General features: G+C 69.5%; 53 protein-coding genes and 1 pseudogene (1 of these 54 running past the window's edge). 20 read left to right on the top strand and 34 right to left on the bottom strand.

The window, feature by feature from the left end; translation table 11 throughout:
* From hisB to IU459_RS20425, 8 genes are all read right to left on the bottom strand, one after another.
* Positions 1–45, bottom strand: partial view of an imidazoleglycerol-phosphate dehydratase HisB gene (hisB, locus tag IU459_RS20460; protein WP_040777163.1) — the start only. 570 nt of this gene lie to the left of the window's left edge; the window shows 45 of its 615 coding nt (coding positions 1–45); the start codon lies at positions 43–45; its stop codon lies off the left edge, out of view.
* A 44-nt stretch (positions 46–89) separates the two neighbouring features.
* Positions 90–1,223, bottom strand: a complete 1,134-nt coding sequence (locus tag IU459_RS20455) for a histidinol-phosphate transaminase (RefSeq protein WP_195131157.1) — start codon at positions 1,221–1,223, stop codon at positions 90–92.
* Complete coding sequence (gene hisD, locus IU459_RS20450; protein WP_195131156.1) at positions 1,220–2,557, bottom strand: histidinol dehydrogenase; 1,338 nt, start codon at positions 2,555–2,557, stop codon at positions 1,220–1,222. The genes IU459_RS20455 and hisD overlap by 4 nt, the downstream gene beginning before the upstream one ends.
* A 173-nt stretch (positions 2,558–2,730) precedes the next feature.
* Complete coding sequence (locus IU459_RS20445; RefSeq protein WP_195131155.1) at positions 2,731–4,335, bottom strand: serine/threonine-protein kinase; 1,605 nt, start codon at positions 4,333–4,335, stop codon at positions 2,731–2,733.
* 100 nt (positions 4,336–4,435) lie between these two features.
* The gene (locus IU459_RS20440; RefSeq protein WP_195131154.1) at positions 4,436–6,187 is read right to left on the bottom strand and encodes a penicillin-binding transpeptidase domain-containing protein; all 1,752 of its coding nucleotides are present in this window, start codon (positions 6,185–6,187) and stop codon (positions 4,436–4,438) included.
* 60 nt (positions 6,188–6,247) lie between these two features.
* Positions 6,248–7,114, bottom strand: coding sequence for an arylamine N-acetyltransferase family protein (locus IU459_RS20435; protein WP_195131153.1), 867 nt, complete (start codon positions 7,112–7,114; stop codon positions 6,248–6,250).
* Between the two features lie 313 nt (positions 7,115–7,427).
* Positions 7,428–8,426 carry an alpha/beta hydrolase family protein gene (locus IU459_RS20430; RefSeq protein ID WP_228838229.1) on the bottom strand — a complete coding sequence of 333 codons (999 nt, stop codon included), beginning with the start codon at positions 8,424–8,426 and terminating at the stop codon, positions 7,428–7,430.
* Between the two features lie 74 nt (positions 8,427–8,500).
* A complete protein-coding gene (locus IU459_RS20425; RefSeq protein ID WP_195131152.1) occupies positions 8,501–9,208 on the bottom strand; it encodes a ubiquinone/menaquinone biosynthesis methyltransferase in 708 nt (235 codons plus the stop codon).
* 487 nt (positions 9,209–9,695) lie between these two features.
* Between IU459_RS20425 and IU459_RS20420 the strand changes: the two genes are divergently transcribed.
* Positions 9,696–10,874: a winged helix DNA-binding domain-containing protein gene (locus tag IU459_RS20420; RefSeq protein ID WP_195131151.1), complete on the top strand. Its 1,179-nt coding sequence runs from the start codon at positions 9,696–9,698 to the stop codon at positions 10,872–10,874.
* A gap of 119 nt (positions 10,875–10,993) precedes the next feature.
* Here the strand turns inward: IU459_RS20420 and nadC are convergent, their stop codons facing one another.
* From nadC to nadA, 3 genes are all read right to left on the bottom strand, one after another.
* Complete coding sequence (nadC, locus tag IU459_RS20415; protein ID WP_195131150.1) at positions 10,994–11,854, bottom strand: carboxylating nicotinate-nucleotide diphosphorylase; 861 nt, start codon at positions 11,852–11,854, stop codon at positions 10,994–10,996.
* Positions 11,855–11,912: 58 nt separating this feature from the next.
* Positions 11,913–13,484, bottom strand: coding sequence for an L-aspartate oxidase (locus IU459_RS20410; RefSeq protein WP_195131149.1), 1,572 nt, complete (start codon positions 13,482–13,484; stop codon positions 11,913–11,915).
* A gap of 115 nt (positions 13,485–13,599) precedes the next feature.
* Positions 13,600–14,643, bottom strand: a complete 1,044-nt coding sequence (nadA, locus tag IU459_RS20405) for a quinolinate synthase NadA (protein WP_195131148.1) — start codon at positions 14,641–14,643, stop codon at positions 13,600–13,602.
* A 77-nt stretch (positions 14,644–14,720) separates the two neighbouring features.
* Between nadA and IU459_RS20400 the strand changes: the two genes are divergently transcribed.
* Positions 14,721–15,479, top strand: a complete 759-nt coding sequence (locus tag IU459_RS20400) for an NUDIX hydrolase (RefSeq protein WP_324198953.1) — start codon at positions 14,721–14,723, stop codon at positions 15,477–15,479.
* A gap of 188 nt (positions 15,480–15,667) precedes the next feature.
* On the opposite strand, the gene IU459_RS20395 is transcribed toward IU459_RS20400, so the two are convergent.
* Both IU459_RS20395 and IU459_RS20390 read right to left on the bottom strand, forming a co-directional pair.
* Positions 15,668–15,865 (bottom strand): hypothetical protein, encoded by a 198-nt coding sequence (locus tag IU459_RS20395; protein WP_228838228.1) that lies wholly within the window; start codon positions 15,863–15,865, stop codon positions 15,668–15,670.
* 146 nt (positions 15,866–16,011) lie between these two features.
* Positions 16,012–16,584: an AAA family ATPase gene (locus IU459_RS20390; protein WP_195131147.1), complete on the bottom strand. Its 573-nt coding sequence runs from the start codon at positions 16,582–16,584 to the stop codon at positions 16,012–16,014.
* A gap of 109 nt (positions 16,585–16,693) precedes the next feature.
* On the opposite strand from IU459_RS20390, the gene IU459_RS20385 reads away from it, so the two are divergent.
* The gene (locus IU459_RS20385; protein WP_228838227.1) at positions 16,694–17,347 is read left to right on the top strand and encodes a Uma2 family endonuclease; all 654 of its coding nucleotides are present in this window, start codon (positions 16,694–16,696) and stop codon (positions 17,345–17,347) included.
* Between the two features lie 51 nt (positions 17,348–17,398).
* Here the strand turns inward: IU459_RS20385 and IU459_RS40125 are convergent.
* The 4 genes and pseudogenes from IU459_RS40125 to bioB form a co-directional block, all read right to left on the bottom strand.
* Positions 17,399–17,464: pseudogene (locus tag IU459_RS40125) on the bottom strand (hypothetical protein); the annotation flags it as partial.
* A gap of 55 nt (positions 17,465–17,519) precedes the next feature.
* Positions 17,520–18,179 carry a DUF2567 domain-containing protein gene (locus tag IU459_RS20375; RefSeq protein ID WP_324198952.1) on the bottom strand — a complete coding sequence of 220 codons (660 nt, stop codon included), beginning with the start codon at positions 18,177–18,179 and terminating at the stop codon, positions 17,520–17,522.
* An 8-nt stretch (positions 18,180–18,187) separates the two neighbouring features.
* Complete coding sequence (gene bsaP / locus IU459_RS20370; RefSeq protein WP_228838226.1) at positions 18,188–18,415, bottom strand: biotin synthase auxiliary protein BsaP; 228 nt, start codon at positions 18,413–18,415, stop codon at positions 18,188–18,190.
* Positions 18,416–18,449: 34 nt separating this feature from the next.
* Entirely contained in the window at positions 18,450–19,463 is a 1,014-nt protein-coding gene (bioB, locus tag IU459_RS20365) for a biotin synthase BioB (protein WP_195131146.1), read from the bottom strand.
* Between the two features lie 104 nt (positions 19,464–19,567).
* Between bioB and IU459_RS20360 the strand changes: the two genes are divergently transcribed.
* Positions 19,568–20,152 carry a TetR/AcrR family transcriptional regulator C-terminal domain-containing protein gene (locus tag IU459_RS20360; RefSeq protein ID WP_195131145.1) on the top strand — a complete coding sequence of 195 codons (585 nt, stop codon included), beginning with the start codon at positions 19,568–19,570 and terminating at the stop codon, positions 20,150–20,152.
* Positions 20,153–20,167: 15 nt separating this feature from the next.
* Here the strand turns inward: IU459_RS20360 and IU459_RS20355 are convergent, their stop codons facing one another.
* The 8 genes from IU459_RS20355 to IU459_RS20320 form a co-directional block, all read right to left on the bottom strand.
* Positions 20,168–21,415, bottom strand: coding sequence for an MFS transporter (locus tag IU459_RS20355; protein ID WP_324198951.1), 1,248 nt, complete (start codon positions 21,413–21,415; stop codon positions 20,168–20,170).
* 88 nt (positions 21,416–21,503) lie between these two features.
* Positions 21,504–22,853, bottom strand: coding sequence for an LLM class flavin-dependent oxidoreductase (locus IU459_RS20350; RefSeq protein WP_195131144.1), 1,350 nt, complete (start codon positions 22,851–22,853; stop codon positions 21,504–21,506).
* On the bottom strand, positions 22,850–23,605 hold the full coding sequence (locus tag IU459_RS20345) for an ABC transporter ATP-binding protein (RefSeq protein WP_195131143.1): 756 nt from the start codon (positions 23,603–23,605) through the stop codon (positions 22,850–22,852). The genes IU459_RS20350 and IU459_RS20345 overlap by 4 nt, the downstream gene beginning before the upstream one ends.
* Entirely contained in the window at positions 23,581–24,444 is an 864-nt protein-coding gene (locus tag IU459_RS20340; RefSeq protein ID WP_195131142.1) for an ABC transporter permease, read from the bottom strand. The genes IU459_RS20345 and IU459_RS20340 overlap by 25 nt, the downstream gene beginning before the upstream one ends.
* Complete coding sequence (locus IU459_RS20335; protein ID WP_195131141.1) at positions 24,444–25,535, bottom strand: ABC transporter substrate-binding protein; 1,092 nt, start codon at positions 25,533–25,535, stop codon at positions 24,444–24,446. Before IU459_RS20335 ends, IU459_RS20340 begins: the two co-directional genes overlap by 1 nt.
* 66 nt (positions 25,536–25,601) lie before the next feature.
* On the bottom strand, positions 25,602–26,765 hold the full coding sequence (locus IU459_RS20330; protein ID WP_195131140.1) for an alpha/beta fold hydrolase: 1,164 nt from the start codon (positions 26,763–26,765) through the stop codon (positions 25,602–25,604).
* 278 nt (positions 26,766–27,043) lie between these two features.
* Complete coding sequence (gene bioD, locus IU459_RS20325) at positions 27,044–27,718, bottom strand: dethiobiotin synthase (protein WP_195131139.1); 675 nt, start codon at positions 27,716–27,718, stop codon at positions 27,044–27,046.
* Positions 27,715–28,863, bottom strand: a complete 1,149-nt coding sequence (locus IU459_RS20320; protein ID WP_324198950.1) for an 8-amino-7-oxononanoate synthase — start codon at positions 28,861–28,863, stop codon at positions 27,715–27,717. Before IU459_RS20320 ends, bioD begins: the two co-directional genes overlap by 4 nt.
* A gap of 126 nt (positions 28,864–28,989) precedes the next feature.
* Here IU459_RS20320 and IU459_RS20315 point away from each other — a divergent pair, with 126 nt between their 5' ends.
* Complete coding sequence (locus IU459_RS20315; protein ID WP_195131137.1) at positions 28,990–29,319, top strand: hypothetical protein; 330 nt, start codon at positions 28,990–28,992, stop codon at positions 29,317–29,319.
* 173 nt (positions 29,320–29,492) lie between these two features.
* Here the strand turns inward: IU459_RS20315 and IU459_RS20310 are convergent, their stop codons facing one another.
* Entirely contained in the window at positions 29,493–30,773 is a 1,281-nt protein-coding gene (locus tag IU459_RS20310; RefSeq protein ID WP_195131136.1) for an adenosylmethionine--8-amino-7-oxononanoate transaminase, read from the bottom strand.
* A 181-nt stretch (positions 30,774–30,954) separates the two neighbouring features.
* Here IU459_RS20310 and IU459_RS20305 point away from each other — a divergent pair, with 181 nt between their 5' ends.
* Positions 30,955–31,881, top strand: coding sequence for a bifunctional helix-turn-helix transcriptional regulator/GNAT family N-acetyltransferase (locus IU459_RS20305; protein ID WP_195131135.1), 927 nt, complete (start codon positions 30,955–30,957; stop codon positions 31,879–31,881).
* A gap of 54 nt (positions 31,882–31,935) precedes the next feature.
* On the opposite strand, the gene IU459_RS20300 is transcribed toward IU459_RS20305, so the two are convergent.
* Positions 31,936–32,385: a MarR family winged helix-turn-helix transcriptional regulator gene (locus tag IU459_RS20300; RefSeq protein WP_195131134.1), complete on the bottom strand. Its 450-nt coding sequence runs from the start codon at positions 32,383–32,385 to the stop codon at positions 31,936–31,938.
* Between the two features lie 30 nt (positions 32,386–32,415).
* On the opposite strand from IU459_RS20300, the gene IU459_RS20295 reads away from it, so the two are divergent.
* From IU459_RS20295 to treY, 3 genes are read left to right on the top strand one after another with little or no spacing between them, the layout of a single operon-like run.
* Positions 32,416–32,964 carry a cupin domain-containing protein gene (locus tag IU459_RS20295; RefSeq protein ID WP_195131133.1) on the top strand — a complete coding sequence of 183 codons (549 nt, stop codon included), beginning with the start codon at positions 32,416–32,418 and terminating at the stop codon, positions 32,962–32,964.
* Positions 32,965–33,023: 59 nt separating this feature from the next.
* The gene (glgX, locus tag IU459_RS20290) at positions 33,024–35,144 is read left to right on the top strand and encodes a glycogen debranching protein GlgX (RefSeq protein WP_195131132.1); all 2,121 of its coding nucleotides are present in this window, start codon (positions 33,024–33,026) and stop codon (positions 35,142–35,144) included.
* Positions 35,145–35,154: 10 nt separating this feature from the next.
* Positions 35,155–37,587 (top strand): malto-oligosyltrehalose synthase, encoded by a 2,433-nt coding sequence (treY, locus tag IU459_RS20285; RefSeq protein WP_195131131.1) that lies wholly within the window; start codon positions 35,155–35,157, stop codon positions 37,585–37,587.
* On the opposite strand, the gene IU459_RS20280 is transcribed toward treY, so the two are convergent.
* From IU459_RS20280 to IU459_RS20270, 3 genes are all read right to left on the bottom strand, one after another.
* The gene (locus IU459_RS20280) at positions 37,573–38,745 is read right to left on the bottom strand and encodes a DUF2235 domain-containing protein (protein WP_195131130.1); all 1,173 of its coding nucleotides are present in this window, start codon (positions 38,743–38,745) and stop codon (positions 37,573–37,575) included. The genes treY and IU459_RS20280 overlap by 15 nt on opposite strands.
* A 106-nt stretch (positions 38,746–38,851) precedes the next feature.
* Entirely contained in the window at positions 38,852–39,457 is a 606-nt protein-coding gene (locus tag IU459_RS20275; RefSeq protein ID WP_228838224.1) for an MspA family porin, read from the bottom strand.
* A 214-nt stretch (positions 39,458–39,671) separates the two neighbouring features.
* Positions 39,672–39,905, bottom strand: a complete 234-nt coding sequence (locus IU459_RS20270; protein WP_195131129.1) for a hypothetical protein — start codon at positions 39,903–39,905, stop codon at positions 39,672–39,674.
* Positions 39,906–39,991: 86 nt separating this feature from the next.
* Here IU459_RS20270 and IU459_RS20265 point away from each other — a divergent pair, with 86 nt between their 5' ends.
* Together IU459_RS20265 and ilvA are read left to right on the top strand one after the other, a co-directional pair.
* Positions 39,992–40,426, top strand: coding sequence for a nitroreductase family deazaflavin-dependent oxidoreductase (locus IU459_RS20265; RefSeq protein WP_195131128.1), 435 nt, complete (start codon positions 39,992–39,994; stop codon positions 40,424–40,426).
* Between the two features lie 75 nt (positions 40,427–40,501).
* A complete protein-coding gene (ilvA, locus tag IU459_RS20260) occupies positions 40,502–41,857 on the top strand; it encodes a threonine ammonia-lyase IlvA (protein WP_195131127.1) in 1,356 nt (451 codons plus the stop codon).
* A gap of 24 nt (positions 41,858–41,881) precedes the next feature.
* On the opposite strand, the gene IU459_RS20255 is transcribed toward ilvA, so the two are convergent.
* Both IU459_RS20255 and treZ read right to left on the bottom strand, forming a co-directional pair.
* Entirely contained in the window at positions 41,882–43,129 is a 1,248-nt protein-coding gene (locus IU459_RS20255) for a serine hydrolase domain-containing protein (protein ID WP_195131126.1), read from the bottom strand.
* 111 nt (positions 43,130–43,240) lie between these two features.
* Positions 43,241–44,980 (bottom strand): malto-oligosyltrehalose trehalohydrolase, encoded by a 1,740-nt coding sequence (treZ, locus tag IU459_RS20250; RefSeq protein ID WP_195131125.1) that lies wholly within the window; start codon positions 44,978–44,980, stop codon positions 43,241–43,243.
* Positions 44,981–45,085: 105 nt separating this feature from the next.
* Here treZ and IU459_RS20245 point away from each other — a divergent pair, with 105 nt between their 5' ends.
* Positions 45,086–45,703 (top strand): class I SAM-dependent methyltransferase, encoded by a 618-nt coding sequence (locus IU459_RS20245; protein WP_195131124.1) that lies wholly within the window; start codon positions 45,086–45,088, stop codon positions 45,701–45,703.
* A gap of 4 nt (positions 45,704–45,707) precedes the next feature.
* On the opposite strand, the gene IU459_RS20240 is transcribed toward IU459_RS20245, so the two are convergent.
* Together IU459_RS20240 and dnaE are read right to left on the bottom strand one after the other, a co-directional pair.
* Positions 45,708–46,100 (bottom strand): hypothetical protein, encoded by a 393-nt coding sequence (locus IU459_RS20240; RefSeq protein ID WP_195131123.1) that lies wholly within the window; start codon positions 46,098–46,100, stop codon positions 45,708–45,710.
* A gap of 102 nt (positions 46,101–46,202) precedes the next feature.
* A complete protein-coding gene (gene dnaE / locus IU459_RS20235) occupies positions 46,203–49,751 on the bottom strand; it encodes a DNA polymerase III subunit alpha (RefSeq protein ID WP_195131122.1) in 3,549 nt (1,182 codons plus the stop codon).
* A 316-nt stretch (positions 49,752–50,067) separates the two neighbouring features.
* On the opposite strand from dnaE, the gene IU459_RS20230 reads away from it, so the two are divergent.
* From IU459_RS20230 to IU459_RS20195, 8 genes are all read left to right on the top strand, one after another.
* Positions 50,068–50,508, top strand: coding sequence for a hypothetical protein (locus IU459_RS20230; RefSeq protein ID WP_195131121.1), 441 nt, complete (start codon positions 50,068–50,070; stop codon positions 50,506–50,508).
* Positions 50,509–50,614: 106 nt separating this feature from the next.
* Positions 50,615–51,802 (top strand): sensor histidine kinase, encoded by a 1,188-nt coding sequence (locus IU459_RS20225; protein WP_195131120.1) that lies wholly within the window; start codon positions 50,615–50,617, stop codon positions 51,800–51,802.
* A gap of 83 nt (positions 51,803–51,885) precedes the next feature.
* Positions 51,886–52,674, top strand: a complete 789-nt coding sequence (locus tag IU459_RS20220) for a LytR/AlgR family response regulator transcription factor (protein ID WP_195131119.1) — start codon at positions 51,886–51,888, stop codon at positions 52,672–52,674.
* A complete protein-coding gene (locus tag IU459_RS20215) occupies positions 52,671–53,036 on the top strand; it encodes a hypothetical protein (RefSeq protein ID WP_195131118.1) in 366 nt (121 codons plus the stop codon). Before IU459_RS20220 ends, IU459_RS20215 begins: the two co-directional genes overlap by 4 nt.
* A gap of 91 nt (positions 53,037–53,127) precedes the next feature.
* Positions 53,128–54,876: a sodium/solute symporter gene (locus IU459_RS20210; protein ID WP_324198949.1), complete on the top strand. Its 1,749-nt coding sequence runs from the start codon at positions 53,128–53,130 to the stop codon at positions 54,874–54,876.
* A 194-nt stretch (positions 54,877–55,070) separates the two neighbouring features.
* Positions 55,071–55,427: a DUF485 domain-containing protein gene (locus IU459_RS20205; protein ID WP_195131116.1), complete on the top strand. Its 357-nt coding sequence runs from the start codon at positions 55,071–55,073 to the stop codon at positions 55,425–55,427.
* A complete protein-coding gene (locus tag IU459_RS20200; protein WP_195131115.1) occupies positions 55,424–57,061 on the top strand; it encodes a solute symporter family protein in 1,638 nt (545 codons plus the stop codon). The genes IU459_RS20205 and IU459_RS20200 overlap by 4 nt, the downstream gene beginning before the upstream one ends.
* A gap of 51 nt (positions 57,062–57,112) precedes the next feature.
* A partial coding sequence (locus IU459_RS20195; RefSeq protein ID WP_195131114.1) for an AMP-binding protein occupies positions 57,113–57,671 on the top strand: 559 nt, incomplete at its 3' end.

The raw sequence follows: 57,671 nt of genomic DNA, 5'->3' as shown, positions 1-57,671 counted from the left end.
GCTGGATTCCTTGGTGATCCGCTCCACCCGGGCGGTCCTACTCATGCTCACGTCCAATCGGGTTGTCGCCGGGGCTTCCCGGCGCTGGGTCATCGCGGTGCGAGGTCGGTGCCCGCCAGTGCCGCACTGACCTTCAGCAGTTCGTCGTTCTCGGCGGCGAGGCCGATGGTGGTGCGCAGATAGCCGGGGATGCCGACGTCGCGGATCAGCACACCGTGGTCCAGATAGCGCTGCCAAGTACGCGGGGCGTCAGGGAAGCGGCCGAACAGCAGGAAATTGGCGTCACTGGGAATCACCTCGAAACCCATCTCCCGCAACGCCGCCGCGACCCGGTCGCGCTGCGCGGCCAGCTCGGCGACGCTGCCCAGGGTCTCGTCGGCGTGCCGCAGGGCCGCGCGCGCGGCGGCCTGGGTGACCACCGACAGGTGATAGGGCAGCCGCACCAGCAGCATCGCGTCGATCACCGCGGGCGCGGCCACCAGGTAACCCAGGCGGCCGCCTGCGAACGCGAACGCCTTGCTCATCGTCCTGGTGACCACCAGCTTGGCCGGGAACCGGTCGATCAGCCCGATGGCGCTCGGCTGCGCGGAGAACTCGCCGTAGGCCTCGTCGACCACCACGATCCCGGGCGCGGCCGCCAGGATGCGCGCCAGGTCCTGCTGCGGAATGCTGTGCCCGGTGGGGTTGTTCGGGCTGGTCACGAAGACCACGTCGGGCGTGCGCTCGGCGATGGCGGCCAGCGCGTGCTCGACGTCGAGGGAGAAGTCGGCGTTGCGCTTCGCCTCGATCCACTCGGTATCGATGCCCTCGGAGATGATCGGGTGCATCGAGTACGACGGCACGAAACCCAGGGCGCTGCGGCCGGGGCCGCCGAACGCCTGCAACAGCTGCTGGAGGATCTCGTTGGAACCGTTGGCCGCCCAGACGTTGCCGGTGTGCACCGCGACGCCCGTCTGCGTGGTCAGATACCGCGCCAGGTCGGTGCGCAGCGCGACCGCGTCGCGGTCCGGGTAACGGTGCAGGTCCGCGGCGGCCGCGCGGATCGATTCGGCGACGTCGTCGATCAGCGCCCGGCTCGGCGGATGCGGGTTCTCGTTCGTGTTCAGCTGCACGGGGACCGTCAATTGCGGTGCGCCGTAAGGCTTTTTGCCGCGTAGGTTCGCGCGCAGCGGTAGGTCGTCCAGGGTCACGTTCGCGCCGGGCACGCGCACCGCGCCCGTCACGACAGCGCCTCGAACCGCGCCTGCACCGCTTGGCCGTGCGCGGGCAGGTCCTCGGCGTTCGCCAGCGCCACCACGTGACCGGCGACATCCTTCAGCGCCGCCTCGGTGTACTCCACGACGTGGATGCCGCGCAGGAACGTCTGCACGCTCAAGCCCGAGGAGTGCCGTGCGCAGCCCGCCGTGGGCAGCACGTGGTTGGAACCCGCGCAGTAGTCGCCGAGGCTGACCGGCGCGTACGGGCCGACGAACACCGCGCCCGCGCTGCGCACCCTGGCCGCGACGGCGGGCGCCTCGACGGTCTGGATCTCCAAGTGCTCGGCGGCGTAGGCGTTCACCACGCGCAGCCCCTGCTCGATGTCGTCGACCAGGACCGTGCCGGACTGCTTGCCGCGCAACGCCTCGCTCACCCGGTGGGCGTGCTTGACCACGGTCAGCTGTGTGGTGAGCGCCGCGTCCACCGCGTCGGCCAGCTGCGCGCTGTCGGTGACCAGCACGCTGGCGGCCAGCACGTCGTGCTCGGCCTGACTGATCAAGTCGGCGGCCACGTGCACCGGATCGGCGGTCGCGTCGGCGAGGATCGCGATCTCGGTGGGACCCGCCTCGGCATCGATGCCGACCAGGCCGCGGCACAGCCGCTTGGCCGCGGTGACGTAGATGTTGCCGGGACCGGTGATCAGGTCGACCGGCTCCAGCTGCGCGCCGTCGGTATCGACACCGCCATAGGACAGCAGCGCGATGCCCTGCGCGCCGCCGACCGCCCACACCTCGTCGACCTCGAGCAGCCGAGCGGCGGCCAGGATGGTCGGGTGCGGCAGCCCACCGAACTGCGCCTGCGGCGGCGAGGCCACCACCAGCGAACCGACACCCGCGGTCTGCGCGGGCACCACGTTCATCACGACGCTGGACGGGTAGACGGCATTACCGCCCGGCACATACAGGCCGACCCGCTCGACCGGCACCCACCGCTCGGTGACGGTGCCGCCGGGAACCACCTCGGTGGTCTTGTCGGTGCGCCGCTGATCCGCGTGCACCTTGCGCGCCCTGGCGATGGACTCCTCCAGCGCCGCGCGCACCGCCGGGTCCAGCCGGTCCAGCGCGGCGTCCAGCTCGGCCGCGGGTACCCGCACCGTCGCCGGGATCACGCCGTCGAACCGCTCACTGAACTCCAAGGCCGCCGACACACCCTGATCGCGGATCGCCTCGACCACCGGACGCACCTGATGCAGCACCGAGTCCACGTCGACTCCCCCGCGGGGCAGCGCGGCGCGCAGCTCGGCAACGGAAGGAGTACGACCGCGCAGATCGACGCGGGCGAGCTCGATGCGGGTTGTCATGTGGTGTCGGTTCCTTGTCTCCAGCTGATTCCGCAACAGGAAAGTTGCAGCTCCAGCCTAATCGACGCGCCCGGTCACCCGATCCGGCCACGGGCGGCCGCCGGGCCGGGCGCGGACGCCAGGCACTCGGCAGGCCACCGCGCCTGTTACTTCACCTGCTCGGCGACCGATGCCTACCGGGTATCGCTATCGATGAGCAGACGCCCACCGGAGCTGATCACGCGCAGCGTCAGGCTCTTGGTCTGGCCCTCGATAGTGAGGGTGGCCAGTCGCATGTCGACCGACCCGTCGTCGTTGTTCGTCCGCCTGGCCGCCTCGATGGTGGCGAAGGAGTCGATGGTCCGCGACCCCCAGTACTGACGGAAGCCCGGTTCGTTGCCGTAAACCTTCTGCGCGGCGGGCGTGAGCAGGCTCCACGAAGCCTCCGGATCGCTGTAGAACTGCTCGATCAGGCCACCAGCGGCGCCGATGGCGACCCGCTCGCCAGAGCTCGGGGTCCGGCCGAGTTCGGCGGCGACGGTCGAGGTCGTTCCGGGCTTCGTCGTCGCGGTCACCGACGGCGGGTTCGCCTGCGGAGTCGGCGAGTCGCCACCGGACTGGCTGAACGCGCTGATCAGCAACGCCGAGACGGCGGCGACCGCGCCGACCAGCGCGCCGATCAGCACCGCGCGCCGCTTGCCGCCCGACCGCCGCTCGGGCAGCGGGCGCGGCTGCGCCATGGTGGGGGGATGTGCCGCGGTGTCGTGCTGGACGGCCGGGCGTGACGGTGCGGGACGCGGACGCCGTTCGGCCGGCGTGTAGGGCGCCGAGGACATCGCCGATGGCCGCAGCGCACGGGTGGCCGCTTCCGAATCGCCCGTTCTCGGCCGGGCGAAAGCCTCACTGGCCGGAACGAATCCGGCGGCCACCGGCGCCGGACCGGCGTCGGCGAACGCCGCGAGCTGCTGGCGCGCCACCCGCATGCTCGGGCGTTCGGCCGGTTCCGGGCTGAGCAGGTCGAGCAGGAAATCCGTTGCGGGACCGGCGTTGCGCGGCTCGCTCACCTGACCGTTGGCTGCGGCGTAGAGCACCGCGAGCGGATTGGAGCCCCCGCCGTAGGGCGGTTCGCCCTCCAGCGCGTGAAACAGCGTGGCGCCCAGCGCGAACACGTCGGATGCGGGCGTCGGATCGGCGCCGCGGGCCATCTCCGGCGCAAGGTAGGCGGCGGTCCCGCAGATCAATCCGGTTTCGGTGAGCGTGACGTCGCCGGTTGCGCGGGAAATGCCGAAGTCGGTGATCTTCACCGTGCCGTGGTCGTCGAGCAGGATGTTGCCCGGCTTCACGTCGCGGTGCACGATGCCGGCCTGATGCGCGGCGATCAGCGCCGAGGCGACCTGCTCGCCGATCCGCGCGACCTGGGTCAGCGGCAGCGTGCCCTGCGCGGAGATCACCGCGGCGAGGCTCTTGGACTTCAGGTACTCCATCACCAGGCAGGGGTCGCCCTCGTGCTCGGTGATGTCGAACACGACGATCGCGTTCGGATGCTGGAAGCGGGCGGCGTTGCGGGCCTCCCGGATGGCGCGCTGACGCACCACGTCCCGTTCGGCCTCGGGCAGGCTCGGCTGGATGTGGATCTGCTTGACGGCAACGGAGCGCTGGAGGCGTTCGTCGACGGCACGCCAGACCACGCCCGTGCCGCCGCTACCAATCCGCTCGACCAGGCGGTAATGCTCCGCGATCAACTGACCGGTATCGATGGCGCCTACTCCGAACCTTCTCGAAATCGTGACATCCCGCATATTGATAACTTCACGCGGTCCGGGGATGAGTGTAGCGGGCGCCGGAATGCTCGCACGCGTCAGCCGGGCCATGTTCCGGCCCCAAATCGCCCGAACCGGACTATCGCGCCGCGCGCAACATCCGGCCCGCGGCCTCCACCGCGGGAGCCGAACTCCCCGCGTCACTGACGAAGGCCGCGAATGCCAGGTCACCATCGATGCCGACGAACCAACCGTGCGCGTGGGCGTCGTCGATGTACTCCGCGGTGCCGGTCTTGCCGAGCAGTCCGGGAATGTCGCGCAGCTGCGTCGCCGTGCCGCCGGTGACCGTCTCCCGCATCATGGATTTCAGCTGGTCGTCGACGGTGGGCGGCAGCGCGGCCGGAGTCCGGTCCGGGGTACCGGATCGCCCGGCGACGAGGGTGGGCGCCGGCACCGCACCGCGCGCGATCGAGGCGGCGACCAGTGCCATGCCGAACGGCGATGCGGTCACCTGCCCTTGACCGATCGCCGACTCCACCCGCAACGCGGAAGTGTCGGCCGGTGGCACTTTCCCGGTGACAGTTGTCAGGCCCGGTGTGACGTAATCGATGCCCAGGCCGAGTTGTGCCGCCGCTTTCGTCAGGGCGTCGGCGGGCAGTTTCACCCCGAGCGCGCCCATCGTCGTGTTGCAGGAACGCGCGAAAGCGGTGTGCAGCGGCACCGTGCCCAAATCGAAATTGTTGTCGTTGGGGATGCGGCGGCCCTCGATGTTCGAGGTGCCCGGGCAGGCCACTTGGGTATCGGGTGTGACCGTGCCCGCCTGCAGCGCGGCGGAGACGGTAACCGTCTTGAACGTCGAACCGGGCGGGTACAGGCCGGTCAGGGCGATCGTGCCCTGTGCGTCGGCGGCGGCGTTCTGCGCGATCGCGACCACGTCGCCGGTCGAAGGTCGCAGGGCGACGACAGCGGCGGGTTGCGCGATCGGCGCGAGCGCCGCTTCCGCCGCGCGCTGCAGGCCGGGGTCGAGAGTGGTCACGATGTCGGCGGTAGGCGTCGGGTCTTTCCCGGCCACGCGCTGGGTGCCCTCCGGCGTCTGGGCGCGCACCGCCCACCCCGCGTTCGCGTCGGCGGATTCCTGCCACAACTCGGCGAGCCCGGACAGGGTCGGTGCGGCCAGCGATTTGTCGGTGGTCAGCAACCGGGTCTGCGGTGCGAGAGTGACACCCGGCAGCGCGGCGAGCCGATCCCGGATCGGGGCGATATCGGTCTCGCGCAGGGTGATCGCGGTGACCGGCTTTCCTTGCGCCTGGACCAGTTCCGCTTGCAGCGACTGCGTGGTGAGGCCGGACGCGAGCGGACCGAGCAGGCCCGCGACGGCCGCGAGGTCGGCGCCAGAGGCGATATTCACCAGCGTGACGACCTGCTCGGTCATCAACTCGCCACCGGCGGAATCGAGCACACGGGCCGGTTTCGGATAGACCCGGCTGTAGCTCAGCGGCCCCGAAGCCAGCCCGGGGGCGAGGGTGGCGGGATCCCACTTCACCTTCCACCCCGCGCCGCCGTCGCTCGCGGTCCCATTGGTCGTGTAGGTCCACTCGGTCTGGCCGCCCTCGCCCAGCTTCCAGGTCGCGGCCAGCGCGAAGCCGTTGTCATCGGCCGAGCTCAGCTCGAAGCGCACCTCCTTGCCGAGCCCGTCGTAGAGCCTGGCGAGCGTGTCGGACGCCGCGGCCGGGTTGTCGGTGAGCGCGGCGGCCGCGGCGATGTCGTCGCGATTGAGCGCTTCGGCGAACTGCGCGGCCACGGTGTCGGGCTGGTCCGGTCCGGACGAGCAGGCGGCGAGCACGAGCACTGGTGCGGCGAACAGGACGAGAGGGTTCCGGTTGGTACGCACCCCTCCGACACTATCCGGCCGGAGGGGGCCGGAGGCGGAGGCGGCTACGACGTCGCGGTGTCAGTCGCGAACCCACGAGGCCTCGGCCAACGCGGCGGCGTCCGCGTCGTCGAGGTCGATGTCGAACACCTCGGCGAGGATCTTGGGCAGCTCGGCCGGTTCCAACTCCCGTGTGTCGCTCGTTCCGTCGGGATGCTCGGTGACGAATGTGGTGCCGTCCAGCACGTGGTGCACGTCCGGGTGAAAACGCTGCGCGTACGGCCGCGTCGTGAATGGGGAACGCGGGGAAGTCGACACGAAATGATTGCCGACGACGTAGTCGATGCGGTACTGCGGATTCAGGCTGAAACTGTGCCGGTCGACCCAGCCGTCCCGGCCGAATTGGTGCAGCACCCACAAGTCGGAATCCAGCTCGCCGAGCGTGCGTTCCAGCCGGAACTTCCATTCGCCTGCGGTGAATTCGCCGGTCTCGGTGGACAACTCGAAGGGCGCGAGCGGACCGGCGCCGAAACCGACGTCGCAGAGCCAGATCCGGTCGTCGTCGGAGGTCGTCACACGCAGCAGGGCGTGGGTGGCAGGCCGCAGCCCCGCGCCCGCGCCCATGCTGACCCGGCCGCTGAGGCCGGTGACGCCGAACCCGAGCCGTTCCAGCGCCGCGGCGAACAGCCCGACGTTCTCGTAGCAGTAGCCGCCGCGGCGGCGCTGGACGAGCTTGTCCTGCAACGTCGCGATGTCCAGCCCGATCGAGCGGCCGAGGATGATCTCCAGGTTCTCGAACGGGATCGCGGTGGTGTGCGCCCGCACCAGCTCGTGCAGCGCCGCGACGGTGGGGGCGCGCTCGCCGTCGAAGCCGATCCGGGCCAGATAGGCGTCCAAGTCGAGATCGGCGCCGTTCCAGTGGTAGGCCGGGTCGGTCGGCTTCGTCATCATGTCCTCACTTCGTTGTCGGTCTCTGCGTGATCAACCACTGCGCGCCGCGATCATGTTCCCTGTGGGCCGCGCACGCGGCGCTCTCGGCGCCCGGCGGCGCGGTGACGACGCCGCGAGGTCGACGACGCGGCCTCGATCCGGGCCGTCGACCGCCTCCGCGCCGCGATCATGTTCCCGCGCTCGTCCTACACCGCGCACTTGGCGCCCGGCGGGGCGGGAGATGTGACGCCGCCGTAGGCGACGTGCACGACATAGCCGCGATCCGGGCCGTCGACCGGCTCCGCGCCGCGATCATGTTCCCGCGCTCGTCCTACGCCGCGCACTTGGCGCCAGGCGGCGCGGACGGAGCGGTGACGACCCCGTGCGCGACGTCGACGACATAGTCGCGATCCGGGCCGTCGACCGGCTCCGCGCCGAGCAGCAGACGCTCCACGACGCAGCCGCCCTCGAAGAAGGCCGGGCCGACGCTGTGATCGCCGGGAACCACCCGCCCGGTCAGGTCCCGGCCGGTGACGACGGTGTACATGGAGGTGGGTTTGCCGGCGGCGAGGAGCCCCGCGCGCATCTCCACGCTGGTGGCGTAGGGCACTACGTCGTCGGCGGTGCCGTGGACGAGAAACGCTCGGCGCACGTCCATCCGGTTCGCCAGCAGCGCCGGCGAACGCTCGGCGTAGGCCAGCGGGCAGGCGGCCGGTGGACAACCACCCGCGTCGCGCTCGATCTGCCCCGGCAGAGCCGGATCCACCGCCGACGCACCCAGCCACATGGTGAAGTCGTCGGCGGGACCGTAGTTGTCGACCCAGTAGTCGAACATCCCGCGCGGACCGTGCGCCGCCGCGAGACCGCTCGTGATACCGCCCTGGCTCCAGCCCCACAGCACGGTCTGCGTGATGGAGCGATGGGCGTCTCGATACCAGGCGGTCGCGGCGACGATGTCGCGCCACCCCGCCCACAGGTTCCATTCCCCGGTGCGCCACACGCTCTCGGCCGAGCGCAGGTCCATCGAAAGGATCGGGGTCGCGGTGCGCCGCGCGATCGAGGCGAGGTAGTCGGCGAAGTCGGCCGACGACCCGTCGTGCCCGTGCACGGCGACCACGAGGGCCTGCGCGGTTACGTCACCTTCAGCGCAGTGGTATGGCTCGTAGACCCGGCCGGTCGCGTTCTCCCCGTCGACGCTCAGTGCCACGGGCCGGACCACCACCCCTGCCGTGCAGTTGAGTGCCGCCGAAACAGGCTGCGCCGCAAAGCTCATCGTTACGAGCAGGCTCGCGAGAACACAGCATGCGAACACCGGATACCAGCGCCTCATGATCGAATCATGGCATGCGTCGTGGCTCCCATCGACCCGGCTCTTGCGCGGTATGCCGGGAACGGCGAATCTCATCAGCTCGACTTGGTGGCCCACAGGATGACGTTGGTTCCGAAGAATTTCTTGCTCCACCCGATGTCCTGAAAACCGAGCCCGCTCAGCACATCGGCAACCTGTTGCGGTGAATCGAAGGCGAGCGTGCTGGATTCGAGATAGGTGTAGGACGACCGGTCACGAGCCACTACCTGGCCCAGCAGTGGAACGATGGTGCGCATTCCCCACTCCAAAACCGGCTTCACCGGGCCACTCGGAGGGCAGGTTTCGAGTATGACGATCCGGCCGCCGGGCTTGAGAACTCGGTGCTGTTCGCGAAGCACTCCGGCCAGGTCTTCGACGTTGCGGAGGAGATAGCCTTCCGTGATCCCGTCGAAGGACTCGTCCTCGAACGGCAGACTGCCTGCGTGCGCATGGCGCCATCGAACCGCGTCCGCGCCGGGCTTGGTCTTCGCATGCGTCAGCATCTCTTCCGAGAAGTCGACACCTGTCACGGTGACCGCGGGATACCTCCGTGCCGCCGCCAAGGCGATCACGCCTGTCCCCGTGGCGATGTCCAAGAGCTGTCCACCCGCGGGCGGCGCGACACGCTCGGCCACTTCGCGGCACCATCGGGCATGGCGGCCGAGCGTCATGACGAAGTTCATCCGATCGTAGTATCCGGCGATCTTCTCGAAGATCCCGTGTACTTCGGCGCCTTTGCCGTGAGCTAGTCGGTCACTTGTCATCTCTGGGACCTCTCTGGTCGGTACATCCCACTCGTATGGCCGGAGCATGCACGGGATCACGGGTCCACAGCGGACCGTCACTGCGACCCGGCATGGCAACTGCAGCTCTCCCACGACGGTACGGTGAGCGTCACGTCGATCAGAGCCGGGTTACGACTGGCGCGGGAGGACAGCGGGCCGTAATACCGGAAGCAGTCGCCGACGAAGCGGAAACCTGCCCGCCGCAAGGCTTTTCCGATGGGAGTTGCGCACTGTGGCGCTGGTCACCGGTTGAACGATCGACGTGGCCCGAGCACCGCGATCGCCCGACCGGTCACCGCCGAACCGGTGCCGCTGGGCTGCACGGCCGATGATCTGCGCGCACTGCTCGAGGACATCGGCAGTCGACCTAGCTCGGCCGGGCACACATCCTGCGGCAGATCGCCGAGGGCCAGGGATGATCGACCGGAGCGGCCTGCGGCGGCTCGGCGACCGCTACGATTCGCCTATGCGTTCGATTGATGCCGCCGAGCGGCGCGCTCGATTGGCGGTGCGGCACCGGCTCGTGACGCCGGAACGGTCCGGTGGAGTCGCCGAGATCGCCGGGTCTCTGGTGGCGCTGCACGCGACCGATCCGGCCACCGTCTTCCTTTCGGTCGCCGCGCGGGGCGACGGACTCACCCCGGCGGACGTCGAACAGGCGCTCTACCAGGACCGCTCCCTGCTGCGCATGCTGGCGATGCGCCGCACCATGTTCGTCGCGCCGGTGGACCTGGTCCCGATCCTGCAGGCGTCGTGCGCGGATGCGCTGGCGCACAAGCAGCGTCGCACGTACGGCAAGTACCTCGCGCAGGCGGGCGTCGGCGACGGCGACGTGCAGGGCTGGCTCGCCGAGGTGGAAGCCGAGACGCACAAGGCGCTGCTGGAGCGGGGATCGGCGACCGGTGCACAGCTGAGCAAGGACGTCCCGCGGCTGCGCACCCAGGTGAACACCGCTCCGGACAAGTCGTATTCGAAGCCGACGAACATCACGACTTGGGTGCTGGTGACGCTGGGTTGCGAGGGCCGCATCGTGCGCGGTAGGCCGAACGGCAGCTGGGCCAGCAGCCAGTACACCTGGGCGCCGATCGAGTCGTGGCTGCCGGAGGGTGTGGCGGCGGTGCCGGCCGCCGAGGCCCGTGTCGAGCTGATCCGGCGCTGGTTGCGTGCCTTCGGACCCGCGCCGGTGTCCGATATCAAGTGGTGGACCGGCTGGACGCTGGGCGAGGTCCGCGCGGCGCTCGGCGCGCTCGACCTGGTCGAAGTCGATCTGGAGGGCGTCACCGGCGTGCTGCTCACCGACGATCTGGAGCCCGTCGTGGCGCCGGAGCCCTGGGCGGCGCTGCTGCCCGCCCTCGACCCCACCCCGATGGGTTGGCAGGCGCGGGACTGGTTTCTCGGCCCGCACGGACCGAGCCTGTTCGACCGGAACGGCAATATCGGCCCGACGATCTGGTGGGACGGGCGCATCGTCGGCGGCTGGGCGCAGCGCAAGGACGGCGAGATCGTCTACCGTCTGCTCGAAGACGTGGGAGCGGACGCGGAATCGCTGATCGCCGCGGAATCGCAGCGGATCACGGACTGGTTCGGCGCTGTGCGCGCCATTCCGCGGTTCCGGACACCGCTGGAGCGCGAACTCACCGCCTGATCGCCACGACAGAAGTCGACGCCCCGCGCGACCGCTTCCGACGCACCGCGCGGCATCGCACAGATCCGCGAGCCTGGGAACACCACCACCAACAGCGGGGTAGCTCGCGGGCGGCAGGCCTACATATCCAAGCCGAGGTCGAGGACGCGGACCGAGTGGGTGAGCGCGCCGACGGCGAGGTAGTCGACGCCGGTGCGGGCGTAGTCGGCGGCGACGTCGAGGCTCAGGCCGCCGGAGGATTCCAGCTGTGTTCGCGGTGCCGTGGCGTTGCGGCGTTGCACGGCGGCCTGGGTCTGCCAGAGCGGGAAGTTGTCCAGCAGGACGAGTTCCACGTTCTCGGCGAGCACGGCGTCGAGCTGCTCGAGGCTGTCGACCTCGACCTCGCAGGGGATGCCGGGCGCGGCGGCGCGGACCGCGCGCAGCGCCTCGACCACCGAGCCCGCGGCGACCACATGGTTGTCCTTGATCAGCGCCGCGTCGCCGAGGCCCATGCGGTGATTGACGCCGCCGCCGACGCGGACGGCGTACTTCTGCAGCGCGCGCAGTCCGGGCAGCGTCTTGCGGCTGTCCCGGATGCGGCACCGGGTGCCCGCGACCGCGTCGACCCAGGCGGCCGTCGCGGTGGCGATGCCGGACAGATGGCAGACCAGGTTGAGCATGGTGCGCTCGGCGGTGAGCAGGCCGCGGGTCGGCGCGACCACGGTCAGCACGGACTGTCCCGGCGTCACCCGGGTTCCGTCGGCTACGCGGTCGGTGACCTCGTACTCGCCCGCGCCGATCACCTCGTCCAGCACGAGCAGCCCGGCGTCGAGCCCGGCGACGGTCCCCGGCTGCCGCGACACCACCGACGCCTTCACGACCGCGTCGGCGGGCACGGTGGCCACCGTGGTGACATCCGGGCCGTAGCGCAGATCCTCGTCCAGCGCCGCGCGGATGATCCGCAGTACCTCGTCACGATCCAGACCGGCGTCCAGCGCCATCGGAGCGCTCCTCTCTCGCCGAGCTGGACGCGATGGATTTCCTGCTCGACGGCTGTGTTCAAGAAATGGGTGCTTGGTATTCGGGGGCGCCGTCGTCGTTCAACCGGATCGGGAGGCCGCGGCGGAGTCCGGCCATGAGATCCGGGTGGTCCGAACGGGTGTGGCAGCCACGGCTTTCGGTGCGGGCGAGGGCGGCCAGCAGCAGGGTGCGCGCCGCCAGGGTGAGCGCGGCGTCCTCGATCCCGGCGACCGGCTGCGCGGAGCCGGTGAGCGCGTCGCGCCGGGCGACGACGTCGTCGAGCTGTTTGAGCGCTCCGGCGAGACCAGCTCCGTCGCGGACCACCGAGGCGTGCGTGGTCATCAAACGCTGCACGATGTCGCGATCGGCATGCTCGGCGCGGCGAACCGGGATCTCGGCGACACCCGCCCGCTCGCCGAGCCGCTCGGCCGCGGCGGCTCCGGCGCGCTCGCCGACCACCAAACCTTCGAGCAAGCTGTTGGAGGCCAACCGGTTGGCCCCGTGCAGGCCGGTGCGCGCCACCTCACCCGCCGCGTAGAGGCCGGGCACTCCGGTGCGGCCGTGGGTGTCGGTGACGACCCCGCCGCACTGATAGTGCGCGGCGGGTGCGACCGGGATCAGGTCCGTGCGCGGATCGATGTCCGCGGCCAGGCAGGAGGCGGTGATCGTCGGAAACCGTTGCGGGAAGTGGTCGATCGAGCGCGCGTCGAGGTAGACGTGCTCGGTGCCGAGTGCCCGCATGCGCGCGGCGATGGCGCGCGAGACCACGTCGCGCGGCGCCAGATCGCCCCGCCGATGCAAACCCTCGGTCACCGAATTTCCTTCGGTGTCAACGAGTCTCGCGCCTTCACCGCGAACCGCCTCGCTGATCAGCGGTCTGCGCCCCACCCCGCCGGGGGTGTAGAGCACAGTGGGGTGGAACTGCACGAACTCGAGGTCGGCGACCGTGGCACCGGCCCACAGCGCGAGCGCGATGCCGTCGGCGGTGGCGCCGGGCGGGTTGGTGCTCAGCGCGTACAACTGGCCGAGCCCGCCGGTGGCCAGCAGCACCGCGGGCGCGTGGACGACGCCGAATCCCTGGTCCGACACCGCGACGACACCCTGGACGCCGCCGCGCCCGGTGACGATCTGTCCCACCGCGGCACCGAACAGCACCGGCAGACCGGCCTCGTTCAGCGCCCGCTGCACCTCGGCGCCGGTCGCGTCGCCGCCGGCGTGGATGATCCGGCGGGTGCTGTGGCCGCCTTCCCTGGTCCGGGAGATCTGGCCGTCCCGGCCGAGGTCGAACACCGCGCCGAGGCCGGTCAGCGCGGACACCGCGGCTTGGCCGCCCTCGACAATGGAGCGCACGGCGTCCACATCGCACAGCCCCGCACCCGCTTCCACCGTGTCGTGCACGTGCGATTCGACCGAATCGCCATGCGGCGCCACAACCGCGATACCGCCCTGGGCGTACTGGGTGGAGGTGTCCGTCGGCCCGCCTTTGCTGAGCGTCAGCACCCGCAGGCCACGCAGTGACGCGGTGCGCGCCGCGGTCAGTCCCGCGACACCGCCGCCGATCACGACCAGGTCCGCCTCGGCCTCCCAGTCGATCGAAAGACGGGATGTCATCGGCCCGTGCCTCTCAGTCCTCCGACCCGCGAATCGGCCGGGTGCTCAGGCGGTTTCGCGGTGGTCAGCGCTCGTGCCACCGCGCTCCGCCGGAGCCCGACCACCGAGGTCGGACTCATTCACCGCCGCCGGGATTGCCGATCGCGATCATCCGCTGCACCGAATTGCGGCCGAGCGCAGCCGTTTCCGGATCGACATGGACCTCATCGCGGCCATCGACCAGGCAGCGCAGCAGTGCCGCCGGGGTGATCATCTTCATGTACTTGCACGAGGCGCGGTCGTTCACGGCCTGGAAGTCGATCCCGGGGGCGGCCTTGCGCAGCTGGTGCAGCATGCCGACCTCGGTGGCCACCAGCACCTGATCGGACTTCGCCGCCTTGGCCGCGTCGATCATGCCGCCGGTGGACAGGATGTGCACCCGCTCGGCCGGGAACGCGCCCTCGCCCGCCAGGTACAGCGCCGAGGTGGCGCAACCGCATTCGGGGTGCACGAACAGCTCCGCGTCCGGGTGGGTGCGCGCCTGCTCGGTCAGCTCGTCGCCGTTGATGCCCGCGTGCACGTGGCACTCGCCCGCCCAGATGTGCATGTTCGCCCGTCCGGTGACCCGCTTGACGTGCGCGCCGAGGAACTGGTCCGGCAGGAACAGCACCTCGCGGTCCGGATCGATCGAGGCGACCACGTCCACCGCGTTCGACGAGGTGCAGCAGATGTCGGTGAGCGCCTTCACCTCGGCGGTGGTGTTCACGTATGAGACGACCACCGCTTTCGGGTGCTCGGCTTTCCAGGCGCGCAGTTCGTCGGCGGTGATGGAGTCCGCGAGCGAGCATCCGGCGCGCTGGTCCGGGATGAGGACGGTCTTGGCCGGGCTGAGGATCTTGGCCGTCTCGGCCATGAAGTGCACACCGCAGAACACGATCGTGTCCTCCGGCGCCTCCGCCGCGATCCGCGACAACGCCAGCGAGTCGCCGACGTGGTCGGCCACGTCCTGGATCTCCGGTAGCTGATAGTTGTGCGCGAGAATGGTCGCGTTGCGCTCCCTGGCCAGTCGCTTGACCTCCTGCGCCCATTCCGGCGTCGCCTCGACTCCGGCGAACCCCGCGGGTCCGTCGAACACCTGCCCCATCAGCGGGGGCGCCAGTTTCGCACCCGTCGTCGCCATGGATGGCTCCCTTCCTCGTGCGGTCGGCTACCCCGCCGATTCGCACCAAACCAGGTTTTCGACTTACAATCGAAAACGTGCCCCATAGTAGCACCATCCACGAATCGCTCACCGCGGTGTTCCAGGTTCGCCGCTTCCCCGGCGATATCACCGCAGGTAGAAGCTCCGCGGACCGCGCGGAAGACATGCTGCGACGCTGCCCGCCCGATCATCGGACGGAACTGGCGGTGTTGCTGTGGGAACGCGCGCTCGACCCACAGAAGGGCACCTGGTCGCTGCCCGGCGGCCGGCTCGGTGACGACGAGGATCTCGACACCTCCGCACGCCGCCAGCTCGCCGAGAAGGTCGACGTGCGCGAGCTGACCCATCTCGAGCAGCTCTCGGTGTTCAGCGCCCCCGACCGGGTGCCGAGCCCGCGCCGCATCGCCTCGGCCTACCTCGGCCTCGTGCCACTCACCGCCGACCCGCGGCTCCCCTCGGACACCGCCTGGCATCCGGTCTCGGCGCTGCCGGACATGTCCTTCGACCACCGCACCGTGGTCGACCACGCCCGCACCCGCCTGGCCGCGAAACTGTCCTACACCAACATCGCCTTCGCCCTGGCCCCGGAACGATTCACCATGTCCACCTTGCGTGAAATCTATTGTGCCGCACTCGGATACGACGTGGACACCACGAACCTGCAACGGGTCCTCTCCCGCCGCAAGGTGATCACCCCCACCGGCGCCACCGCCGCCCCCGGCCGCGCGGGCGGCCGCCCTGCCGCCGTCTACCGCTTCACCGACTCCGGTCTACGCGTCACGGACGAATTCGCGGCCCTGCGCCCGCCGAGCTGAGCGGGTCACACGGCTGCTGCGCCGCAGGCGACCACCTGCCCGGCCAGAGTCGGCATGCGACCGCCGATCGACAGCGCCTCCCCACCTGGTCTCGCTGCGCGTCGGCGATTACCGCACGCCGTCGGGCACGAGCTACCGCTCACCGACGGGACAGCCGCGACGAAGGGCGCGATATGCTGCGTTTCCGCTCAGTACTCCGTCATCGCTTTGCGATGCTTGTGCCCGCGGCGGTACCGCCGCTTACTCGGCACCGGCTGTGCGGCATTGCTGCGCCGCAGCGCGTCTCGCCGCCGCCACGCGATCAGGTCGGCACGCTCTGCGACCGCCGCCGAAGACGGGTCGGCAGGAACCCGCGGTACGCGGTTCATCACCACCTGCTCTCCCATCGACCTGTTCTCGACCATTCCGGCTGATCACCGTATCGGCCGAATCTTCTGGCCACCACTGTTTTTCCGCCACTCAGCGCTGCTGCGCAACAGTGTGTTCGCTCGAGTCATGGGACCAGCCGGGTTTACAGCGTTGTCGCTTCCCGTCAGGCGAGCACGCCGCCATGGATCAGCCCGCTGTTGACGAAATCGACGATCGCCGGGAGGCGTGGTCGATACCCCGACGTCGTATCGACCTCGAGTGCCGGAACGTCGAGCGCGACTCGCTCGAATGCGGCTCGAGCCGGTGCGGGGCGTTGCGGATCGGAATGGGCACGGCGGCGCGGATCGCTCTTGTGGCGCTGGTCGATCCGCGCTTCGGCGAGCGCGGGAGCGACCACGCAGTGGATGACGCGCAGCTGGGCGTGGGCTTGCAGGGGTGTCAGCCCCGGACGCCACAACCGGTCTTGGAACGCGGCCTCCGCTATCACTGTGACACCAGCACGCAGCAGCAGTTCCAGCGTCCGGAAGAACACCGGCAGGGTGCGGAGGTTCAGCTCGTCGTTCTGGCCCGGTGTGAAACCCGGCGTCGCGTGAACCATTCCCTCCTTGATCTCGTCCCGGCAGACGGCAGGGCAGCCGATCGCGCGGGCGAGGGTGTGCGCCAGCGTCGTCTTGCCGGACCCGGGTGGGCCGCTGACGATAACCAGCGTGGGGAGTCGATGCTGTTCCGCTGCCATTGCCGCACCATAGCCGCGATGGGAAGCTCGTCGGTGGCGCTGTCCGCGGTGCGGTTGACGATGACCGACTCGGTTCGTCGCAACCGCTCACCCGATTACCATGAGCGGCATGCCCACCCCCCGAGTAGATCGGCCGGAGCTTCCCGAGTACATGACCTGGGAGGAACTCGAGCGCCTCCCGGAGGAGATCGCGGCCCAGATCGAACTATGGGACGGCCGGGTCGTCTGGGTTCGACGTGGCCCCTTCGAGCACCAGCAGTACACCGGGCTGTTCTGGACCGCTCTGCGCCGATGCGTCCAACACGTCATGTCCGGGCAGCCGGAGCAGTGCTGGCAAGTGGGCATGGAGACGAACGTCTTTCTCCAACCCAACGGGAAGTCCGATTTCGTAACACCCGATTTCTTGGTTTTCCGCTGCCTCGAATCCGATTATCAAGACATCCGCGCGAGCGATGTTCTCCTCGCGGGCGAAGTGCTGTCGCCATCGAACACACCGAGGGATGTGGAAGCCAAGAAGGCCCGATACGCCCACGCCGGCATCCCGTGGTACTGGGAGGTCAGACTGGCACGCGATCCGCGCGGAATCGAGATCGTCCGCGCCTACGCGCTGGAGTCAGGGCACGGCAGACTCCCGGAGGGCGTCCGACCTCTGCACCCGACCAACTACATCCTGGCCGACGAATGGACCCCGGCGACCACGGACGGCATCCACATCGACTTCCCGTTCGCCATCCACATCCCCTGGTCCGACCTCGACTACTGACAGTTCATGATCGACGGCACATGGCCGCGGCATTTCGCGAGAAGAGCCCTCGATCGTGTGCCCTTGATCATGAAGATCGCGGGCGAGAGCGTGGGCCGACGTCGTCTTGCCGGAACCGGGTGGGCCGCAAGACGATCACGAGTGTGGGAAGCCGATTCACTGCGGCAATGCGTCAGTGCCGTGGGTGGGACGCGGGCATCGAATGTCGTTCGGCGGCTGGCTCGTAGCCGCGATAGGGCAACTCTGTCCCATGCGCAGCGTCACCATAGGGCGTGAAAGCGCCTGCGGTATCGAACGATCCACCCTTGTGCGTGCCGCGGCCGGTGCCGAGGTCTTCCGACGTGTTCAGCGCGGCGAGGAACAGCAGGACGAACGACGCGATCAGCGGCTGCACGATCAGCGCGAGCGCGCTGCCCACCTCGATGGGCAGCGCGACGATCTGGCCGACCGGCGGATCGTGCGGGCGCGGATGCAGCCATTCGGCGATCTGTTCGCCGACCGCCGCCATCGCCACCGCGCCCACGCCTGAGCCGATCAGCAAACCGATCTGCAGCAGCGGTCCGCGCGCGGAACGCCACCGCCACGCGGCCAGCGCCGACAACAGGCCGAGCACCGCCCCCATGAGCGCGAACAGCGCGAGCGCGTCGAACTGGTGCGCGCTTTCGCCGGTCAGCGCGACACCGCGGCCCGGCTCCACCACGAGCAGCCGCTCGGTAGGCGCAAGCAGTGCCCAACCGACGCCGACGATCGCACTCGTCACCACCACCGCCACGGCGACCACCGCCGCGGCGCGCACCTCGCGCCCCACCCTGCTCTGAGGGGGCGCCGTCACCGGCACCACTATCGGCGTTCCAGATCGGCGGAGTCGAGCACGCCGTGCCGTGAGCACTTCGCCCACCAGCCGTCCGGGCTGACCTGCACGATCATGCGGCGACCGCACTGCTCGCAGAAGCGCGGCGGCTCCAGGCCCAGCGCGGCGGCCGCCGGGATCGCGTCGTCGAGTCCCGGCACGATCCGCTTGCCGGTGAACGGGTTGTAGCGCTCGTCCATGTCCATGACAGTACCCATGGTCGTGGCCTCATTCCTCGCAACCGAGCCGGGGTCAGAGCGTTTCGTTGAGCGCCTTGATCGGCATCTTCAGCTCGCCGAGCAAGTCCAGGTCCTGTTCGGCGGGGCGGCCGAGGGTGGTCAGGTAGTTGCCGACGATGACGGCGTTGATGCCGCCCAGAATGCCCTTCTTGGCGCCGAGATCACCGAGGGTGATCTCCCGGCCGCCCGCGAAGCGCAGCATGGTGCGCGGCAGCGCGAGCCGGAACGCGGCGACGGCGCGCAGCGCGTCGGCAGCGGGCAGCACCTCGAGGTCGCCGAACGGCGTGCCCGGCCGCGGGTTGAGGAAGTTGAGCGGCACCTCGTCGGGCTCGAGTTCCGCCAGGTTCGCGGCGAATTCGGCACGCTGCTCCAGGGTTTCACCCATGCCGAGGATGCCGCCGCAGCACACCTCCATGCCCGCTTCGCGCACCATGCGCAGGGTGTCCCAGCGCTCTTCCCAGGTGTGCGTGGTGACCACGTTCGGGAAGTAGGAGCGGGAGGTCTCCAGGTTGTGGTTGTAGCGGTGCACGCCCATCGCGGCCAGCTGGTCGACCTGCTCCTGGGTGAGCATGCCGAGCGAGCAGGCGACCTGGATGTCGACCTCGTTGCGGATCGCCTCGACGCCCGCGGCGACCTGGGCCATCAGGCGCTCGTCCGGGCCGCGCACGGCGGCGACGATGCAGAACTCGGTGGCTCCGGTCTTCGCGGTCTGCTTGGCGGCCTCGACCAGGCTGGGGATGTCCAGCCACGCGGCGCGCACCGGCGACTGGAACAGCCCCGACTGCGAGCAGAAGTGGCAGTCCTCGGGGCAGCCGCCGGTCTTCAGGCTGATGATGCCCTCGACCTCCACCTCGGGGCCGCACCACTTCATCCGCACCTCGTGGGCCAGGGCGAGCAGCTCCTCCAGCCGGTCGTCACCCAGCCGCAGGACCTCCAGGGTCTGCTCCTGGTTCAGCCCCTCGCCGCGCTCTAGCACCTGCGCGCGGGCGATCGACAGGATGTTGGTGTCTACCGGTGCCTGGGTCACTGCACGAATCCCTTCGTCCGGCCGAGGTGGCCGTGCAACTTGAACGGTGTTCAGGCTAGGGTAGCGGTAGGAGTGAGTCAAAGCACGACGGGGAAGGACTTCCAGTGCAGCTGCACCGGGCGGACGTAGTCGACGGGGCCATCGCGATTCTGGACCGATACGGGCTCGCCGACCTCACCATGCGCAGGTTGGCCGGTTCCCTTCAGGTGCAACCCGGCGCGCTGTACTGGCACTTTCCCAATAAGCAGGCCTTGCTCGGCGCGGTGGCGGACAAGATCCTCGCTCCCATGGAGAACCCGATCGAGGCCGACGACTGGTCCGGCCAGATCACCGAATTGGCCCACCGCCTGCGCGACTGCCTGCTGGCCTATCGCGACGGCGCCGAATTGGTCTCGGCGACATACGCTTCCCGGCTCACCACGAGCAAGGGGCGGGAACGCTTGGTGAGCACGGCGATTCGCGCGGGAATGCCGCGGCACGAGGCCGAGCTCGCGGCATTCACCCTGCTCTACTACGTCCTGGGCCAGACCGTCGACGAGCAGGCGAGAATGCAGATGGACTCGATGGGCGCCCTCCCCGAGGACGCCTCGCCGCTGGCGGAAACCCCCGACGCCACAGCACGTTTCGACTTCGGCCTGCAACTGTTCGTCGCGGGCGTGCGCCACCTGCTCGGCACCCGAGCCCGCTAGGCCATCCCGGCGCCGTCAAGGCTCGGACCGGCAGGACCTACCCGGCCTCGTCGTGACCCGGACGCTGCGGGGACGGCTCGATCGCCCGGGAAACCAGCGGTGCATGGTGTAGGCGCCGGTCGCCGCGGCGAGCGCGAGGACGATGGCCGCGGCGCCGAGCGCGGTGACGGCGCTGATCGCGCCGACCGCCACCGGGCCTGCGAACATGCCGATGTCGTGGGTGAGGCGCCAGGCGCCAAGGAACTCGGCGCGCTGCACGTCGGGCGCGACATCGGCGCCGACCGTCATGATGAGCCCGTTGCTCACTCCGTTGGCGAGGCCGAGCAGGAGGGCGGCCGCGCTCAGGCCGAATACCGAGGACGTGCACGGCAGCGCGCCGAAACCGGCGGCGAACAGGATCATCGACGGAACACCGGTGGCACGCCTGCCGTATCGATCCAGCCATACCCCCGCCGGATAGGACATCAGGACGTCCATGGCTCCCGCGACACCGAACACGAGGCTGGTGGTCGACGCGCTCACGCCGATATGCGCCGCCCACAGAGGCAACAGTGCCAGCCGCGCCGCCCGGGCCGCGCCGGTCAGCAGCGCGGCCACCCCGAGTGTGCCCAGGATCCTGCGATGCTCGACCATCACGGCGCCCAGTGAGTGCCCCGCGGTGACGTCACCGGTGGCGTCGGGCGACCGGATAGCCGCCATCGCCGCACCGGCGAGCACGGTGGTCGCCAACTGCAACCACAGCGCGCCGTTGGGTCCGAGGACGTGCACCACCGCGGCGCCGAGGAACGGCCCGCAGAAGAAGCCGAGCCGCATCGAACCGGCCAGCGTCGACATCGCCCGGCCGAGGTCGCGTGCCGGCACCACCGCCACGAGATAGGTCTGACGGGCCAGGCCCCACACCGCGCCCGCCGCACCATTGACCAGCATGCCCAGCGCGAGCACACCGACATTCGGCGCGAGGATCGCCGCGAGCACACCCACCGCGCCGAGCACCGACCCCATCGCCATCGCACCGCGTTCGCCGATCACGGCCACCATCCGGCCCGCGGGCAGATCGGTCAGCACCATGCCCAGCCCGGACAGCGCGACGACCACCCCGGCCAGCCCCGCGGACGCGCCCAAGTCCAGCGCCCGCAGCGCGTACATCGGCGCCGCCGCGCCCGACCCGATGCCGTACACCACCATGGGCACGAACACCGTCCAGGTCAGCGACCGAAGCCGAACTGGAGTCGCCGTCGCACCGCGCGCGACGGACGCGCTCACGGTCGCGTCACCGATCGGCCGGAGCGCCGCATGGGGCGTACTGCAGGTCTGGTCGGCGTGGTGTAACAGTCGATTTCGCCGGTGTGGCTCACCGCGTCAGCGCGGGCCGGCGGGCGAAGCGGCTGTCGGGGCGGGGCAGGCCGAAGTGGTCCCGGAGGGTGGTGCCGGTGTACTCGGTGCGGAAAAGTCCGCGTTCCTGCAGGATCGGCACGACCGTCTCGGCGAATATCGCCAGTCCGCCCGGGTAGTACGGCGGCATAACGTTGAAACCGTCCGCGGCGCCGCTGCGGAACCATTCCTCGATGGTGTCGGCGACCTGCTCAGGGGTTCCGGCGAAAACCCGGTGGCCGCGCGCACCGGCGAGGCGGTGCAGCAGTCCGCGCACGGTCGGCCGTTCCCGGTGCACGATGCCCGCGACGACCTGCAATCGGCTCTGTCCGTTGTCGGTGACATCACCTGCGGCGTCGAACAAGTCGAGCGGGATCGGCTCGTCCAGCGGCAGGTGCCGCAGGCTGATCCCGACGATGCCCTCCAGCTGGGCCAGCCCGTATTCCGGCACGGTGAGCTCGTTGAACTCGCGCTCCAGCCGCTTGGCCGCCGCCTCGGTGTCGGCGATGAACGGGCTGATCCCGGGCAGGATCTTGACGTGCTCGGGGTCGCGGCCGAAACCGCCTGCGCGCGCCTTGATGTCGGCGTAGAACGCCTGCGCGTCGCTCAACCGCTGATGTGCGGTGAAGATCGCCTCGGCGTACCGGCCCGCGAACGCGCGGCCGTCGTTCGAGGCGCCCGCCTGTACCAGCACCGGGTAACCCTGCGGCGTCCGCGGCGCGTTGAACGGCCCGCGAACCGAGAGATATTCGCCCTCGAAGTCGATCTGGTGGATCTTGCCCGGGTCGGCGTACACCCCGGAAGCCTGGTCCAGGACGATGGCGTCGTCCTCCCAGCTGTCCCACAACGCGACCACGGCGTCGACGAATTCCTTTGCTCGCGCGTACCGTTCGGCGTGGTCGGGATGCTTGTCCAGACCGAAGTTCGCCGCCGCGAGATCGGTGCCGGTGGTGACGATGTTCCAGCCCGCGCGCCCACCGGAGATGTGGTCCAGCGTGGAGAACAACCTGGCCAGGTTGTAGGGCTCGTAGTACGTGGTCGACGCGGTGGCGATGAGGCCGAGATGCGTTGTGGCCGTGGCGATCGCGGTGAGCAGCGTGATCGGTTCCAAGCCTGCGGCCGCGTTGTGCTTCACGTTGGTGCGCAGCGCCGGGCCGTCGGCGAAGAACACCGCGTCCAGCTTCGCCGCCTCGGCGGTGCGGCCGATCTCCTGGTAGTAGTCGACGTCGTAGATCCGCTCGGGGCTGCTCCACGGGTGCCGCCAGGCGGCTTCATGGTGGCCGGAGGGGTAGATGAACGCGTTGAGGCTGAGTTGACGGGGTGTGGTCATGAGGCTTTCTTCTCTTCGTCGTCGGCGGGCGTCTGCGCGCCGACGCCCAGGCTGGCCAGGAGCAGGGATCGGTGACGCAGAAAGGCCTGGTCACCGTGGCGGCGCGGACGTTCCAGGTCGATGCGCTGGTCCACCGCGATGCGCCCGTCCGCGAGCACCAGCACGCGGTCGGCCAGCAGCACCGCCTCGTCCACGTCGTGGGTGACCAGCAGCACGGCGGGCCGGTGTTTCGCACAGAGGTCCTGCAGCAGTGTGTGCATTTTGATGCGGGTCAGCGCGTCGAGCGCTCCGAAAGGTTCGTCGGCCAACAGCAACTCCGGTTCGCGCACCAGCGACCGTGCCAGCGCGACGCGCTGCTGCTCGCCGCCGGAAAGCTCTTTGGGCCAGGCTTTCTCCCGGCCCGCGAGGCCGACCTCGGCCAGCGCCGAGCGCCCCCGCTCGGCCGCGTCGGAGCCGCTCAGCCCGAGCGTCACGTTGTCCAGCACCCGAGCCCAGGGCAGCAACCGGGAGTCCTGGAAGACCACCGAACGTTCGGTGGGCACAGTCAGTTCACCGGATCCCGGCACGTCATAGTCCAGTTCGGCCAGCGCCCGCAGCAAGGTGCTCTTGCCGGAACCGCTACGGCCCAGCAGCGCGACGAACTCGCCGCGGGCGATGTCGATGTCCAGGTCGCGCAGCACGATCCGGTCACCGAAGCCGCGTCGCAACTGCCTGGCGCGGACCACATTCAGTCCGCGAGTGTCTGTCGCCATGACAGCGCCTTCCTTTCCGCGGCGCGCACCAGGATGTCGCCGAACAGCCCGAGCAGGCCGTAGATCACCAGGCCGACCACGATGACGTCGATCTGGCCGTAGGTGCGGGCCTGGGTCATGAGATAGCCGATGCCGCTGGTCGCGTTGACCTGTTCCACGACGACGAGTGCCAGCCACGAAATGGTGACCGCGAGCCGAAGGCCGGTGAAGAACCCGGGCAGCGAGCCCGGCAACGCGATCCGGCGGATGAACCCCGAGCGCGACAGCTGCACCGTCTGGGCGAGTTCCAGGTATCCGGCGTCGACACTGCGCAAGTGCGCGTGCGTGTTCAGGTAGATCGGCACCGCCACGCTGGTGGTGATGACCAGTAGTTTCATTTCCTCGCCGATGCCGAACCACACGATGAACAACGGGATCAGCGCGAGCGTCGGGATGGCGCGCTTGATCTGGATCGGCCCGTCCACCAGCGCTTCGCCGACACGGCTCAGCCCGGCCAGCAGCGCGAGCACCAGACCGATGGCGACGCCGAGGCCGAGCCCGGTCACGGCACGCTGCACGGAGGTGAGCAGGTTGCTTTGCAGCCTGCCGTCGGCGAGCAGGTCACCGGCGGCCCCGGCGACCGTCCACGGCGCGGGGAGGGTCTCCGGATCCAAGGCTCCGGAAGCCGATCCGGCCACCCACGCGGCGATCAGCAACGTCGGTCCCACGGCGATGCCGAACGGGATGGGGCGGCCCGGCCCGAGTCGCGGGCGGGCGATCTTGCGTCGGGCGAGCACCGGCTCCGGCCCGGAGCGGCCGAGGCCGATGCGGTGCAGTACTCCGGCATCCAGGGTTGCCATCAGCGTGCCTTCGGTTCGAACGCGGCACCGCTCTCGGTGACCGCCTGGGTGATCGCGGCGTCGAAGCGCAGGTCGAAACCGTTTGCGGCCTGCACCTTCTTGGGCAGCTCCCCCGCTTTGGCGATGGCGTCGATGGTGGCCTGCTGACGGTCGACGATCTTCTGGTCCAGGTGCGGGAAGACGTACGTGCCCAGCGAGTCGACAATGCGCTTGGCGTCGTCGGCGCTTACTTTCTGGTTCTCGACGTAGTAACGGCGCGCCCACTCCTCCGGATGCGTGTTGGCCCACTGGTAGGCGCGCACGAACGCGCCGACCAGGGCTCGGGTGGCGGCCGCCTTGGCCTGGTCCTGCACGACGGCACGGCGGGCGTACAGGTAGGCGAGGCCGCCGTAGATGCCCGCGGTCTCGGAGTCGGAGATCAGCGAGGTACCCGGCGTGCGCAGGAACCGGGTGACGTTCGGTTCGATCAGCGGGGCGACGTCGACCTGGCCGGTGCGCACCGCGTCCAGGAACTCCGCCAGCTGCAACCGCACCAGCTGCACGTCGGACGTTTTCAGTCCGGCCTTGTCGATCGCGCGCAGCACCGCGGCCTGCTGGGCGGTGCCTTCGGCGTAGGCGATCTTCTTGCCCCTCAGATCCGCCAGGGTGGACACCGACTTGCCCGGCGCCACCGCGAGTTTCAGGGCCGTGGTGCTGGTCTGGTAGGCCGCGATGATCGGAACGTCCTGTCCGGCCACCAGGGCGTGAATCGGGGGAACGTCGCCCACCTGCGCCACATCGGCGGCGCCCGCGCGGAACGCCTCGAGAATGGCAGGCCCGCCGACGAAGTTGGCGAACTCGACTTTGAACGGAAGCTTGTCGAGTTCACCGGAGATGCGCAGGACCGATTGCAAGCGCTCGGACTGGTCGGCGACCACCAGAGTGGTTCCCGCCGGAACCTCGGTGGGCAGTGGTTGGTCGGCGATGGGACCGACCGGCTCGGCGTCGTTCGCGCAGCCGGTGAGTCCCAGGGTCGCAACGGTTGCCACGGCGAGCAATGCGGCGGTCGTGCGGCCGCGGAGGCCGGACCGGAACGTACTGGGTCGGAACATAGGCGAATTCAAACAAGGCGAATCCGGCGTGAGAACGGTTTGTCTCAGCGTGGTTCGAACCCGCGGTCAGCGGGGCGGCGCCGCGACCATGGTTCCCCGGACCTGCTGCTGATAGCGCTGGATGAACGGCAATACTTGCTGTTCGATCACCGTGTTGTACTCCCGGGGACGCTGCATCGGATTGGCGTGCCCGGTGTTTCGCGCCAGCACCACCAGCAGCGTGCCGTCCACGCCGCCGGAACGCTCGATCAGAACTTCGTGGGAGTGCTCGACATCGACCACGCGGTCTCGGCCCGGATCGCGCGGACGAATGAAAACGATGGCAGGTCGCGGCTTCTCGGCCGCGGGCTGGGCCAGGGCGCGCAGATTGTCGGCCGCACCACCCGCCACGATGGCGGTGAACTGGGACTCGATCAGGCCGTTGCTCGCGGCGTCGCGCGAGAGGATCTTCTCCCGCTGCACCTCCCTCAGCACCTCGCCCAGCTCGCCGAACCGGATGCCGGGCAGCCCTTCGCCGCGCTCGAGGTAGCGATCGCGGCGGGCGTAGGCCTCCACGGCCAAGCGCAGCGTGCGGCTCTCCCGGGCGCCGGGCAACCATCCCATCCAGCGCAGCATGTCCTCGCCGCGCCCACGGCTTTCCGGGCGGACCGCGTTCAGGTCCATCGGCGTGCAGTCCAGGATCACCCCGACGAGCCTGCGGTCGCTGTCCCGGTGGATGTGCTCGGCCACCTCCAGCGCGATCACCCCGCCCATGCTGTGCCCGACCAGAACGACGTTCTTCAGGCCGGACAGTTCCGCGGCGCGGACGATCAGGTCGGCGATCACCTTGGTGTCGATACCTTGGTTGTCGTAGCGGATCGCCCACACCATGCCCATCCCGCGCAGCGTGGGCAGCGCGGCGGCGGTGTCACTGGCGTCCAAGCCGCCCAAACCGACCAGGTCCACCACCACGGTGTCCCAGTTCTTCGGGTCCATCGGCGGGGCGACCGGCAGCACCGCCGGGTCGGTGCGCGCCAGCCGCGCCTGTTCCGGCACGACGTCGTACTTCCAGTACTGCGCGAACACCACGAGCCCGGTCAGCAGCAGTGCGGCCACCCGCAGCAGCGTCACCCTGGTGCGGCGCAACGTCTTCCACCCGTGCCCCAGGCCCGTGTCCCGCAGCCGAGCTCGGCGTCGCGCGTCGTCCCAGTCGGAGACGGTGGACGGGTGCCTTTCGTCCAACGGCGACATCCACCCCACTGTAGGCACGAGTGCCGGAGGCTGCCACGACCCAGCTACCCGCGCGTCCGAATCCGGGTACCCGGCTCGGCACCGGAACGCGTCCCACCAGTTCGGTAGGCCAGCCCACCGCCATCGGCCATAGCCACGAGTTCGCCGAGCGACATCCGACCGGCGGAGTTCGTTGTGCTCGAGCCCGATCCCGTACGGCAGTCCGATGTGCACCACATCGACATCGGTGCAGATCGAACTCCCGCCAGGCCTCCGGATCCGCCTCGAGCGGGCGCTGTTCAGCCGAAAGGCGACCAGGCGGGATCGAACCAGCTCGAGACGGCGTCCGTGAAGCGTTCGCGGTCCCACCTGCCCGCGCCCTCGGGTATCGCGCCGACGAGATCGACGCCGGTCACCCGAGGCAGGTCGGTTCGATTGCACTCAGCGGCCAGGTCGGGCTCGGCCGGCCAGGACCCGATGACCAGGCCGGCGCACCGCACGCCCGCCGACTGCAGTGTGCGGGTGGTCAGTTCGGTGTGGTTGAGGGTTCCGAGACCGGCGGCGGTGACCAGCAGGACGGGCGCGCCGAGTTTCTGGGCGAGGTCGAGCAGCGTGAAATCGCCCAGGCGAACCAGCAATCCGCCCGCGCCTTCGACGAGGACAAGGTCGGCGTCGGTGAGGGAGTCCACGGCGGCGGCGGTCTCGGCGAGGGTCAGCTCCGGCAGACCGGCCCGGCGGGCGGCGGTGTCAGGCGCCAGCGGGTCCGGGTAGCGGGCGAGTTCCAGCGTCCGGGTGACGCCGGACAGGCGCTGGATCTCCGCGAGGTCGCCGGGTTCGCCGACCGCGACACCGGTTTGGCCTGGTTTGCACACCGCCACCGAACGGCCGTCCGCCACAGCGGCCGCGGCCACGGCGGCGGTGACCACCGTCTTGCCGACGTCGGTGGAGGTTCCGGTGATCAGCAGGATGGTCATGCGGGCACCGCTCCCCGCGCCTCGGCCAGCACCTCGCCGAGCACCGTCGCGATGGTGTCGAGTTCGGCGGCAGTGAGGTTCGCCCGTGCGGTCAGCCGCAAGCGCGACGTGCCCTCCGGAACGGACGGCGGACGGAAGCAGCCCACGTCCAGGCCGCGCGCCCGGCATGCCTGAGCCGCGTCGAAGGCCACCTGCGCGGGGCCGAGCACCACCGACACCACCGCCGACTCCGGGGCGGGCACACCGGCGATCCGGGCGATGTCCGCGGCGCGTTCGAGCACCCGCCCAGCCAGTTCCGGCTCGCAGCGCAACAGGCGCAACGCGGCCCGGGCGGCGCCGACGGCAGCGGGCGCGAGACCGGTATCGAAGATGAACGTGCGCGCGGCGTCGATCAGGTGGGCGCGCACCCGTGCACTGGCCAGCACCACACCGCCTTGCGCGGCAAGAGATTTGGACAGCGTCGCGGTGATCACCAGATCCGGCGCTCCGGACAGCCCGGCTTCGTGCACCAGCCCGCGGCCGCCCGCGCCGCGCACGCCGAGGCCGTGCGCCTCGTCCACGACGAGCACCGCGCCGTTGGCCCTGGTCACCCCATGCAACTCGGCCAACGGCGCGAGGTCGCCGTCGGCGCTGAACACCGAATCGGTGAGCACCAGCGCGCGTTCCTCGGTGCGCTGCGCCAGCAGCCGGTCCACCGCGCCCACATCGCAGTGCGGCGCGATCTCGACCCGGGCCCGCGACAGGCGGCAGGCGTCCACCAGCGACGCGTGACTGCCCGCGTCGGAGACCACCAGCGAGCCGCGCCCGGCGAGCGCGGTCACCGCGCCGAGATTGGCGGCGTACCCGGAGGCGAACACGAGTCCGGCTTCGGCGCCGACGAATTCGGCCAGCTCGGTTTCCAGCAGCTCGTGCTCGGCGGTGGTGCCGGTGACCAACCGCGACCCGGTCGACCCCGCGCCCCAGCGGCGCACCGCCTCGATGGCGCCGTCGATCACCTCCGGGTGGCGGACCAGCCCGAGATAGTCGTTGGAGGCGAGGTCGATCGAGGGCGTCCGCGGTGCGCGCGGCCGCAGCTCACGGCGCAGCCCCGCGGCCACCCGCGCGGCGGCGCGCTCGTCCAACCAGCTCAACGGATCGGTAGTCACAGCTCCGCAGCATACTTGAACACCGTTCAGGACAGCCAGTCGCGGACCTGGCTGGTACCGTTGTTCCATCGTTGGTGGCGTCACCGGCCTGCGGTGACGAAGTTTCACCCCGGAGGAAACGGCCGGATGCCGCGGTGGGCCATAGTCGTCGAGGAAATAACGGGCTCGGGCGATCACAAGCGCTGGTCACCCCGCGTTCTCGCGGAAGTGGTCGGCACCAGGGCACAGGCGCTGGCCAAGCTGGCCGGCGTGCTGCCCACCTACACCCCCGAGCATCCCAAGCTGCGTGGCCGCCGTGTCGTCCTGCGCGACGGCGACACCTACTTGCTCATGGTGCGCGGCTGGTCCGACGACTACCACTGCATCTTCCGGGTCTGGGAAGTCTTGTCCGACAGCGATCGTCCGGACATCGCCGACGCCCGCCATGTGGGGCGCGACGGATTCACCGACCGTTGAACCTGTTCGGCGTATCGAGCCGGAACACGTCTCGGTGATACTCGATCCTTCCGGCGAACGTGCTGCGCCAGGTGCGATCCGGCGACGGTTTCACCGCCATCGTCACCGCGGCGGTCGGGGACGCCGGACGGCGACGGCACGATCGTCCCACCCCTGGATCGCTTGACGAAGCGTCACCTAGCGGACTGCGCGGCGACCGCCGCCCGCATCCCGGCGGTGATCGTCGCGACATCGTCCGGCGTGCTGATGAACGGCGGCATCGTGTACACCAGGTTGCGGAACGGACGCAGCCACACCCCGGCCTCGACCGCGGCGTGCGTCGCGGCGCGCATGTCCACCGGACGGTCCAGCTCGATCACTCCGATCGCGCCGAGCACCCGCGCCTCGACCACGCCCGGCAGGCCACGCACCGGGGCGAGCCCGGCCTCCAGCTCGGCCTCGATCCGCGCCACCTCACCGCGCCAGTCGCGCGAGCGCAGCAACTCGATCGACGCGACCGCGACCGCGCAGGCCAGCGGATTGCCCATGAAGGTCGGCCCGTGCATGAGACCGCCATGCGCCGCGCTGATCGTCTCGGCGATCCGCGCGGTGCACAGCGCGGCGGCCAGCGTGAGATAGCCGCCGGTCAGCGCCTTTCCCACGCACATCACGTCCGGGCTCACACCTGCTCGATCCGCGGCGAAAAGCGTTCCGGTGCGGCCGAATCCGGTCGCGATCTCGTCGAAGACGAGCAGCACACCGTGTTCGTCGCACAGCCTGCGCAGGTCGGCCAGGTAGCCGGGGTGGTGCCAGCGCATCCCGCCCGCACCCTGGACGATCGGCTCCACGATGACCGCCGCGACCTCGTCGGCGTGCGTGACGAGCATGCGCTCGAGCTCCGCGACGTACTCGGGCCGGTATTCGCGCGGCGGCGCGGGCACGAAGAGCTGATCCGCCAGGACGTCGGTCCACAGCGAGTGCATGCCGCCCTCCGGGTCGCACACGCTCATCGGCGTGAATGTGTCGCCGTGATAGCCGCCGCGCCAGGTGAGCAGCCGCCGCTTCTCCGGCTTGTCCAGCGAACGCCAATACTGCAGGCACATCTTGACCGCGACCTCCACCGACACCGAGCCGGAGTCGCACAGGAACACCTTCTCCAGACCGGCGGGCGCCGACTCGACCAGCAGCTCGGCCAACCGCACCGCGGGCTCGTGGGTGAGCCCGCCGAACATCACGTGACTCATCCGCCGCGACTGGGCGGCCAGTGCCGCGTCGAGCACCGGATGCCGGTAGCCGTGGATGGCGGCCCACCAGGAACTCATGCCGTCGACCAGCTCGCGCCCGTCGGCCAGGGTCAGCCGAGTGCCCGCCGCACTCGCCACCACCAGCGGCTCGGTGGTGGCGGGAAAGCCGCCGTAGGGATGCCAGACATGCTCGGCGTCGAGGGCGGTGATCTCGTCAAGGGTCAGTGCCACAGGAATCCTCGCGTCGCGGCCCCGGCCCACCCGGGGCTTGAACGCTGTTCAAGTTAGCACTCGTACTGGGCGGGCACCCAGCGAGTCCAGCGCAGCGGAGTCCGTGCAGCCGAGTTCGGCGATTCCGCGCCGAGGACGCCCGGTCGGATATCCTTTGACTCAGTCAAAGATTGGAGCCGCCGTGACCACCGCCGAGATCGCCTCCGTCCGCGAGTTCAACCGCCGCTATACCCGGGTGATCGGTGTGCTGCGCGAAGGACTGCACGACAGCCAGTACTCGCTGACCGAGGCGCGCGTTCTGTTCGAGCTGGCCGGATCGGACGCGACCGAGGTGGTCGCGCTGCGCCGGTCCCTCGATCTCGACCCGGGCTACCTCAGCCGCATCCTGGCCCGGTTCGAACAGGCCGGTCTGGTGCGGCGCAATCGCTCCGACAGTGACGGCCGCCGCCAAGAAGTGCGGCTGACAACCCGGGGCCGGGAGGTTTTCGCGACCCTCGACCAGCGCTCCAGCGACGAGGTCGGCGTGCTGCTCGGCGAGCGATCCCCCGCGGACCGGGCGCGACTGCTCGACGCGATGCGGACCATCCAGCAGATTCTGGACCGGCCCGCCGACGCACCGTCGTTCGTGCTGCGCGCCCCGCGGTCGGGCGAGTACGGCTGGGTGATCCAGCGCCACGCGGAGCTCTACGCGAACGAATACGGGTGGGACGGAACATACGAGGAGCTGATCGTCCGCATCGTCGCCGACTACCTGGGTTCGCACGACGAGCACTCCGAGCGCGCCTGGATCGCGGAGTCCGCTGGCCGCGCGGTGGGCAGCGTCTTCTGCGTCCGCGAGGACGAGACCACCGCTCGGCTGCGGTTGCTGCTGGTCGAGCCCACCGCCCGCGGCCTCGGTGTCGGGTCGGCGCTGGTCGGCGAATGCCTGCGCTTCGCCGCCGCGGCGGGCTACCGCGAGATCGTGCTGTGGACCAACGACGTGCTCACCGCGGCGCGGCGCGTCTACCAGCGCGCCGGATTCGAGCTCGTCGAGCAGCACCCGCACCACAGCTGGGGCCACGACCTTGTCGGTCAGACCTGGCGGCGCTCGCTGGAACCCCCGGACTGACCAGCCGCGCGGGAACGCGACGACACCGAACAGCTTGCGCCACAACAGCTCCGGTTACCCGGCGTCCGCTTCGCCCTCCGCCAGCGTGTCGCCCAGCTGCGCCAGCGCCGTTCGCAACTCGCCGAGACGGCGCTCCCCCAACGTCCGCGCAAGCCTCCGCTCGAGGTCGCGAATCCGCTCGGCCGCCACCTCCAGGGCGGCCCGTCCCTGCTCGGTGACCAGCACCACCCGCGCCCGGCGGTCGGCCGGGTCGGCTCGGCGCGTCACCAGCCCGCATCGTTCCAGGTGCGTCACCAGCTCACCCATCGACTGCTGGGTCATCCCGGCGGCTTCCGCCAGCGTGGTGATCCGTGACCCGGCTGGGTCCAGGTACCGGAAGACGGCGTAGTGCGCGGGGCGCAGCTGAGCGTCGAGCCGGGCACGCAACTGGCTGTTCAGCGCGCGCTCGTAGGCCGCGGTGGCCTGACTGAGCAACTTCAGCAGGGTCGGTTCACCTGTTGACATATTACGAAGGTTACCTTTATATCTTGCAGCATGCGAGACGCACGGACACTCACCTTCCGCAATGGGCACCGCGTCACCTTGGTCGCGCAGGGCGCCGACGAGCAGGGTCCCTACCTGCGGCTCGAGCACGTGCTGCCGCGGGCGCAACGCCAGGCGGGTCCGCACTGGCATCCGGTGCTCAGCGAGCGGTGGACAGTCCGGCAAGGCCGACTCCGATTCACCGTCGACGGCACCGAGATCGTCGCGCACCCCGGCGACACGGTCACGGCACCGGCCGGTGTCGTGCACGAGTTCTGCAGTGAGGTCCCCGGCACGGTGATCGATCACGAGATCCGTCCACCGCTGCGGCACTGGGAGATGTTCCAGCTCTGGCACAACCTGGACCGCGCCGGCAAGACCACCCGGGGCAGGGTGCCACGTGATCCGCTCGCGCTCGCCTTGTTGTGGGACTACCAGGACGGCTACCTCGGGGGCATCCCGGCCCGGCTGCAGCGACTCGTGCTGGGTGGACTGGCCCGCCTCGCGGTACGTCTCGGCTACCGGAGCCGCTGGCTGGAAAACGGTTCCGACCTCCCCTGACTCCCCCAGCCAGAACCACCCGCACAGGCAAACGCCGGGCTGCCGCTACTGTCGTTGCCATGGCTCAGCCCGACGCAGCGCCCAGCGACGCGACACCACTGGGTGTCTGGCCCGGCACCGCCTATCCGCTCGGAGCCACCTACGACGGGGCGGGCACCAACTTCTCGGTGTTCTCGGAGGTTGCCGACGCGGTCGAACTCTGCCTCATCGCCGGGGAGGGCACCGAGACCCGGATCGCGCTGGACGAGGTCGACGGCTATGTCTGGCATGCGTACCTTCCCGCGATCGAGCCCGGCCAACGCTACGGATTCCGTGTGCACGGCCCTTTCGACCCCGAGCGCGGATTACGCTGCGATCCGAGCAAACTGCTACTCGATCCGTACGGCAAAGCTTTCGATGGAAGCTTCGACGATCACCCCTCGCTCTATACCTATGGGATGGACTCGCTCGGCCACACCACGACCAGCGTGGTGATCAACCCGTACTTCGACTGGGGCGCCGACCGCGCGCCGAACCGGCCCTACCACGAGACGGTGATCTACGAGGCGCACGTCAAAGGCATGACGATGACGCACCCCGACGTGCCCGAGGAACTGCGCGGCACCTACGCGGGCATCGCACACCCGGCGGTCATCGACCATCTGAAGGGGCTCGGCGTCACCGCGATCGAGCTCATGCCGGTGCATCAGTTCCTGCACGACCGGGTGCTGCTGGATCAGGGTCTGCGAAACTACTGGGGCTACAACAGCTTCGGCTACCTGGCGCCGCACAACGAGTACGCGGCGCTGGACCGCGCCGGTTCGGCGGTCACCGAGTTCAAGGCGATGGTGCGGGCGCTGCACGCCGAGGGCATCGAGGTGATCCTCGACGTGGTCTACAACCACACCGCCGAGGGCAACCACCGCGGCCCGACGATCGGCTTCCGCGGTATCGACAACGCCGCCTACTACCGCCTGGTCGACGACGACCCGTCGCACTACATGGATTACACGGGCACCGGCAACAGCCTCAACGTCCGCCATCCGCACACCCTGCAACTGATCATGGACTCGCTGCGCTACTGGATCCTGGACATGCACGTCGACGGATTCCGTTTCGACCTGGCCGCGACGCTGGCGCGGGAACTGCACGACGTGGACCGGCTGTCGACGTTCTTCGACTTGGTGCAGCAGGACCCGGTGGTGAGCCAGGTCAAGCTCATCGCGGAGCCGTGGGACGTGGGTGAGGGCGGCTACCAGGTCGGCAATTTTCCCGGTCTCTGGACGGAGTGGAACGGCAAATACCGCGACACCGTGCGTGACTACTGGCGCGGCCAGCCCGCGGCACTGGGCGAGTTCGCCTCTCGGCTCACCGGCTCCTCCGACCTCTACGAGGTCACCGGGCGCAGGCCGAGCGCGAGCATCAATTTCGTCACCGCGCACGACGGGTTCACTCTGCGGGATCTGGTGTCCTACAACGAGAAACACAACGAGGCCAACGGCGAGGACAACCGTGACGGCGAGAGCTGGAACCGGTCGTGGAACTGCGGCGCCGAAGGACCGACCGACGATCCGGAGATCCTCGCGCTGCGCGACCGGCAGAGCCGCAACCTGCTGGCGACGCTGGTGCTCAGCCAGGGAGTGCCGATGCTCGCGCACGGTGACGAGATGGGCCGCACCCAGTACGGCAACAACAACGTGTACTGCCAGGACTCGCCGCTGGCGTGGATGGACTGGTCGCTGCGCGAGACGAATGCCGACCTGCTCGCGTTCACCCGCACCGTGATCGCGTTGCGCACCGAACATCCCGTCTTCCGGCGCAGGCGGTTCCTCGCGGGCGGACCGCTCGGGTCGAGCGGCCACGTCCGCGACATCGCCTGGCTCACCCCGTCGGGCGAGGAGATGACCGCCGCGGACTGGGACAGCGGCTTCGGCAAGTCGCTGGCGGTCTATCTCAACGGAGCGGGCATTCCCGAGCCGGGCCCGCGCGGCGAGCGGATCACCGACGACTCGTTCCTGCTCTGCTTCAACGCCCACGACGAGGCCATCGACTTCGCGCTACCCGTCACCGGCGACGGCGCGGCATGGTCGGTGGCGCTGGATTGCGCGACGCCGACCGGTCTGGCCGACGCCGATTACGCCGGGGGCGCCACCGTCACCGTCGAAGCTCGCTGTCTCCTCGTCCTCCGCCAGGCCGCCTGACCCGATGCCGATGACCGCACCCGATTCCACCGAGATCCACGTGACCGACCCGGTATCCCTGCGCCGCAAGCCCGCCCGCCAGACGTCGATCCGCAGCGCCTACCGGCTACAGCTGCGACCGGACGCGCTGACTTTCGCCGACGCCCGCGCCATCGCGGAATACCTGCAACAGCTGGGCATTTCGCACCTCTACCTGTCACCGGTCCTGACCGCGACGCACGGTTCGACGCACGGCTACGACGTGACCGACCCGACCACGGTCTCCGCTGCCCTCGGCGGGCCGATCGGCCTCAAAGCGCTCGCCGACGAAGTGCGCAGCCGCGGCATGGGCCTGATCGTGGACCTGGTGCCCAACCATGTCGGCGTCGCCGATCCACGACAGAACGCCTGGTGGTGGGACGTGCTGCGGAACGGCCAGGAGTCCAGGTTCGCGCAGTATTTCGACATCGACTGGAGTCCGGGCAACGGCGCGGGCGGACGGCTGGCACTGCCGGTGTTGCAGAGCGAGAACGACCCGGCCGCGCTGACCGTGGACCGTTCCGGCGCCGAACCCATGCTGGCGCTGCACGATCTGCGTTTCCCGATCGCGCCCGGCACCGACGGCGACAACGCGCTGCGCATCCACGACAAGCAGCACTACCGCCTGGTGAGCTGGAAGGCCGGGTTGTGCACCTACCGGAGATTCTTCGCGGTCAGCAGCCTTGCCGCGCTCCGCCAGGAGAACCCCGAGGTCTTCGACCTCACCCACCGTGAACTCGCCGCCTGGTGTGAGCACGATCTGATCGACGGCGTGCGGGTCGACCATCCGGATGGCTTGTCCGACCCCACCGGCTACCTCACCCGGCTGCGCAGGCTCATCGGCCCGCACCGGCTGCTGCTGGTGGAGAAGATCCTGGCGAATCGGGAGCCACTGGACGAGACGCTGCCGGTGGACGGCACCACCGGCTACGAGGCGCTGGCCGACTTCGGCGGCGTGCTGATCGATCCGCGCGGCGAACCGGCGCTGACCGAACTGTCGCGGCGCGTCGCCGGCCACGGCAGCGATCGCGCGTGGATCGGCGAGACCGAGCACCGGATCAAGCGTGCGGTCGCGGAAACCATCCTGGCGCCGGAGATCCGGCGGCTGGTAGCCGCGATCAAGCAGGACGCCCATGCCGAGAGTTTCGACACCATGGCACTGACCAACGCCACCATCGAGGTGCTGGCGTTCATGCCGGTGTACCGGGCCGACTACGCGCCGCTGGCGGGGATGGTCGGCGCGGTGATCGCCGAGGTGGAGAAACGCAACAACGAGCTCACCGGCCCGCTGGCGGTGCTGGTCGCGGCGCTGGCGGCCGACTCGGACGCGGCGGTGCGCTTCAGCCAGGTGTGCGGGGCGGTGACCGCCAAGGCGGTCGAGGACACCATGTTCTATCAGGCCGGCCGGCTGGTCTCGTTGCAGGAGGTGGGCGGCAACCCGGCCCGGTTCGGCCACTCGCTCAACGAGTTCCACCTGTCCAACAGTCAACGCGCGCAGCGCTGGCCCGCCACCATGACGACATTGTCGACGCACGACACCAAACGCGGGGAGGACGTGCGCGCCCGTATCGGCGTGCTGTCCCAGGCCGCGGAGACCTGGGCGCGCAATGTCGAATCCTGGCTGGAGACCACACCGGCCCCGGACGGGGCGACCGCGCTGTTCCTGTTGCAGAACATGTTCGGCGTGTGGCCTGCGGACGGCAGGCCCGCCGGGTCGGTGCCGGGCCTGCGTGAACGCCTGCACGTATTCGCCGAGAAGGCGATCCGGGAGGCGAACGTCAAGACCTCCTGGGAGGAGCAGGACGCCGAATTCGAGGCCGCCGTGCACTCCTGGCTGGACGCGGTGATCGACGGGCCGGTCGGCTCGGAACTCGGCGACCTGGTGCACGAGCTGGCGCCGCACGCCTGGTCGGACTCGCTGGCGCAGAAGCTGTTGCAGCTGTGCGGCCCCGGCATCCCGGACGTCTACCAAGGCTGCGAGCTGTGGGAGGACTCGCTCGTCGACCCGGACAACCGCCGTCCGGTGGACTTCGCCGCTCGCGCGGGCATGCTGCAATCACTCACCGGCACACCGGCATTGGACACCACCGGCGCGGCGAAGATGTGGATCGTCGCCTACGCGCTGTGGCTGCGCCGCGAACGTCCCGACTGCTTCGTCGGCGGTGGCTACCGGCCGCTGTTCGCCACCGGAGACCACGCGTGCAAGGTGGTGTCGTACGCGCGCGGCCGCGTGGGCGAACCACCGGAGGTGATCGTCGCCGCCACCCGCTACAGCGTGGGACTGGCCGAAAGCGGGTGGGGCGACACGTTCCTCGACTTGCCCGCGGGCAACTGGACCGACCGGCTGACCGGTCACAGCTTCCAGGGCCGGGCCCGGCTGGAGAAGGTGTTCGCCCGGCTGCCGGTCGCGTTACTGGTCCGCTGAGGGCCCCGGCGCGGCGGTCACCGGGTCGACCTTCTCGAACAGCTCCTCCGGCAGCACGCCGCCGAGCTCGTCGCGCCATCGCCGCAGGTTGGCCGGATGGTAGTCCAGCGCGTCCTGGGTGCTGGAGGCCAGCCGGATGCCCTGGTCGGTCGGCGTGGCCATGCGGCGCCAGGAATCCCAGTGGAAGCGGCGGCTGCGCGGGCGGCGCAGCGTGCGGACCACATTCAGGACGCGGTAGCCCATGCCGAGCGAGTCGTGCAGCCGCATGTGGTCCCCGCTCGCGGTGCGGCAGCGTTTCGACAGCTCCCCCAGCCGGTCCCGGTCGAACGCCAGGCCGACCGACTCCGCCTCGCCGACCATCCACTGCAACGTGGCGTCGGACAGGCCGCATTCGGCGTAGCCGCCCCCGATATCGCTGTGCACGCCGGGGAACCACACCTGCTTGACCCGCTCGACCCCGCGACGGTACTTCACCGTCGGTTCGACCGGCACTTGCCACAGTGACGGTTCGAAGTTGCGCCGCCGCTCGTCGATGGCCAGGGCTTGGCGGGCGCAGTGCACGTCGCGCGAGAGCTTGACGTCGTGGAAGCGGTGCCGAAGCGCCGTGAGCCCTGGGACGCCCAATGCGCCGACGGTGTCGAACACGCCGAGGAAGTCGATCTTGGCCCTCCTGGAGTGCTCCCGGCGGAACTCCTTCCAGTGGGCGGGCTCCGGCGGATCGGGGTTCTCCGGTGTCTTGGCGGGCGGGCGCTGCCGATAGATCCGCAACGCCTGCGGATACTTGCCGTTGATCATCGCCTCCGGAGTCATGATGCCGATCCGGCTGATCAGCCCGGCCAGGCTGCGGGCGGTGAAGGCGCCGCGACTGAACCCGAAAATGTAGATCTCGTCACCCTTTTCCCAGTTCAGGGCCAGATGCCAGTAGGCGGACGAGAGGTTCGCCTCGAGTCCGAGCCCGAACGCCCCGCCCATCAGGCGGTCGGAGAGGAAGCCGCGGGCGCCGGGGCCGGACACGTAGGTGACCCATTGCTGGATCGTCTCCCCTTCGGGCCCCGGCGCGTCGAACCGCACCGTCTGTGCGATCTTGATGATGTTCGATACCGTGCTGCTCGACTCGGCCTTCCAGGTACCGTCGCAACACACAACGAGCCGTTTCATGGCCTTATCTTCCCGTCGATATCGTGCTTCGACCCGCGTATTCCACTACTCGATTTCATCGCGGGCAGGACGGGATTGCGTTAACGGACGAGGCCGAAAACGCGTGTCAGAGCCAGCTGGGATCCCCGAACACCGCGCCGGAATCGTCCAGCTCGGGCGTCGCGAGATCGACGTAGGCGTACTGGCGCAACGTGACCGGGCCGCTGCACGCGTCGACCCGCAGGTGGAAGTCACGCACGACGACCTGGACGAGCTTGCCGGGGATCAATTCCTTTTCCCGGATCGGCACCTCGACGACCTCGCCGGGGCCGAGATCGAGGACGGCGACCGGGCCGATATTGAGAAACGCCTGCGGGGCAATGATGATCTCGGGCTGGAAGCCCACGGTGCCGGTGCCGATGCTCACGGCGCAGCCGACGTGATAGCCCATCCGGAGCTTGCCCGCGGCGTCACCTTCCAACCGGGCGTATGCGGTGCCGCTGACGAAAGCCTCTCTCGTCGTGCCCATCATGTTCAGCGGTGGGATGCGGTTGATCGTCTCGTCCCGGCTTCCGACCGAGAAGACCATCCCGTTCGGCGAAGTGAATTGCTTCTCGTGCGCCGGCATGGTGACGATCTCCGCCTCCCCCGACGGGGCGAGCGCGATGGAAGGAACCCAGGCCACGACAGTTCCCGCTGCTACGAGCAGCGCTTTCATGACATTCGACGGCATGAGGGAGCACTGTAGTAGCAGATGGCTATTACAGTGGCGCGCGACACGACGGGGAAGTGATCGAGTCGTGATGCCTGGGGCGACACGCCGCTGCGTTGTATCGCGCGGCCGGAGCGCCCCGCCGAATCGCTGCCGCGATCACCGGCCCTGCAGGCACAGCGGGCATCGCGCCGATCGAGAGAGCCGAAGAGTTCGCAAGGCGCCCGGTTGCCGATTACGACGCTGTGCCGGTCGATGAGTCGCGGCGGGCGGCCATCGTCCCGCCGACCCACCGCGCTGCACCGACCGCGGCCGCGGCCAGCACCGCGACTTGCAGCGATCCGGTGATCAGCACCAGCAACAGGCAGGTCACCAACCCGACGACCACCGCGTCGAGCTTGTACGCCGGCCACGCGCTACCGGCGATGTCGATCGTCGCGCCGCGTGCCGGAGGGTGGACCACTGCCATGTCCTCAGGGTAGTCGGAAAACAATGTTCGGGCGAGCGAACTTTGCTCGCGGGAACAGTTCGAATCGCCGCCGCGTTCCCGCAGACATGCCATTGACAGGTGATTACGAACCGAGTACCTCAGACTGGGCCCGCCAGCAAGCCGAGAGCTACGAGAACTCCGGCGGCACCGAGGCCACGACGCTGCAGGGGGTGCCCGTCGTCCTGATGACGAGCAAGGGCGCCAAGACCGGCAAGCTGCGCAAGACCCCGCTGATGCGGGTGGAGCACGACGGCGAATACGCCGTGGTCGCCTCGCTGGGCGGCGCGCCCAAGCATCCGGTCTGGTACTACAACCTCAAAGCCGAACCGCATGTCGAGCTACGCGACGGAGCGGCGATCAAGGACTACACCGCGCGCGAGGTCTTCGGCGACGAGAAGGCGCTGTGGTGGGAGCGCGCGGTCGCGGTGTGGCCGGACTACGCGACCTATCAAACAAAGACCGACCGCCAGATCCCGGTCTTCGTCCTCACTCCCAGGTAGTGCCGGCGAAGGTAGCCACCGTGTCACCGCCACCCGCCGCAGCTCGCCGCCGCGGCGGGTGGCAGCATGTTTCGAGTGTCCAATCCGCTTGATGTCCTCGACGCACTGTCTGCTACTGGTCCCGCGCTCACCGCGGACGAGATCGATGCTGCCGCCAAGCGAATTGCCCACGTCATCGATCCGACCCCGTTGCAGCGCGATGACCGGCTCTCGAAGCTGACCGGGGCGAACGTCTACCTCAAGCGGGAAGACCTCGGCCCGGTCCGCTCCTACAAGCTGCGTGGCGCCTACAACCTGGTCATCCAGCTGACCGACGAGGAGCGCGGGGCGGGCGTGGTCGCGGCCAGCGCGGGCAACCACGCGCAGGGCGTCGCGTTCGCGTGCCAGACGATGGGGATCACCGGCCGCATCTACGTGCCGACCACGACGCCGAAGCAGAAGCGCGATCGCATCCGGGCGCACGGCGGCGAATTCGTCGAGCTGATCGCCATCGGCGAGACCTACGACGCGGCCGCCGCGGCCGCCGCCGACGACGTGGCGCGCACCGGCGCGACCATGGTGCCGCCCTTCGACGACGCGCGCACGGCGGCCGGTCAGGGCACCATCGCCGCGGAGATCCTGGACCAGCTCGGCGCCTCCCCCGACCTGGTGATCGTGCCGGTGGGCGGCGGCGGCTGCCTCGCCGGTATCGGCACCTACCTGCGCGAACGGTCCCCGCGCACCGGCATCCTCGGCGTGGAGCCCGCGGGCGCGGCCTCGATGACGGCCGCGCTGGTGGCGGGCGGCCCGGTGACGCTGCCGGAGATCGATCCGTTCGTGGACGGCGCCGCGGTGCGGCGGGTCGGCTCGGTGCCGTTCGCCGCGGTGTCCGGCTTCGGCGGGCGAGTGGTCTCGCACGCCTCGCTGCCGTTGCTGACCACCGCCGAATACCCCAAGGGCGCGGGCGCTTTCCAGATGATGCAGGTCGACGAGGGCGCGATCTGCACGACCATGCTCGACCTGTACCAGAACGAGGGCATCATCGCCGAACCCGCGGGCGCGCTCACCGTGACGGCACTGAAAGAGATCACCGTCGAGCCGGGGTCGACGGTGGTGTGCCTGGTGTCCGGCGGCAACAACGACGTGTCCCGCTACGGCGAGATCATCGAGCGCTCACTCGTGCATCGCGGCCTCAAGCACTACTTCCTGGTGGACTTCCCCCAGGAGCCCGGCGCGCTGCGCCGCTTCCTCGACGAGGTGCTCGGCCCCGACGACGACATCACGCTGTTCGAGTACGTCAAGCGCAACAACCGCGAGACGGGCGCGGCGCTGGTCGGCATCGAACTGGGCGCACCGGACGGGCTCGGGCCGCTGCTGGAACGGATGCGCGAGTCCCCGATCCAGTGCGAGCGCCTCGAGCCGGACACGCCCGCCTACCGCTACCTGACCTGACCCAGCCGGAGCAGTCCTGCGGCCTCAGGCCGCCTTCGGCGTCTCCGTCGCGGGCACCCGGCGGCGTGCCGCGCGCAGGCAGTTCAGCATGAGCGGCAGCAGCCAGAAGGCCGCCGACTGGTCGTAGTGCAGCTGGCCCGCGGAGAGCCGGTTGTGCACGAATCCGACCGACAGACCCAGCCGCGGTTCGGCCCAGCCGAACGAGCCGCCGAGGCCGATGTGCCCGAACCCGGCGTGCGCGCCGGGCATCGGCAGCGAGTGGTAGCCGAGCCGCCACAGCATCGGCGCGTAGAACAGCGCGCGGTCGGGCTGGTAGGTCTCGATGCGGCGCAGCGCCTTCATGGTGTGCCCGCCGAGGTACCTGCGGCCTGCCAGTACACCGTCGTTGGCGAGCGCGCTGTACATCCTGGCCAGCGCGGGGGCGGTGCACACGCCGTTGCCCGCGCCCAGCTCGGTGTCCAGGATGGGCGGATTCGACCCCTCCAGAATGGCTTCCAGGCCCGGCAGGAACAGGCAGCGCGTCGCGGCGCCGAGCGCGCCGGGAATCCGATGGCTGCGGCCCAGAATCGCTGCGCCGAGCGGCTTTCCGAGGGTGCTCAGCTGGGTGCCCGACAGCGGCGCGTAGCTGATCGGTGCGTCCGCGGGCGGCCTGCCCAGGTGCAGGCCGTCGATGCCGAGCGGCTCGGTGACCTCGGTGCGGAACAGCTCACCGAGGCTGCTGCCGGTGATCGCGCGGGCCAGGCCCGCGACCAGCCAGCCGAAGGTGAGTGCGTGGTAGGTGGGAACGCCGAGCAGCCGGTCCGGCTTCGCCGCGGCCAAGCGCTGCTCCATCAGCCGGTGATCCAGCACCTCGGCCAGGCTGGTCGCGATCGGGGCCAGCGCGGACAACCCTGCTCGGTGCGTCATGAGCTGGCGAACAGTGATCTTGTGTTTGCCGTTGGCCCGGAACTCCGGCCAATACTCGGCGACCGGGGCGGAATAGTCGAGCAATCCGCGGTCGGCGAGACGGTGCACGACCGTGGCGGAGATGCCCTTGGTGGCGGAGAAGATGATCGTGCCGGTGTCCCTGGTCCACGGAGCGTCACCCGCGGAGCCGACCCAGATGTCCACCAGCGGCTCGCCGTACCGGTGCAGCGAGAACGCCGCTCCCGCACCTCGGCGGTTGCCGAACGCCCGCGCGAAAGCACGCACGAACGGTGCGAATTCGGCGGCAGCGCTGCCACCCATGCCCGGGGGAAGAACCGCAAGGTCCCCGGAAGCGACGTTGCTCATTCCTCCAAAATAATGGCGTAGATCACATCCGGCAAAGTCCTGTCTCGGACAGTTGTGAGTACGTTATTTAACAAATACCGAGAAGGGCCCCGTTCTTGCGGTTCCGCCGACTCAGCGCGGGCCCGGCGGCGCCGTTTCCAGCAGCGTGAAGGAATGACCGGGAACGGTTGTCGCGGAAGGCCCTACGGTCGGAGATTCCCAGGACAGCAGCGGCAGGCCCGCGACCGGCACGGTGACCTGGTCCTCGCCCAGATTGCACACCAGGGCCAGCGTGCCGCGATGCACGACGACCCAGCGTGCGACCTCGTCGTAATCCACCGAAACATGGGTCAGCCGGGGGTCACTGAGCTCCGCCCGCTCCCTGCGCACCGCGAGCAGGGCGCGGTAGCAGGACAGCAGCCGCGCGCAGCCCGGTTTCCCGCGCTCGTCCCAGTCCAGCTTCGAGCGCCGGAAGGTCCGCGGGTCCTGCGGGTCGGGCACCTCGTCGGTGGGCCAGCCGTGTTCGGCGAACTCGTCCTTGCGCCCGGCCGCGGTCGCGGCGGCGATCACCGGATCGGTGTGCGAGGTGAAGAACTGGAACGGCGTGCCTGCGCCCCACTCCTCGCCCATGAACAGCATCGGCGTGAACGGCGAGCACAGCACCAGTGCGGCTTTGATCGCCAGCTGGCCGTCGGTCAGGTAGGCGCTCGGCCGGTCGCCGAGTGCTCGGTTGCCGATCTGGTCGTGACTGCAGGTGTAGGCCAGCAGCGCGCTGCCCGGCACCAGGGCAGGATCGATCGGGCGGCCGTGCGTGCGGCCGCGGAAGCTGGAATACGTTGCGGCGTGGAAGAATCCGCGCGTGAGGGTCCGGGCCAGACAGCGCATCGAGCCGAAGTCGGCATAGTAGCCCTGCCGTTCGCCGGAGACGGCGCTGTGGACGGCGTGATGCAGGTCGTCGTTCCACTGCGCGGTCAGCCCGTAGCCGCCGGCCGCACGCGGGGTGATCAGTTTCGGGTCGTTCAGATCGCTCTCCGCGACCAGCGTCAGCGGCCTGCGCACGTGGGCGGCGAGGCGTTCGGTGGCCACGGCGAGTTCGGCGAGCAGGTGCGTGGCGGTCCGGTCGACCAGGGCATGCACCGCGTCCAGGCGCAGGGCGTCGATGTGGAAATCGCGCAGCCAGCGCAGCGCGTTGTCGATGATGTGTGCGCGCACGTGATCGGACTGTGGGCCGTCCAGGTTGAGGCTCTGCCCCCAGGTGTTGCGGCCCTCGGTGAGGTACGGCGCGAAGCGCGGCAGGTAGTTGCCGGACGGGCCGAGGTGGTTGTAGACGACGTCGAGACAGACCGCCAGCCCGCGGGCATGGCAGGCGTTCACGAACCGCTGCAGGCCGTCGGGGCCGCCGTAGCTCTCCTGCACCGCGTACCAGAGCACACCGTCGTAGCCCCAGTTGTGGGTGCCGTCGAAGGCGTTCACCGGCATCACCTCGACCACGGTGACACCCAGGTCGACCAGGTGGTCGAGCCGCTCGATCGCGGCGTCGAAGGTGCCCGCCGCGGTGAAGGTCCCGATGTGCAGTTCGTAGTAGACCGCTCCGGCCAGCGGCCGCCCGGTCCAGCCCGCGTCGGTCCATGCCGCCGGATCGAGGGTGTGCAGGGCCGAACGGGCGTGCACCCCGTCGGGCTGGCGCGGCGAGCGAGGGTCCGGCAGCACGGTCGGGTCGTCGTCGAGCAGGAACCCGTATCTGGCTCCGCTCGCCGCGGGGACGTCGGCACGCCACCAGCCGTCCGGCGACCGCGTCATCGGATGCACCACGCCGTCCACGTCGAGCCGCACCGACTCCGGCCGCGGCGCCCACACCTCGAACAAAGTCACCGCGCCAGCATCCCACGAGCATGCCCGGCCCGCCGGGTACGAAGACCCCCGATCCGGCAGCACATGCCTCTGGTCTGGGCGCGCGATCCCTGCGAGAGTGGGGGTGTGGGTATCTATGGCGAACAGGTCGTCCCGCGGATCGTGAATGTCGCCTGCGGGATGCGGTTCAACAAACCGCTGCGTGAGCGGGTGTGCGCCGGGCTGCACGGAAGGGTCGTGGAGATCGGGTTCGGATCGGGGCTCAATGTGCCGTTCTACCCGGCGGCGGTCACGTCGGTCAGCGCGGTCGAGCCGGCCGACCTCGGGTGGCGACTGGCGAGCAAGCGTGTCGCCGCGTCCGCCGTGCCCATCGAGCGGGCAGGGCTGGACGGGCAAGCCCTCCCCTTCGCGGACGGCACCTTCGACTGCGCGCTGTCGACCTGGACCATGTGCACCATCCCCGACATCGCGACCGCGCTGGCCGAGGTGCGCCGAGTGCTGGTGCCCGGCGGAACCTTGCATTTCGTGGAGCACGGGCGCGCGCCCGACCATAAGGTCGAGCTGTGGCAGAACCGGCTGAACCCGGTCCAGAAACGGCTGTTCGGCGGCTGCCACCTGAACCGCGACATCCGCGCGCTGCTGGCAACCGCCGGTTTCGAGATCCGCGAGGCCGAGTCGTTCTACGGCGAAGGCGCCCCCCGCTTCGAGGCCGCCCAGACGCTCGGCGTCGCGGTCTCACCGTGAGCGGTCAGACGATCCGCACCGAGAGGGTGTAGTTCGCGTTACCGCGGCTCGGCGCCACGGTGATCGTGTAGTAGCCGCTCTGCGGCAACGTGATCCGGCTCGTGGTCTCCTCGACGCAGAGGACGCGTCCGTCCGGAGCGGTGGTGCTGAAGCGCGCATTGCCTTCGACCGAGGAGAGTTCGGTGCTCAGCGTCTGCCCTGCCCGCGCCTCGAGCAGATAGGTGTCGGCCTCGCCGCGGATCACCGCTCCACTCACCGAGGCGCGGTCGGTCCCGGGTGCGAATTCGATCTCGTACACCGGACTCGCGCTCGCCGCACCGACGGTCGCGACGGCGAACGCCGCGAACACGGTCACGCCGAGTACGAGCAGACGCAGGCTGCGGAGTATGGCTTGCATGATGATCCTCGTTTCCGTAGGCGAGCGGCCTTGCCCCAGTACTGTCCGCGAAACCGCCTGCGGAATGCTTAACAGCCGCTTGGAGCGGCGGGAACCCGTCCGTCAGCTGGCCAGGCAGCCAGGGCCGAGCAGCGCCTTCAGGTCGCCCATCAGGGCTGAGGACGGGGAGACGCGCAGGCGATCGTCCAGTTTCCACAGCGTGGTCTTGTCTCGGGCGCCGACGTGGCGGATATGGACATCCGAGGTGCCGGGGTGCCTGGACAAGACCCGCTTGAGTTCGCCGATCTTGTCCGGCGTGCACATCCGGGTGGTGATGGTGACCGCAAGCGGCTTGGCGACGCCGACCGCGGACAGATCGGGCACGGCGAGATCGTTGGCGATCAGCGAGATCCGGTCGTCGCGGACCGAGACGCGCGCCTTCACCAGCACCACGGCGTCCTCGACGACGTCCATGCCGTAGACCGAGTACGACTGCGGGAAGAACAGCACCTCGATGCCACCGGTGAGGTCCTCCAGCTGCGCCGAAGCCCAGGCCAGCCCGTTCTTGTTGATGCGCCGGTTCACCGAGGCCAGGATGCCGCCGACGGTCACCTGGGTGCCGTCCTTGACATCTCCTTCCAGGATCGCCGGGATCTGCGTATCGGCTTGGGCCGCAAGGACATGCTCGACTCCGTTGAGCGGATGCCCGGACACGTACAACCCCAGCATCTCCCGCTCCAGCGCGAGCCGGTGTTTGGCCTCCCACTCCTCGTCGGGCACCTTCACGTTGAACACCGATGTCACCGACTCGTCCGCGTCCAAGCCGCCGAACAGGTCGAACTGACCCATCGCCTCGGCCTTCTTGGTGGCCATCACGGCGTCGATGGCATCGGAATGGATCAGCATCAAGCCCTTGCGGGGGTGTCCGAGCGAGTCGAACCCGCCCGCCTTGATGAGCGATTCGGTGACCTTCTTGCTCGCCGCGATCGCGTCGATCTTGTTCAGGTAGTCGGAGAAGTCGGTGAATTTCGACTTCTCCTTGCGGGCCTGGATGATCGAGGACACCACGTTCGCGCCGACGTTGCGCACCGCGCCGAGACCGAAGCGGATGTCCTTGCCGACGGAGGCGAAGTTCTGCTCGGACTCGTTGACGTCCGGCGGCAGCACGGTGATGCCGAGGCGACGGCAGTCCGCGAGGTAGACCGCGGCCTTGTCCTTGTCGTCGCCGACGGAGGTGAGCAGGCCCGCCATGTACTCGGCCGGATAGTTGGCCTTGAGGTAGGCGGTCCAGAACGAGACGAGGCCGTAGCCGGCGGCGTGCGACTTGTTGAACGCGTAGCCGGCGAACGGAAGGATGGTGTCCCACAGCGCCTTCACCGCGCCCTCGGAGAACCCGTTCGCGGTCATGCCCTCGTGGAAGCCCTTGTACTCGGCCTCGAGGACTTCGAGCTTCTTCTTACCCATCGCCTTGCGCAGCGCGTCGGCCTTGCCCATCGAGTAGGACGCGACCTTCTGCGCGATGAACATGATCTGCTCTTGGTAGACGATCAGGCCGTAGGTCTCGGCGAGGATCTCTTTGAGCGGCTCCTCCAGCTCGGGATGGATCGGCGTGATCGGCTGCCGTCCGTTCTTGCGGTCGGCGTAATCGTTGTGCGCGTTCATGCCCATCGGGCCGGGACGGTAGAGCGCGAGCACGGCGACGATGTCGTTGAAGCCGGTGGGCTGCATGCGGCGCAGCAGGTCGCGCATGGGGCCACCGTCGAGCTGGAAGACGCCGAGAGTGTCGCCGCGGGAAAGCAATTCGTAGGTCGCGGGATCGTCCAGCGGCAGGTTGTCCATGTCCAGGTCGATGCCGCGGTTGGCCTTGATGTTGTCCAGCGCGTCACCGATCACAGTGAGGTTGCGCAGGCCGAGGAAGTCCATCTTCAGCAGGCCGATGGCCTCGCAGGACGGATAGTCCCAGCCGGTGATGATCGCACCGTCCTGGGGCCGCCGCCACACCGGGATGGCGTCCATCAGCGGCTCGGAGGACATGATCACCGCGCAGGCGTGCACGCCGGCGTTGCGGATCAGGCCCTCGAGTCCGCGCGCGGTCTCGTAGATCTTGGCGACATCGGGATTGCTGCCGATGAGCTCGCGGACCTCGGCGGCCTCCTTGTACCGCTCGTGGTCGGGGTCCATGATGCCCGACAGCGGAATGTCCTTGGCCATGATCGGCGGCGGCAGCGCCTTGGAGATCTGGTCGGCGATGGCGAAGCCGGGCTGGCCGAACTGGACCCGCGCGGAGTCCTTGATCGCGGCCTTGGTCTTGATGGTGCCGAAGGTGATCACCTGGGCGACCCGGTCGCTGCCCCACTTCTCGGTGGCGTAGCGGACCATCTCACCGCGGCGGCGATCGTCGAAGTCGATATCGATATCGGGCGCGGACGGGCGCTCCGGGTTGAGGAACCGCTCGAACAGCAGGCCGTGCGGCAGCGGATCGATGTTGGTGATGCCGAGCGCGTAGGCCACCAGCGAACCGGCGGCCGAACCACGGCCGGGGCCGACGCGGATGCCGACCTCCCGTGCGTGCGAAACGAGGTCGCCGACCACGAGGAAGTAGGCCGGGAAGCCCTTCTGCTTGATGACGTCGAGTTCGTAATAGGCGCGGGTGAAGTACTCCTCGGGCACCCCGCCGGGGAACCGGCGCCGCAGGCCGCGCTCGACCTCCTTGCGCAGCCAGGAATCCTGGTCCTCGCCCTCGGGCACCGGGAAGATCGGCATGCGGTCCTTGAAGGCCCACACGTCGTCGTAGGACTGGACCCGCTCGCCGATCAGCACCGTGCTGTCGCAGGCGCCGGGCACCTCGGCGTCCCAGAGCGCGCGCATCTCCTCGGCGGACTTCAGGTAGTAGCCGTCACCGTCGAACTTGAACCGGGTGGGATCGGACAGCGTCTTGCCGGTTTGCACACACAGCAGCGCCTCGTGGTTGGCGGACTGATCCTTGGTGACGTAGTGGCAATCGTTCGTGGCCAGCGCCGGAATGCCCAGCTGCCTGCCGATGTTCAGCAATCCCTCGCGGACCCGCCGCTCGATGGACAATCCGTGGTCCATCACCTCGAGGAAGAAATTGTCCTTGCCGAAGATCTCCTGCCATTTGGCCGCCGCCTCCAGCGCCTCGCGGTCGTGGCCGAGGCGCAACCTGGTCTGCACCTCGCCGGAGGGGCAGCCGGTGGTCGCGATGATGCCTTCGGCGTACTGGGCGATGATCTCCTCGTCCATGCGCGCCCATTTGCCCAGCTGGCCCTCGATGGAGGCCAGCGAGGACAGCTTGAACAGGTTGCGCAGCCCGGTCGCGTTCTCGGCGACCATGGTCATGTGCGTGTAGGCGCCCGAGCCGGAGACGTCGTCGCCCTTCTGGCTCGGATCGCCCCACTGGACGCGCTTGCTGTCGAACCGGGAGCCGGGCGCGATGTAGGCCTCGATGCCGATGATCGGCTTGATGTCGTGTTTCTTGGCGGAGTTGTAGAACTCCGACGCCCCGTACATGTTGCCGTGGTCGGTCATCCCGACCGCGTTCATCCCCAGCCGTTTCGCCTCGCTGAACAGCGGCGAGATCTTGGCCGCGCCATCGAGCATGGAGTACTCGGTGTGGTTGTGCAGATGGACGAACGATCCGGACGAGGCGGCCAAGACGGTCCTTCCTCCCAAAGTCTCGACGGGGGTTGGCTGGACCGATTCTAGGGGTGCCCACCGACGGGTTTTTCACGGCGCGCTGGCATCCGGTCCGCGCCCGGCGTGTCGGTGGAAACGACCGGCGGCGCGTCCTGGCGACTCGCCGTGTGGGCGTCCGATTTCCGCGAGTGTCGGGTCGCGCCGAATGCCGGAACTCCCGCACCGCGGTCGCCGCACGGCGGTACTCTCGGCCTTCCTCCCCACGACGCCGCCGGGCGTATCGGGGGACGGATGCACGACGGACACGGATGTTCTCGAGCCTGTGGAGGTGTCGATGAATTCGACGACAGCACTGTTGGCCGTTCCCGCCGTGGCGGCGGCGACCCTGGTCGCGATGGCCGCGCCCGCCGCGGCAGCACCGGCCGTCGAGTTCGCCACCGTCTACACACTCGCCCAGGGGGCGTGCGCGGGACAGGTGGAGATGTCGGTCAACGGCGACGCCTATCCGAACCAGGCCGCGTTCACCGTGAGCACGATGTTGGTCGGCGTCGGGCCGTGCACCCTGCCGGTCACGCTGAACTGGCGCAATGTGGCCACCGGTCAAACGGGCGCGTTCCAGGTGATCGCGCACGGACCCGGATACTGGGCCAACAGCAGCCACTCCACCCTGTTCGCCCCGGGCATCGGTCATTTCACCGCGACGGTCACCATCGGCGCCCCGCACTTCCCGGATCCGGGCACGGTCGAGTTCACGGTGCCGAAGTACCAGGGCTAGGAAGCGACCGCGCTCGGGTTTCTCGGTGTCCGACCCGAAGCCGGTGCACGCACGGAGCGGCTCGACGCCATAATCGGCCCATGGACCGCCCGCGCCGAAGCCTGCCATGACCACCGCACTCGCCGTCGTGGCCGCGGCGGCGCTGATCGCGGGTGCGCTGCTGATCTGGTCGCGCACTCGCAGGGTGGTGGCCACGCCCGCCGAGCGGGCGGTGCACTCGGCACTGCACACCGCGTCGCTGGCGGCGGTCCCGCTGCGCCGCGGGCTGACCGAGCGGTCCGCGCGCGAAGCCGCGCCGCACCTGCGCGCGCTCACCGGCGCCGAGGCGCTCGCGGTGGCCGGTCCGGACGGAACGCTGTTGGCCTGGGAGGGGCCGCACCCCGAACTGGCCGAATACTTCATCGAGGCGGCCGAGCGCGCAGTGGCCGGTGAGCGCCCGGTGCTGGTCGCGGGACCCGGGCGCGGCGAGCACGCCGCGCGCACCCTGATCGCGCAGCCATTACTGATCGAATCCACCGGGGTGGCCGGGGTACTCGGCGTGGTGAGCCCCGGGCCGCCCGGGCCCGGACGGCTCGGGGCGGTCGCGGAGGTGGCGCGCTATGCCTGCGGTCAGTTGGAGTTGGCCGAGCTAGACGCGTCGCGGGCCCGGTTGGATCGCGCGGAAGTGCGCGCACTGCGTGCGCAGATCAGCCCGCATTTCATCTACAACGCGCTGAACACGATCGCCTCGTTCGTCCGCACCGATCCGGCACGCGCCCGCGAGCTCATCCTGGAGTTCGCCGACTTCACCCGATACTCCTTCCGGGCCGCGGGCGAGTTCACGGTACTGGCCGACGAACTGCGCAATATCGAGCGGTACCTCGCACTCGAGCGGGCGCGTTTCGGCGACGCGTTGCAGGTCCGGCTGCGCATCGCGCCCGAGGTGCTCGGCGTGGTCCTGCCTTTTCTCGCGCTGCAGCCGCTGGTGGAGAACGCGGTACGGCACGGTCTGGCGGCCACCGCGGACGGCGGGACCGTCACCATCGTCGCCACCGACGCGGGGACCGACTGCGTGATCAGCGTGGAGGACGACGGCGTCGGCATGGACCCGGACCTGCTGCGCTCCGGCGAGCTCGATGCGGTCGGCACCGGTACGGGCTCCGGCGAGTCGGCCCATATCGGACTGGCGAACGTCGACGACCGGCTGCGCGCGGCCTTCGGCGACGACTACGGCTTGGTCGTGGAGACCGCGCCCGGCGCGGGCACGAAGGTCAGCTTGCGCGTCCCCAAGTTCCGCGCGGGCATCCGGGCCTGAGGAACGCGCCGCCGGGCGGCCGGTGACAGCACGGCCGGTATCCGCCCGCGCCCGGTCGGGCGCCCCCTTACGATGGAGCGGTTGTGACCCGCGTTACCAGCAAGCCGGCGCTGCGCGTGCTCGCCGTGGACGATGAGAAACCCGCTCTCGACGAGCTGGTGTATCTGCTGCGCGCGCGGTCCGAGATCGGCGAGATCCACGCCGCGGGTGACGCCACCAGCGCGCTGCGGATGCTGCGGGCGCATCCGATCGACGCGGTGTTCCTGGACATCAACATGCCGGGACTGGATGGGATGGAGCTGGCCGGAATCCTTTCGGAATTCGCCAGTCCGCCCGCGGTGGTCTTCGTGACGGCGCACGACGACCGGGCGATCGCGGCATTCGACCTGGGCGCGGTGGACTATCTGCTCAAACCGCTGCGCGAAGCGCGTCTGGCCGAAACGGTGCGGCGCATCACCGCCGCCCGCAGCACGCCGCACCAGCCCGCCACGGATACGCGCACCGACCCGAGTGAGGTCATCCCCGTGGAGCTGGGCGGGGTGACCACGCTGGTGCCGCGATCGAGCGTCAGCTGGGTGGAGGCCGACGGGGACTATGCCCGGCTGCACACCAGCGGCGGATCACATCTGGTGCGGATTCCGTTGTCGGCGTTGGAATCCCGCTGGCAAGACGCGGGCTTTCTGCGGGTGCACCGGTCGTATCTGGTCGCGCTTCGGCTGGTCACCGGGCTGCGCACAGTGGGCACCGGGACCATGGTGTGCCTGCGCGCCGAGGGCGCGGCGCAGGCCGTCGAACTGCCGGTCAGCCGCAGGCAGGTGCGCGAGCTGAAACAACGGCTGGTGCACCGCCATCGGCACCGGGGCACCTCGTGACCGGGCCGCAGCGTCCGGTGCGCCAGCGCGTCGTGCTCTCGCAGCGACGCGGAGCGCGACGGGTGCGCACGCGGGTGGAGGTCGCCGAGCAGACCGAGTTCGGCGAGGCGCTCATCGGCGGGCTGATCCGCGCGCAGCTCGGGCTCGCCCTGCGATTGGGTCTGGTGACGATCGCCGGACTGTGCGCCCTGCCCGTTCTGCTGCGAACCGGGGCGATCGGATCGATGGAGGTGCTGGGGATCCGGTTGCCGTGGTTGCTGCTCGGCGGCGCGGTATACCCGCTGCTGTTCCTGATCGGCCGGATCTATGTGCGGCTGGCCGAGCGCAACGAACAGGATTTCCTCGAGCTGGCCGAGGATTGACGATGCGCTCGACCCGGACCACCTGCCCGGAGCGGGCCACCGCCGACCGCGGCGACGCTGTCGGTCTCTTTCACTCGCTTCTGGGTGCGCCGTGATCGCGGGCTCCGCGCTGACCGTGGCCGCGCTGGTTCTCGCGGCGCTGGCCACCGTGGCGATCGGTGCGTACGGCGTGCGTCTCGCGCGCACCACCTCCGACTTCCTGGTCGCCTCGCGCAGCGTCGGACCACGCTGGAACGCCGCCGCCATTTCCGGCGAATATCTTTCGGCCGCTTCGTTTCTCGGCGTCGCCGGACTGATCGCCAAATACGGGGCGGACGCGCTGTGGTATCCGGTGGGATTCACCGCGGGATATCTCGCGCTGCTGTTGTTCGTCGCCGCACCGCTGCGCCGGTCCGGCGCGTACACGGTGCCCGACTTCGCCGAATTCCGCCTGGGCTCACCACGTTTGCGCAGGCTGGCGGCCACCGTCGTGGTGCTCATCTGCGCGGTGTATCTGATCCCGCAGTTCCAGGGAGCGGGACTGACGCTGCACCTGCTGCTGGGCGTGCCGGACTGGGTGGGCGCGGTGGCGGTGGGCACGATCGTCATCGCCAACGTGGTCGGCGGCGGGATGCGCTCGATCACCCTGGTCCAGGCGTTCCAGTACTGGTTGAAACTCACCGCCGTGGCGATCCCGGCGCTGGTTCTGCTCGGGCACTTCCTCGCCGACGAGCGCGAACTGGGGGCACCGGCTCCGCCGGTGGTGTCCGAACGCACCACGGTCGAGGTGAGCACCGACGTCCTGGTGCGGGTCGCCGCCGCGGAGCAGGTTTCGATCACCGGCATCCTCGACGACCGCGTGGTCGACGGGTCGGTGCCGCTGACGCCGGGCACCCACGAGCTGGCCGCGGGCACCCGGCTGGTGCTGGAGGCAGGCTCCGCGGTGCCGGTCGTCGCGGGCGCGCCCACGGACGGGACGGGCTGGCTGGCGCCGGGCGGTGGGCTGGGCGGGCCGCATCCGACCTATCAGGTCTACTCGCTGATCCTCGCGACCTTCCTCGGCACCATGGGGCTGCCGCATGTGCTGGTGCGCTTCTACACCAACCCGGACGGACGGGCGGCCAGGGCGACAGCGCTGGCGGTGATCGGCCTGGTCGGGGTGTTCTACCTGTTCCCGGTGCTGCTGGGCGTTTTCGCGCGGCTGTACGTGCCGCAACTGCTGATCACGGGCACCTCCGATGCCGCGGTCGTGCTGCTGCCCGCGGCGGTGGTCGCCGGACTGCCGGGTCAGCTGCTCGCGGCGCTGGCCGCGGCGGGGGCGATCGCCGCGTTCCTGTCCACGTCGTCGGGCCTGCTGGTGAGCATCGCGGGCGTGCTCAGCACCGATATGCTGCGCGGCCGGATCCGCGATTTCCGCACGGCGGCGCTGGCCGCGGGCGCGGTGCCGTTGACGCTGTCGCTGACCGTCGCGTCGCTGGATCTGTCCCGCACTGTGGGGTTGGCGTTCGCGGTGGCCGCCTCCACCCTGTGTCCGCTGCTGGTGCTGGGGATCTGGTGGCGCGGGCTGACCGCGGCGGGCGCGGCGGCGGGCTTGGTGGCGGGTGGTCTCACGGCGGGCGGGGCGACGGTCGTCCCGGTCTCCGGCGGGTTCTCCGGCGAGGTGGCCGACGGCTGGCCCGCGGCACTGCTCGGCTATCCCGCGGCGATCAGCGTGCCGTTGGCGTTCGCCAGCATGGTGCTGGTCAGCGCGTTCACCCGCGGGCTCGGCGGCAGAGCGGTCGGCCGGATCTTCGTCCGGATGCACGCGCCGGAACGCCTCGGGATGGGCGCGGATCGCGAGCGCAGCCTGCGTTCCGACTGACCCGCCATGCAACGCGCACCTACCCGGCGTCGCGCGGGAAGGGTTGCGTGGTGCGACCGTTCGTCGCGCCGCAACGACCGCTCGCCGCAGATTCGACCACCTTCACGGAGTGACCCACACCACAGCCTACAGTCGGTCCGCATGCCTGGTTTACCGTCCTCGAGAAGTAAGCCACGTCACTTGGTAGGACCATCATGACCAGTCCCAATCTCGACAAACCCGCACCTCGGGTAGCGCCGAGCGCAGCGGAATTCGCCGGAATCCAGGCGAGTCCCCAATTTCAGGAACTGCGAAACCGCCTGCGGCGCTTCGTATTTCCGATGACCGCACTGTTCCTGCTCTGGTACCTGGGTTACGTGCTGCTCGGCGCCTACGCGCACGACTTCATGAGCCGCCCGGTATTCGGCAACATCAACGTCGGATTGCTGTTCGGCCTGGGCCAATTCGCCTCCACCTTCACCATCACCGCCCTGTACGTCCGGTTCGCCAACCGGGAACTGGACCCGCGCGCGGCGGCCATCCGCGGCTACCTCGAGGGAGACCGAGCGTGAACACCGTGCACACCTACGCCGCCGCAGCGACGGTGGGCAACCCGATCGCCAATATCGCCATCTTCGGCGTCTTCGTGGCGATCACGATGGTCGTGGTGATCCGGGCCAGCCGCAGCAACGCCAGCGCCGCCGACTACTTCACCGGCGGGCGCGGTTTCTCCGGCCCGCAGAACGGCATCGCCATCGCGGGCGACTACCTTTCGGCCGCGAGCTTTCTCGGCATCGCCGGCGCCATCGCGGTCTACGGCTACGACGGATTCCTCTACTCCATCGGATTCCTGGTCGCCTGGCTGGTCGCGCTGCTGCTCGTCGCCGAGATGTTGCGCAACACCGGCAAATTCACCATGGCCGACGTGCTGAGCTTCCGGCTGAAGGAAGGACCGGTGCGCACCGCGGCCGCGCTGTCCACGCTGACGGTGTCGCTGTTCTATCTGCTCGCGCAGATGGCAGGTGCGGGCGGGCTCGTCGCGCTGCTGCTGGACATCTCCGACAAGACCGGGCAGTCGGTGGTGATCGCCGTGGTCGGCGTGCTGATGATCGTGTACGTGCTGGTCGGCGGCATGAAGGGCACCACGTGGGTGCAGATCATCAAAGCGGTGCTGCTGATCGTGGGCGCGGCGCTGATGACCGTCATGGTGTTCGCCAAGTTCGGATTCGACTTCTCCGACATCCTCGGCTCCGCGCAGAACGCGGTCTCCGATTCGGCGAGCAAGGCCGTCGCCGCGCGCGACGTGCTCGCGCCGGGAGCGCAGTACGGGGGCAGCGAGACCTCGAAGCTGAACTTCCTGTCCCTGGGACTGGCCCTGGTGCTCGGCACCGCGGGTCTGCCTCATGTGCTGATGCGCTTCTACACCGTGCCCACCGCCAAAGAGGCGCGGCGCTCGGTGGTCTGGGCGATCGGCCTGATCGGCGCGTTCTACCTGTTCACGCTGGTGCTCGGCTATGGCGCGGCCGCGATCGTCGGGCCGGACCGCATCCTGGCCGCCGCGGGCGGGCAGAATTCGGCGGCGCCGCTGCTGGCCTTCGAACTCGGCGGCGTGGTGCTGCTCGGCATCATCTCCGCGGTCGCCTTCGCCACCATCCTCGCGGTGGTCGCCGGCCTGACCATCACCGCGTCGGCCTCGTTCGCGCACGACATCTACGCCAACGTCATCAAGGGCGGCAAAGCCGGTGAGCGCGAACAGGTCCGGGTCTCCCGGATCACGGCGGTGGTGATCGGCGTGCTGGCCATCGCGCTGGGCATCCTGGCCAACGGACAGAACGTGGCCTTCCTGGTGGCGCTGGCGTTCGCGGTCGCCGCGTCGGCGAATCTGCCGACCATCCTGTATTCGCTGTTCTGGCGGCGGTTCAACACCACCGGCGCGCTCTGGAGCATGTACGGCGGGCTGATTTCGACGATCGTGCTGATCGTGTTCTCCCCCGCGGTCTCGGGCAGCAAGTCCGCCATGCTGCCGGGATCGGATTTCGACTGGTTCCCGCTGTCCAATCCGGGCATCGTGTCCATCCCGTTGGCCTTCGTGCTCGGCATTGCCGGCACCTTCCTCGGCGGCAAGCCCGAGGACCCTGCCAAGGCGGCAGAGATGGAGGTCCGCTCGCTCACCGGTGTCGGCGCCGAAAAGGCGGTGGTGCACTGATCAGTGCCCGGTCTTCCTTGTTCCTCTTGTTCTTTCGTTAGGAGATTCCGCGTGACCAGCGCTACCACCGACAACCGCGACAACACCGCCTACCCGCCGACCCCGGAGTTCGCCGCCCGAGCGAACGCGGGTGCGGAGCTGTACGACCGGGCGCGGGCTGATCGGCTGGAGTTCTGGGCGGAGCAGGCAGGGCGGTTGCATTGGCATCAGCCGTTCGGTCAGGTGTTGGATTGGAGCGCCGCGCCGGTGGCCAAGTGGTTCGTCGGCGGCCGGCTGAACGTGGCCTACAACTGTGTGGACCGGCACGTGCTGGCCGGACACGGCGCGCAGGTCGCCATCCACTGGGAGGGCGAACCGGGCGACTCGCGCGCCATCACCTACGCCGAACTGCTCGAAGACGTGTGCCGGGCGGCGAACTACCTCACCGAACTCGGCCTGCACGCCGGGGACCGGGTCGCGATCTACCTGCCGATGATCCCCGAAGCGATCGTCGCCATGCTCGCCTGCGCCCGCCTGGGACTGACCCACTCGGTGGTGTTCGCCGGGTTCTCCCCCACCGCCCTGCGCCAACGCGTCGAGGACGCCGCCGCCCGGCTGGTCATCACCACCG

It is taken from the genome of Nocardia amamiensis (assembly GCF_015477605.1).
Lineage (GTDB): Bacteria > Actinomycetota > Actinomycetes > Mycobacteriales > Mycobacteriaceae > Nocardia > Nocardia amamiensis_A.
The sequence above is the reverse complement of the archived record's forward strand: the minus strand, read 5'-3'. Positions and strand labels throughout refer to the sequence as shown.

Excerpts from the sequence above, each read along its gene's own strand:
- hisD (WP_195131156.1), bottom strand. The coding sequence starts at position 2,557 with ATGACAACCCGCATCGAGCTCGCCCGCGTCGATCTGCGCGGTCGTACT.
- IU459_RS20445 (WP_195131155.1), bottom strand. The coding sequence starts at position 4,335 with ATGCGGGATGTCACGATTTCGAGAAGGTTCGGAGTAGGCGCCATCGAT.
- IU459_RS20435 (WP_195131153.1), bottom strand. The coding sequence starts at position 7,114 with ATGACGAAGCCGACCGACCCGGCCTACCACTGGAACGGCGCCGATCTC.
- IU459_RS20430 (WP_228838229.1), bottom strand. The coding sequence starts at position 8,426 with ATGAGGCGCTGGTATCCGGTGTTCGCATGCTGTGTTCTCGCGAGCCTG.
- IU459_RS20425 (WP_195131152.1), bottom strand. The coding sequence starts at position 9,208 with ATGACAAGTGACCGACTAGCTCACGGCAAAGGCGCCGAAGTACACGGG.
- IU459_RS20420 (WP_195131151.1), top strand. The coding sequence starts at position 9,696 with ATGCGTTCGATTGATGCCGCCGAGCGGCGCGCTCGATTGGCGGTGCGG.
- nadC (WP_195131150.1), bottom strand. The coding sequence starts at position 11,854 with ATGGCGCTGGACGCCGGTCTGGATCGTGACGAGGTACTGCGGATCATC.
- IU459_RS20410 (WP_195131149.1), bottom strand. The coding sequence starts at position 13,484 with ATGACATCCCGTCTTTCGATCGACTGGGAGGCCGAGGCGGACCTGGTC.
- nadA (WP_195131148.1), bottom strand. The coding sequence starts at position 14,643 with ATGGCGACGACGGGTGCGAAACTGGCGCCCCCGCTGATGGGGCAGGTG.
- IU459_RS20395 (WP_228838228.1), bottom strand. The coding sequence starts at position 15,865 with ATGGGAGAGCAGGTGGTGATGAACCGCGTACCGCGGGTTCCTGCCGAC.
- IU459_RS20390 (WP_195131147.1), bottom strand. The coding sequence starts at position 16,584 with ATGGCAGCGGAACAGCATCGACTCCCCACGCTGGTTATCGTCAGCGGC.
- IU459_RS20385 (WP_228838227.1), top strand. The coding sequence starts at position 16,694 with ATGCCCACCCCCCGAGTAGATCGGCCGGAGCTTCCCGAGTACATGACC.
- bsaP (WP_228838226.1), bottom strand. The coding sequence starts at position 18,415 with ATGGGTACTGTCATGGACATGGACGAGCGCTACAACCCGTTCACCGGC.
- IU459_RS20350 (WP_195131144.1), bottom strand. The coding sequence starts at position 22,853 with ATGACCACACCCCGTCAACTCAGCCTCAACGCGTTCATCTACCCCTCC.
- IU459_RS20345 (WP_195131143.1), bottom strand. The coding sequence starts at position 23,605 with ATGGCGACAGACACTCGCGGACTGAATGTGGTCCGCGCCAGGCAGTTG.
- IU459_RS20340 (WP_195131142.1), bottom strand. The coding sequence starts at position 24,444 with ATGGCAACCCTGGATGCCGGAGTACTGCACCGCATCGGCCTCGGCCGC.
- IU459_RS20335 (WP_195131141.1), bottom strand. The coding sequence starts at position 25,535 with ATGTTCCGACCCAGTACGTTCCGGTCCGGCCTCCGCGGCCGCACGACC.
- IU459_RS20330 (WP_195131140.1), bottom strand. The coding sequence starts at position 26,765 with ATGTCGCCGTTGGACGAAAGGCACCCGTCCACCGTCTCCGACTGGGAC.
- bioD (WP_195131139.1), bottom strand. The coding sequence starts at position 27,718 with ATGACCATCCTGCTGATCACCGGAACCTCCACCGACGTCGGCAAGACG.
- IU459_RS20315 (WP_195131137.1), top strand. The coding sequence starts at position 28,990 with ATGCCGCGGTGGGCCATAGTCGTCGAGGAAATAACGGGCTCGGGCGAT.
- IU459_RS20300 (WP_195131134.1), bottom strand. The coding sequence starts at position 32,385 with ATGTCAACAGGTGAACCGACCCTGCTGAAGTTGCTCAGTCAGGCCACC.
- IU459_RS20295 (WP_195131133.1), top strand. The coding sequence starts at position 32,416 with ATGCGAGACGCACGGACACTCACCTTCCGCAATGGGCACCGCGTCACC.
- glgX (WP_195131132.1), top strand. The coding sequence starts at position 33,024 with ATGGCTCAGCCCGACGCAGCGCCCAGCGACGCGACACCACTGGGTGTC.
- treY (WP_195131131.1), top strand. The coding sequence starts at position 35,155 with ATGACCGCACCCGATTCCACCGAGATCCACGTGACCGACCCGGTATCC.
- IU459_RS20280 (WP_195131130.1), bottom strand. The coding sequence starts at position 38,745 with ATGAAACGGCTCGTTGTGTGTTGCGACGGTACCTGGAAGGCCGAGTCG.
- IU459_RS20275 (WP_228838224.1), bottom strand. The coding sequence starts at position 39,457 with ATGCCGTCGAATGTCATGAAAGCGCTGCTCGTAGCAGCGGGAACTGTC.
- IU459_RS20270 (WP_195131129.1), bottom strand. The coding sequence starts at position 39,905 with ATGGCAGTGGTCCACCCTCCGGCACGCGGCGCGACGATCGACATCGCC.
- IU459_RS20265 (WP_195131128.1), top strand. The coding sequence starts at position 39,992 with ATGCCATTGACAGGTGATTACGAACCGAGTACCTCAGACTGGGCCCGC.
- IU459_RS20255 (WP_195131126.1), bottom strand. The coding sequence starts at position 43,129 with ATGAGCAACGTCGCTTCCGGGGACCTTGCGGTTCTTCCCCCGGGCATG.
- IU459_RS20240 (WP_195131123.1), bottom strand. The coding sequence starts at position 46,100 with ATGCAAGCCATACTCCGCAGCCTGCGTCTGCTCGTACTCGGCGTGACC.
- IU459_RS20230 (WP_195131121.1), top strand. The coding sequence starts at position 50,068 with ATGAATTCGACGACAGCACTGTTGGCCGTTCCCGCCGTGGCGGCGGCG.
- IU459_RS20225 (WP_195131120.1), top strand. The coding sequence starts at position 50,615 with ATGACCACCGCACTCGCCGTCGTGGCCGCGGCGGCGCTGATCGCGGGT.
- IU459_RS20205 (WP_195131116.1), top strand. The coding sequence starts at position 55,071 with ATGACCAGTCCCAATCTCGACAAACCCGCACCTCGGGTAGCGCCGAGC.